This is a genomic window from Flavobacterium sp. (genome assembly GCF_029242675.1).
Taxonomy (GTDB): Bacteria; Bacteroidota; Bacteroidia; order Flavobacteriales; family Flavobacteriaceae; genus Flavobacterium.
The window spans coordinates 1-56,378 of sequence record NZ_JAQWTM010000131.1 but is presented as its reverse complement, the minus strand read 5'-3'; the positions used below and the strand labels follow the sequence as shown (position 1 = coordinate 56,378).

The 56,378-nt window shown below is 35.6% G+C and carries 39 protein-coding genes and 1 pseudogene; 13 read left to right on the top strand and 27 right to left on the bottom strand.

Annotation, left to right across the window (positions count from 1 at the left end; genetic code table 11):
• Positions 1 to 22: 22 nt before the first annotated feature.
• From P8M54_RS16330 to P8M54_RS05300, 7 genes and pseudogenes are all read left to right on the top strand, one after another.
• Positions 23 to 130 (top strand): annotated as a pseudogene (locus P8M54_RS16330) (hypothetical protein); the annotation flags it as partial.
• A 69-nt stretch (positions 131 to 199) separates the two neighbouring features.
• Positions 200 to 13,090 (top strand): T9SS type B sorting domain-containing protein, encoded by a 12,891-nt coding sequence (locus P8M54_RS05325; RefSeq protein WP_300285965.1) that lies wholly within the window; start codon positions 200 to 202, stop codon positions 13,088 to 13,090.
• Positions 13,091 to 13,130: 40 nt separating this feature from the next.
• Positions 13,131 to 14,105, top strand: coding sequence for a type IX secretion system membrane protein PorP/SprF (locus tag P8M54_RS05320; protein WP_300285963.1), 975 nt, complete (start codon positions 13,131 to 13,133; stop codon positions 14,103 to 14,105).
• A 207-nt stretch (positions 14,106 to 14,312) separates the two neighbouring features.
• Positions 14,313 to 15,500 (top strand): phosphoglycerate kinase, encoded by a 1,188-nt coding sequence (locus P8M54_RS05315; protein ID WP_300285961.1) that lies wholly within the window; start codon positions 14,313 to 14,315, stop codon positions 15,498 to 15,500.
• Positions 15,501 to 15,605: 105 nt separating this feature from the next.
• Positions 15,606 to 17,627, top strand: coding sequence for a LysM peptidoglycan-binding domain-containing protein (locus tag P8M54_RS05310; RefSeq protein WP_300285959.1), 2,022 nt, complete (start codon positions 15,606 to 15,608; stop codon positions 17,625 to 17,627).
• A 200-nt stretch (positions 17,628 to 17,827) separates the two neighbouring features.
• On the top strand, positions 17,828 to 18,808 hold the full coding sequence (locus P8M54_RS05305; protein ID WP_300285957.1) for a DUF4837 family protein: 981 nt from the start codon (positions 17,828 to 17,830) through the stop codon (positions 18,806 to 18,808).
• 42 nt (positions 18,809 to 18,850) lie between these two features.
• Positions 18,851 to 19,297, top strand: a complete 447-nt coding sequence (locus tag P8M54_RS05300; RefSeq protein WP_300285955.1) for a GNAT family N-acetyltransferase — start codon at positions 18,851 to 18,853, stop codon at positions 19,295 to 19,297.
• A gap of 1 nt (position 19,298) precedes the next feature.
• Here P8M54_RS05300 and P8M54_RS05295 read toward each other — a convergent pair whose 3' ends face one another.
• Genes P8M54_RS05295 through rnpA form a run of 4 tightly spaced genes read right to left on the bottom strand, consistent with a single transcriptional unit; the run spans position 19,299 to position 22,974 of the window.
• The gene (locus tag P8M54_RS05295) at positions 19,299 to 20,105 is read right to left on the bottom strand and encodes an OmpA family protein (protein ID WP_300285951.1); all 807 of its coding nucleotides are present in this window, start codon (positions 20,103 to 20,105) and stop codon (positions 19,299 to 19,301) included.
• A complete protein-coding gene (locus P8M54_RS05290) occupies positions 20,105 to 21,742 on the bottom strand; it encodes a S41 family peptidase (RefSeq protein ID WP_300285949.1) in 1,638 nt (545 codons plus the stop codon). The genes P8M54_RS05295 and P8M54_RS05290 overlap by 1 nt, the downstream gene beginning before the upstream one ends.
• A complete protein-coding gene (locus tag P8M54_RS05285; RefSeq protein WP_300285947.1) occupies positions 21,742 to 22,548 on the bottom strand; it encodes a DUF4349 domain-containing protein in 807 nt (268 codons plus the stop codon). The genes P8M54_RS05290 and P8M54_RS05285 overlap by 1 nt, the downstream gene beginning before the upstream one ends.
• A 42-nt stretch (positions 22,549 to 22,590) precedes the next feature.
• The gene (gene rnpA / locus P8M54_RS05280) at positions 22,591 to 22,974 is read right to left on the bottom strand and encodes a ribonuclease P protein component (protein ID WP_300285945.1); all 384 of its coding nucleotides are present in this window, start codon (positions 22,972 to 22,974) and stop codon (positions 22,591 to 22,593) included.
• A gap of 125 nt (positions 22,975 to 23,099) precedes the next feature.
• Here rnpA and P8M54_RS05275 point away from each other — a divergent pair, with 125 nt between their 5' ends.
• The 3 genes from P8M54_RS05275 (at position 23,100) to P8M54_RS05265 (ending at position 25,568) form a co-directional block, all read left to right on the top strand.
• Positions 23,100 to 23,834 (top strand): lysophospholipid acyltransferase family protein, encoded by a 735-nt coding sequence (locus P8M54_RS05275; protein ID WP_300285943.1) that lies wholly within the window; start codon positions 23,100 to 23,102, stop codon positions 23,832 to 23,834.
• Between the two features lie 10 nt (positions 23,835 to 23,844).
• Positions 23,845 to 24,831 carry an acyl-ACP desaturase gene (locus P8M54_RS05270; protein ID WP_300285941.1) on the top strand — a complete coding sequence of 329 codons (987 nt, stop codon included), beginning with the start codon at positions 23,845 to 23,847 and terminating at the stop codon, positions 24,829 to 24,831.
• An 83-nt stretch (positions 24,832 to 24,914) separates the two neighbouring features.
• On the top strand, positions 24,915 to 25,568 hold the full coding sequence (locus P8M54_RS05265) for an HD domain-containing protein (RefSeq protein ID WP_300285939.1): 654 nt from the start codon (positions 24,915 to 24,917) through the stop codon (positions 25,566 to 25,568).
• Between the two features lie 124 nt (positions 25,569 to 25,692).
• On the opposite strand, the gene P8M54_RS05260 is transcribed toward P8M54_RS05265, so the two are convergent.
• From P8M54_RS05260 to P8M54_RS05150, 23 genes are all read right to left on the bottom strand, one after another.
• Positions 25,693 to 27,684 (bottom strand): LruC domain-containing protein, encoded by a 1,992-nt coding sequence (locus P8M54_RS05260; RefSeq protein WP_300285936.1) that lies wholly within the window; start codon positions 27,682 to 27,684, stop codon positions 25,693 to 25,695.
• 181 nt (positions 27,685 to 27,865) lie between these two features.
• The gene (locus P8M54_RS05255) at positions 27,866 to 28,915 is read right to left on the bottom strand and encodes a YncE family protein (RefSeq protein WP_300285934.1); all 1,050 of its coding nucleotides are present in this window, start codon (positions 28,913 to 28,915) and stop codon (positions 27,866 to 27,868) included.
• A 78-nt stretch (positions 28,916 to 28,993) separates the two neighbouring features.
• Complete coding sequence (locus P8M54_RS05250) at positions 28,994 to 30,184, bottom strand: glycosyltransferase family 2 protein (RefSeq protein ID WP_300285932.1); 1,191 nt, start codon at positions 30,182 to 30,184, stop codon at positions 28,994 to 28,996.
• A 5-nt stretch (positions 30,185 to 30,189) separates the two neighbouring features.
• Entirely contained in the window at positions 30,190 to 31,401 is a 1,212-nt protein-coding gene (locus P8M54_RS05245) for a glycosyltransferase (RefSeq protein WP_300285930.1), read from the bottom strand.
• 3 nt (positions 31,402 to 31,404) lie between these two features.
• Complete coding sequence (locus P8M54_RS05240) at positions 31,405 to 32,568, bottom strand: glycosyltransferase family 1 protein (RefSeq protein ID WP_300285928.1); 1,164 nt, start codon at positions 32,566 to 32,568, stop codon at positions 31,405 to 31,407.
• The gene (locus P8M54_RS05235) at positions 32,565 to 33,656 is read right to left on the bottom strand and encodes an acyltransferase (protein ID WP_300285927.1); all 1,092 of its coding nucleotides are present in this window, start codon (positions 33,654 to 33,656) and stop codon (positions 32,565 to 32,567) included. The genes P8M54_RS05240 and P8M54_RS05235 overlap by 4 nt, the downstream gene beginning before the upstream one ends.
• A 4-nt stretch (positions 33,657 to 33,660) precedes the next feature.
• Entirely contained in the window at positions 33,661 to 34,863 is a 1,203-nt protein-coding gene (locus P8M54_RS05230) for a glycosyltransferase (protein WP_300285924.1), read from the bottom strand.
• Positions 34,864 to 34,912: 49 nt separating this feature from the next.
• The gene (locus tag P8M54_RS05225) at positions 34,913 to 35,851 is read right to left on the bottom strand and encodes a phosphoribosyltransferase family protein (protein ID WP_300285922.1); all 939 of its coding nucleotides are present in this window, start codon (positions 35,849 to 35,851) and stop codon (positions 34,913 to 34,915) included.
• Positions 35,852 to 35,891: 40 nt separating this feature from the next.
• Positions 35,892 to 37,379, bottom strand: coding sequence for an O-antigen ligase family protein (locus P8M54_RS05220; protein ID WP_300285920.1), 1,488 nt, complete (start codon positions 37,377 to 37,379; stop codon positions 35,892 to 35,894).
• The gene (locus P8M54_RS05215) at positions 37,379 to 38,767 is read right to left on the bottom strand and encodes a hypothetical protein (protein ID WP_300285918.1); all 1,389 of its coding nucleotides are present in this window, start codon (positions 38,765 to 38,767) and stop codon (positions 37,379 to 37,381) included. Before P8M54_RS05215 ends, P8M54_RS05220 begins: the two co-directional genes overlap by 1 nt.
• A 10-nt stretch (positions 38,768 to 38,777) precedes the next feature.
• Positions 38,778 to 41,156, bottom strand: coding sequence for a hypothetical protein (locus P8M54_RS05210; RefSeq protein WP_300285916.1), 2,379 nt, complete (start codon positions 41,154 to 41,156; stop codon positions 38,778 to 38,780).
• A 15-nt stretch (positions 41,157 to 41,171) separates the two neighbouring features.
• On the bottom strand, positions 41,172 to 41,900 hold the full coding sequence (locus P8M54_RS05205; protein ID WP_300285914.1) for a TolC family protein: 729 nt from the start codon (positions 41,898 to 41,900) through the stop codon (positions 41,172 to 41,174).
• Between the two features lie 25 nt (positions 41,901 to 41,925).
• Entirely contained in the window at positions 41,926 to 43,125 is a 1,200-nt protein-coding gene (locus tag P8M54_RS05200; protein WP_300285912.1) for a sugar transferase, read from the bottom strand.
• A gap of 48 nt (positions 43,126 to 43,173) precedes the next feature.
• Positions 43,174 to 43,560 carry a response regulator gene (locus tag P8M54_RS05195; RefSeq protein WP_300285910.1) on the bottom strand — a complete coding sequence of 129 codons (387 nt, stop codon included), beginning with the start codon at positions 43,558 to 43,560 and terminating at the stop codon, positions 43,174 to 43,176.
• Between the two features lie 167 nt (positions 43,561 to 43,727).
• Positions 43,728 to 45,068 carry a UDP-glucose/GDP-mannose dehydrogenase family protein gene (locus tag P8M54_RS05190; protein WP_300285908.1) on the bottom strand — a complete coding sequence of 447 codons (1,341 nt, stop codon included), beginning with the start codon at positions 45,066 to 45,068 and terminating at the stop codon, positions 43,728 to 43,730.
• Between the two features lie 859 nt (positions 45,069 to 45,927).
• Positions 45,928 to 46,251 carry an Hpt domain-containing protein gene (locus tag P8M54_RS05185; RefSeq protein WP_300285906.1) on the bottom strand — a complete coding sequence of 108 codons (324 nt, stop codon included), beginning with the start codon at positions 46,249 to 46,251 and terminating at the stop codon, positions 45,928 to 45,930.
• An 83-nt stretch (positions 46,252 to 46,334) separates the two neighbouring features.
• The gene (locus P8M54_RS05180) at positions 46,335 to 46,733 is read right to left on the bottom strand and encodes a hypothetical protein (RefSeq protein ID WP_300285904.1); all 399 of its coding nucleotides are present in this window, start codon (positions 46,731 to 46,733) and stop codon (positions 46,335 to 46,337) included.
• A 160-nt stretch (positions 46,734 to 46,893) separates the two neighbouring features.
• Entirely contained in the window at positions 46,894 to 47,676 is a 783-nt protein-coding gene (locus tag P8M54_RS05175; RefSeq protein WP_300285902.1) for an enoyl-CoA hydratase-related protein, read from the bottom strand.
• A 9-nt stretch (positions 47,677 to 47,685) separates the two neighbouring features.
• Positions 47,686 to 49,101 (bottom strand): ATP-binding protein, encoded by a 1,416-nt coding sequence (locus tag P8M54_RS05170; protein WP_300285967.1) that lies wholly within the window; start codon positions 49,099 to 49,101, stop codon positions 47,686 to 47,688.
• A gap of 60 nt (positions 49,102 to 49,161) precedes the next feature.
• Positions 49,162 to 49,716 carry a CopD family protein gene (locus P8M54_RS05165; protein WP_300285900.1) on the bottom strand — a complete coding sequence of 185 codons (555 nt, stop codon included), beginning with the start codon at positions 49,714 to 49,716 and terminating at the stop codon, positions 49,162 to 49,164.
• On the bottom strand, positions 49,703 to 51,058 hold the full coding sequence (locus P8M54_RS05160) for an MATE family efflux transporter (protein ID WP_300285899.1): 1,356 nt from the start codon (positions 51,056 to 51,058) through the stop codon (positions 49,703 to 49,705). The genes P8M54_RS05165 and P8M54_RS05160 overlap by 14 nt, the downstream gene beginning before the upstream one ends.
• Positions 51,059 to 52,090 (bottom strand): ferrochelatase, encoded by a 1,032-nt coding sequence (gene hemH / locus P8M54_RS05155; protein WP_300285897.1) that lies wholly within the window; start codon positions 52,088 to 52,090, stop codon positions 51,059 to 51,061. It abuts the gene before it with no gap.
• A 100-nt stretch (positions 52,091 to 52,190) separates the two neighbouring features.
• A complete protein-coding gene (locus tag P8M54_RS05150) occupies positions 52,191 to 53,063 on the bottom strand; it encodes an AraC family transcriptional regulator (protein WP_300285895.1) in 873 nt (290 codons plus the stop codon).
• A gap of 228 nt (positions 53,064 to 53,291) precedes the next feature.
• Between P8M54_RS05150 and hemA the strand changes: the two genes are divergently transcribed.
• The 3 genes from hemA (at position 53,292) to P8M54_RS05135 (ending at position 56,275) form a co-directional block, all read left to right on the top strand.
• Positions 53,292 to 54,548: a glutamyl-tRNA reductase gene (gene hemA / locus P8M54_RS05145; RefSeq protein WP_300285892.1), complete on the top strand. Its 1,257-nt coding sequence runs from the start codon at positions 53,292 to 53,294 to the stop codon at positions 54,546 to 54,548.
• A 108-nt stretch (positions 54,549 to 54,656) separates the two neighbouring features.
• Positions 54,657 to 55,583: a hydroxymethylbilane synthase gene (gene hemC, locus P8M54_RS05140; protein WP_300285890.1), complete on the top strand. Its 927-nt coding sequence runs from the start codon at positions 54,657 to 54,659 to the stop codon at positions 55,581 to 55,583.
• Positions 55,583 to 56,275, top strand: a complete 693-nt coding sequence (locus P8M54_RS05135; RefSeq protein ID WP_300285888.1) for a uroporphyrinogen-III synthase — start codon at positions 55,583 to 55,585, stop codon at positions 56,273 to 56,275. Before hemC ends, P8M54_RS05135 begins: the two co-directional genes overlap by 1 nt.
• The last annotated feature ends 103 nt before the right edge of the window (positions 56,276 to 56,378 follow it).

Sequence of the window (56,378 nt, the reverse complement as noted above, 5' to 3'; positions counted from 1 at the left end):
GGGTTGTCCTGCAAGTGCATCTATTACAATTGCGCAACCTTCAGCTTTAGCGCTAACAGCGGTTGCTACTAACGTTAATTGTAACAATTTCAACTCTCAAATTACTGCTACTGCTACTGGCGGAACAGCTAATTATACGTATGCTGCTGTTAAAACAACTGCAACAGCACCTACTACATTTGGAGTTAATCCAGTAGTAGTGAATACTAACTCAGGAACTGATCTAGTTTGGGATGTGTATGCAAAAGATGCTAACGGATGTATCACATTTACAACCATAAACGTAGTAAGGGATCCTTTGCCAGGTGTCTCGGTTGTAGTAGACAATCAATGTACTGGATCAGGAAGTTCATTTACAATAACTGCTACACCAACGGCTGCTAGTTTAACACCAGTAAGCTACGGCATAGGTGGTCCAACAGGAGCTTTTCAAACAAATCCAACCTTCACCGTACCAGCAGGAACATATACTGTGTACATTAAAGATAAAAACGGATGTACAGCAGCGGCAACGCCAATCACTGTTTATCCAAAATTGAGTCTTATAGGGGCAGGTACCAAAACATTAGATTGTAATACCGCTGGCCCAAATGCAACAATAACAACAACAATAACTGGTGGAAAAGCCAATTATAATTATACCATTGCTAACGGAGTTGGTACAACAGTAGCAACAGGTAGTGGCATTACAGGACCAACAATTACCTATACTGGAGCAGCTGCTGATACCTATACTGTATCAGTTACTGACGCCAATAGTTGTTCAGCAACAACAACTATTACTGTAGCACCAATAACACTTCCTACGGTAACAGCAGTACAAATTAATGTAAGTTGTAACGCAGGATCAGACGGATCAGTTACGCTAACAGGCGCAGGAGGTTCAGGCGGATATACGTACAGCAGTGACAATAGTACTTATGTATCAACGGCTACTTTTTCAGGACTAGCAGCTGGAACTTACACTTTTTATGTAAAAGACAGCAAAAGCTGTACAGGAGCGGTAAGTGTTACTATTACACAACCAGCCAATGCTTTAGCTGCCACTGTAGTTGAAGTTCCTTTTAGTTGTAGCACAACTAATGCTAAAGTAGCAGGAACGATAACTATAAATGCCACAGCAGGAACAGCACCTTACACTTATAGTTTAAACGGTGGAGCATTTACAGGTAGTAATGTTTTGACTTTAAATGACAATGGTTCAGATCAAGATTATACCTATACCGTAAAAGATGCGAAAGGTTGTTTAATAAGTGGATTAGGGAAATTATTGCGTCTAAACCCACCAACTGATTTAGACTTTGTACCATCAGGACCAATAACATGTTCCACTACAAGTATTTCGGTACAATTAACCGCTACGGCTGGAGTAGCTCCTTTAGCATACAGCATAGTATCAGGTCCCGTAGTGAATGCTACAGGAGCTTCAACGGGTAATTTTACAGGACTTACTCCAGGTACTTATGTCTTTAGAGTAATCGATGCGAATGGATGTTATTATTCTGAATCATACACTATTGCTCCAGTAACACCAATTGTGGCAACTGCTACTAAATTAACGGATGTTGATTGTTTTGGAAATAGTACAGGTTCTATTCGTTATAATGTGAGTGGCTTTGGGTCGGGAACATACAGCTACACTGTAAATGGTGGTGCTCCAGTAACAGGTCAAACAGCTAGCAATTTTAATTTAACAGGCTTAGCAGCGGGAACATATGCTGTAGTATTTACAGATAATACTACAACTTGTACTTCCTCAACTTCTATTACGATTAATCAGCCAGCGGCAGCATTATCAGCAACCTATACTACGGTGAATGCTAATTGTAATATCCCTACAGCTAGAGTAACAGTTACGGTAGCAGGAGGAACAGCAAGTTACCGCTATTCATTTGTTACTTCTAGCACTACTCCTGGAACGTATGGAGCTAGTAATGTGGCTAATTTAAATCCAACGACAAGTACAAGTTGGTATGCTCATATTATTGATGCCAACAATTGTACTTTTAGATTGCCAATTACAATTGCAAGTGACCCAACGCCAACAGTTACTGCCTCAGCTGCTGGACAGTGTTTAGGAGCGGGAACATACACGATAACTGCCAACAATACAACTACGCCAGTCTCAGGAATAGTTACTCCTATAACGTACAGTATTAACAACGGCGCTTCATACCAAGCAGTAAACACATTTACAGTTACAACGGCAGGTACTTATATAATCTTAATGAAAGATGGAAACGGTTGTATTGCTACAAGTAATACCGTAACGGTAAATCCTAGATTAACGTTAAGTGCGGTTTTAGACAAAGATATTACGTGTAGCTTGCCTGCTGCTGCTCAAATTACATTGAATGCAGTTGGAGGAAACGGAAGCTATACTTATACAAGTAGTCCTGCAACAGGAACATTTGCTGGGAATGTATTTACTACAAGTACCCCAGATAGTTATACCTTTACGGTAACAGATACTAGCGGTAATTCATGCACCGCAAGTACAACTACGGCTATTGTTATCACAACGCCGGTAAAGCCAGATATTACTGGCATAGCACAAACCCAAACTATTAAATGTAATGGGGATGCAACTGGTGCTTTTAAAGTTACAATTGATGCTACTCAAGGTGTGGCACCATTTCAATACAGTATTGATGGAACTACTTTTCAAACTTCAGATACCTTTACAGGATTAGTGGCAGGAACCTATACCGTTACACTTAGAGATGCTAAAGGATGTATAGACACAGATAGTATTATCATTGCACAACCAACGCCGATTTTTATTGACCTTACTGTAATTCCAATTCAATGTGGTGCTGCTGGTCTTTCAAAAGGCTCTATTATTATTAATAAAATTACAGATGGTGTAAGTACCGTTGGTGGCTCAGGTGGAACTCCAGGGTATACCTACTATGTGACCGGTATTAATGGCTATAACATGATGGAAGCTAATCCTACTGGAGATTTTTCAACCACCTTTGATGTTGTAGATTTTGGTTTCTATCAAATAAGAGTTGTGGATGCCAATGGGTGTCAACAAATTATAAATGACGTACTTGTTGCATCAGATCCAAAAGATTTAGACATTGTAATTAATAGCACTGTTGATTGTACAACCGGCGGTACAGCAACAGTTAAAGTTGCTGGGCCTTTAGCGAGCTCTGGACCTTTTCATTTCAATATCTACAACGGTCCAGGCCAAGTTTGGACAGCTGATGGAACTGCTGGATGGCAAGGAGAAAGTCCTGCGGGTTCTAAAGGAACAACTTTTACTGGCCTACTGCCAGGAGTGACCTATACTTTTATCGTTTATGACGAAGCGACCAATTGTTATTATTATGAAACTGCGGCTACTCCAGTTCCTTCAAATTCATCTCTTACAGTCGCTAACGTAGTTCCCAAAAACATCACGTGTACAGGAAGTGCTGATGGAAATGTATCGTTTGATGTAGCGAATTCAAGTGCGGCATCTGTTGACTACACTTATGAAATATTTGAAGCGTTTACCAATATATCTCAATATCTTTCTGGAACATTTACAGTAGCTGCTTCAAGCACGGTTACTGTTCCAAATATACCTATTACACTAGGGGTGGGCAGTTATTACGTTTATGTTAGAGAAACTTCAGGACCTAATGCAGGCTGTGGTAATACTTCTATAAATTTCAGTATCAAAGAATCGCCCGTATTATTATCGGTAACAGCAACATTAATTAAAAACTCAAACTGTACAGATCAGGGTATCATTTCGGCAGAAGCCAAAGATGGAACAGGACCGTATATGTATCAAGTTACCACTTCGGCTACACCGCCACTAGCTTCAGATACAAATTGGGTTTCTGGAAATACCTTTACAAGGCCAGGCTCAATTGCTGGAATACTTTATTATGTGTACGCTAAGGATGCTTACGGTTGTATAAAGTTTGATACCGTAACGGTATTTGCAGATGCAGAGCCAACGATTAACACTCCAGCACCAATATGCTATGACGGTACAGACTTTACTATAACTATATCAGGAACGGTAGATCCAGCAGTAGTAGGCGCAGCTACTTATAGTATCAACGGAAGTGCTTTCCAGACAAGTACTGATTTTACATTCAACGCTGCGGCTACGTACAATTTAGTGATCAAAGACGGCAATGGCTGTACTGCAAATATAGATTACATTGTGTATCCACAATTAGCAGCAACGGCTACATTGACCAAGCCATTAGATTGTACTGCAACTCCAGATGCAGAAATCAGAATAACAACCACGGGAGGAAATACAAATCCAACTGCTAGTTATACCTATGAAGTTTCGTTTAATGGCGCAGCCAATGTAGCAGCACTTAATCCATATACTGCGACAGCAGCAGGAACGTATGTCTTTACGGTAACAGATGCCAATAATGCTACCTCGTGTACAACAACAGCCAGCATCACACTAGACGCAATTCCTGTACCAACACTTACCCCTACACTTACAGATGTAAGTTGTAATGGTGACAGCGATGGAACGATAACTGTGGACGTTACAGGAGGCGTAGGTCCATTTACCTATACTTTAGCCAGTACACCTGCAAATACTACTGGAGATGCAAGTGGTATTTACACAGGGTTGTCATATGGTACCACTTATGAAGTAACAGTAACTGATTCTAATGGTTGTACCTATTTAAGCGGTCCATTGACAGTTGATGAGCCTGCTATTTTAACAGCTACGGATACTTTTACACCCAATACAAGCTGTAGTACTACTACTGTAATTACAGTTTCCGCTAATGGAGGAACACCATCGGGAGTATTAACCGGTTACACTTATAATTTTGAGGGCTTAGGTTACACTACGGATAATACATACACAGTAAATAATACAAATACGGCTACTACCGTAAATTATACTGTAAAGGACGCTAATGGTTGTGAGACAGCCTCAAAGGCTGTAATTACTCCAGCACTAACACCACCGACCGATTTAGATTTTGTAGTAACCACAGCACCAACATGTCCAGCCAATACAGCTACGGTTGAAGTTACGGCTACTGGAGGATTGGGTGCATTGGATTTTGATATTCTATCTTTTAATGGAACGGCAACTACGCTATATCCTACAGTAACTACTGCAGGAAGTGGGACAGCAGCAAGTTTTGCAGGCTTGCCTCCAGGAGATTACGTATTCCAAGTAACAGACGAGAACGGTTGTACATACCAAGAGTTATTTACAGTAGTGGCAGTAACGCCTATAGCTATTGTAAGTGCACTTGTAAATGACATTACGTGTAATCCAGCTAATGCAGGTACAGCTAATGGTTCGGCTACTTTTACGGTAACCGGATTTAGTAGCACAGGAAATTATTCTATTGCTGTAACTAGTGTTCCAGCAGGCTTACCATTTGCACAAACAGCTTCTGGTGATGTGATAACCCTAACAGGTTTATCAGTAGGAACTTATACGGTTACGGTTACCGATAATACAACTTTGTGTGAAGCAGATGCATCAATTACGATAACAGAGCCAGATCCAATTGATTTCACATTGACAGCTACTAAAGTATATTGTTCACAATATATTTCACAAATTACTGTAAGCGGTGTGACAGGTGGCACAGGAATATACAGCTACGCAGTGGTTGCTGGCGGAGCAGTAGCACCAACAGCGTACAGTAACAGTTCAATACGCGCGGTAGATACCAGCAACGGTACTATTTTAACTTGGGATGTATATGTAAAAGATGCAAATGGTTGTATCGCGATACGAAGCGTAACGATTGATAACAATGTACCACCAACTATTACAGCCCCAGTAGCACAATGTTTTGTTGGATCTGCTTTAACAGTTGATCTAGACACAGTAACTAGCGTATATGGTGGAACTAAGTTCTACACTGTAGATGGTGTGGCATTAGCAACTTCAACGGCAACATTTACAGCCGCAGGAACGTATGTTTTAGGAATTAAAGATGACAATGGTTGCGAAGCTTTTGTTAATTATACCATCCAACCGCAATTGTTAGCCAATGCAGTATTAACCAAAGATTTGTATTGCGCAGCTCCGATTAATGCTACGATTGATGTAACAATTTCGGGCGGAGTTGGACCATATACTGTTCAAACGATATTAAATGGAGTGCCAACAGGAGCGCCAGTTTCGGCAGTTGCTGGACCAGTATACTCAGCTTCCGTAGGAACAGTAGGCACATACTCTTTCACAATTTCAGACAGTGCTTCACCAGCATGTTCTGTAACCACAAATACGGTTGAAGTAACTACACCAGCAACACCAACATTTACATCAACAAAAATTGATGTAACTTGTAATGGTGGTGCGGATGGAACCATCACCTTTACCGCTGCAAATGGAGTAGCACCGTATAGCTATGTTTTGAGTGGAACAGGAACAAATAATTCTGGTGACTCTAGCGGAGTTTATAGTGGTCTACCAGCAGGTTCTTACACGGTAGTTGTCACAGATGCAAAAGGATGTACCTCTGCAGCAGCGACAGCAATTACTATTAGTGAGCCAGCAGTGGTCTCTGCAAGCATTAGCGTAACAACTGGACTATCATGCGGTGCAGGAAATGCAACGCAAGCAGCAACGGTGACAGCTTTAGGTGCTGGTGGTACAGGTCCTTACCAATTTAATTTTAACGGTCAAGGATTTACCTCAAGTAATACATTTGTCACTAATAGCTCTGGAACGGTTAGTGTTATAGCTAAAGATGCTAACGGCTGCACATTTGCGACAGCAGTGACAACAATTGTCGATGCTCTTGATCCTCCAGTTATAACAGGAATCACAGGAACACCTATTTATTGTTTACCAATTTCTAGTCAAACTAGTACGGTTACGGTTGCTACCTCTAACGGAGTAGGAACGCTTAGTTATGCTATTCTTGAACCGGCTTCGGCTACTACAAATACTTCGGGAGCTAGTTCAGGTGTATTTGATTCATTAGCAGCAGGAACTTATTTATTCCAAGTTACGGATGCTAACGGATGTACCGATGAGCAATACTACACGGTTGATGATGTAGTTAATATCACAGTTACAGGACAAGTAGAAAGTGATGTAGCCTGTAAAGGAGACAGTACAGGTGCTGTATCGTTTACGGTAGATAATTTTGTAAGTACTTACAGTTACACTATAAATGGCGGAAGTGCCATATCAGGGCAATCAGCCGCGGTAATTAGCTTGACAGGATTAGCTGTGGGGTCGCAGCAAATTGTTGTAACTGATGAAACCTCATTATGTACAGCAACTTTTACTGTGACAGTATCAGAGCCAGCTATTGCATTAAGTGTTGTAGCCACTTTAGATAAAAATGCCAATTGTAATACAGGTGCAGTAGTTAGCGCTGTTGCTTCAAATGGAACAGCGGGTTATACTTATGCTTTTGCTTTGGCTTCAGCCGGGGCGCCAGCAGCTGGAGATTATACCGCTGCAAGTACTGTAGTATTAGATCCTCTTTTAGGAATTAATTGGATAGCTTACACCAAAGATGCTAACGGATGTATCGCTCAGGATGCTATTACATTACTAATTGATCCGTTGCCTACCATTACAAGTTTGCCAAATGTTTGTTTCCAAGGAGCACCAATAACCATAACTATTAATGGCTCAGGCGTAGGACCGTTGCAGTATAGTATAGGTAATGGTTACCAACCATCAGCTGATTTTGTACTAAATGCAGCAGGAACTTATCAATTGTATGTGCAAGACGCTAATGGCTGTATTGTACAAGAAACGTATACACTTTTACCACAATTGTTATTAGATGCTACACTTACACAAGATTTGACATGTGATGTAGATGCATCGATAACTCTAACAGCAAGTCAAGGTAGCGCTCCTTACACTTTGTATGAGGTTACAACAGATGGAACTACTTTTACCGCTATAACGGCACCAGTGTCACCATATGTAGTTACCGTTGATGGTACCTATCAATTTAGAGTAACGGATTCGCAGGGCTGTCAAGCTTTATCGCAAGCAGTGATTGTGACGGCAAAAACGAGTCCTACATTTAGCACAACCAAGACTGATGTTACTTGCATAGGCGGTAATAACGGTGTAATAACAGTTACAGCAGCTAACGGAATTGCGCCTTACAGTTATGCCATAAATGGAGGTACGCCACAGTCATCAAATGTATTCCCTAATTTAGTAGCGGGTACGTATACAATTGAAGTAAAAGATGCAAAAGGATGCTTCCCAGCAACCCAAGATGTAATTATAGCTGAGCCTACTGCAATCGCGGCAAATATTGCTGTAACAACTGCATTATCATGTGGTGCAGGGAATGCAACACAAGCAGCGGTAGTAACAGTTACGGTTACTACTGGGACAGGAACAGCGCCTTATCAATATAGTTTTGATGGTGGTGCAAATTACCAAGATGACAACACCTTTACCACCTCTACAGCAGGCACAGTCACTGCTTACGTAAGAGATGCTAATGGTTGTAATATTGCTGCGCCAGTTTCAGTGGATGTCGATGCTCTTGATCCCCCAGTTATAACAGGAATCACAGGAACACCTATTTATTGTTTACCAATTGCTAGTCAAACTAGTACGGTTACGGTTGCTACCTCTAACGGAGTAGGAACGCTTAGTTTTGCCATTTTAGAGCCAGCATCGGCTACTACAAATACTTCGGGAGCTAGTTCAGGAGTATTTAATATGCTAGCAGCAGGAACTTATTTATTCCAGGTTACGGATGCTAACGGATGTACAGATGAGCAATACTACACGGTGGATGATGTAGTTAATATCACAGTTACAGGTCAAGTTATTAAAAACGTTGCTTGTGTGGGTGATGCTAATGGTGAGATTGAATTTAAAGTAGCTAATTATAGCGGTACGTATTCAGTAGCATTATCACCAAGTTCAGGAACACTAAGTCAAAGTGGAGATACCGTAACAGTCACAGGATTATTAGCAGGAACTTATACGTTAAGAGTAACAGATAATGTGACTAATTGTTTCTCAGAGGCTACTGTAATTGTCAATGAGCCTACCGCATTAAACCTGACCGAAGTATTAAATGTTAATGCAACATGTACTACTGATGCGAGGGTAACGGTTGCAGCAAATGGTGGTACACCGCCTTATTTATATGCATTTGTACCAAGTACTGTAACGCCAGTAAGTACAGATTACACAGATGCTACAACTGCAAGTTTAGATAAAACAATAGCAAACTGGAACGTCTATGTAAAAGACAATAACAACTGTGTAACGATATTGCCAGTAGTTATTGCTACGGATCCACTTCCGTCAGGAATTACAATTTCTGGCTTAAGCCAATGTCCGTCTGCGACGAACGATTACACTTTTACTGTTAACGTAGCATCAGGAGTAGGGCCATACCAATACAGTATTGGAGCAGGTTTCCAAACTAGTCCTAGTTTCACAGTAACTAATACGGGTGTCTATAATGTTACTGTTAAAGATGCTAACGAATGCGAGGTTATCATACCAGCATTAGTAAGTATTCTTGCACCACTCGATTTAAGCGCTATAGTTACCACGTTACCAAGTTGTAATGTTAATGATGGTGTTGTTGATGCTACTGTTAGTGGCGGATCGGGATCAGGTAACTATCAGTTTTCAATAGATGGTGGAACGCAATTTACGGCAGATAGTTACTCCTTTACAGGATTAGCGCCAGGGCTTCACACTGTTCTTGTTCGTGATGTTGTAACAGGTTGTACAGATCAACTTACAGTAAATCTAGAATCAGCTACTATAGTAACAGGCTTATCACTTGCTACTACTCCAGTAAGTTGTTTTGGCGGTAACAATGGTTCTATCACTGCTACTATTGCAACTCCTTCTGCAGGTATCAACGATAATCCGGTATACACTTACGCTCTGAACGGAACTACCGTAGGAGGAGCGACCGTTACTGTTGTTGCGTCGCCAAGTAACGTATTCGATGATCTTCAAGCAGGTACGTATACTGTAACAGTTACTTCAGCTAGAGGATGTACTGCTACTGCAACAATCGATGTTGTAGAGCCTGTAATCATAACAGTACCTGCACCAGTTGTCACACAATTTGCTTGCGTGGCAGGAACGAATGCTTCCAACTATGCTTCAATTTCGGTTTCGAATGTAGCAGGTGGTTCAGGAACTTATGTTATTTATGAATTTATTAAAGGGTCAACAGTAGTTCAAAGAGGTCCTGAAACCGTTTATATCGAGTCAAATTATGCAGGAGGTTTGTATACCGTAAATGTCTACGATACTAACAATTGTGTGGGTTCAACTACGAATTCGATTTCAATAGCGGCATATACTGCCTTGGATAAAATTTCTGTAATCGTAGATAGACCGATTACTTGTAATAATTTAGAAGATATTACTGCTACTGCTGTTGACGCAGCAGGAAATCCAATTACAGGTATTCAGTATACATTAGTTGATGATTTAGGGACGATATCAGTAGTCAATTCTACTGGTGTGTTTACTAATTTGAATATTGGTAATTACATTATCACAGCCCTTACTACGGCAACTAATTGTAGTGTACAAACAGTTCATTATATCAACGAGCCAAATACCTTTATTCTTCAAGCAGTTAAAACAGCAGATGTTGTTTGCTTTGGTTCAAATGAAGGTGCGGCCACGATTACACTTATTGATACACAAACTAACCCTATGAACGATGCTGGTGCATTTACATATACTGTATCAGGTCCAACACCTAGTTCAGGAACTTCTGCCGTTGCAGGGCCTTTAAATCTTACAGGTTTGACAGCTGGTGAGTATACAATAACGGCTCGTTTAGATAATACTCCGTTCTGTACTGTATCAACTATATTTTCTATAAATCAGCCAGTTCAAGCGCTTGAAATTACGGAGACCCATACCGCTATTACTTGTATTGCAGGTAATAATGATGGATCAATAGTAGTTACAGCAACGGGTGGATGGCCTGGAGAGTATCAATACGAGGTACTAAAAGATGGGTTCTTGTTTAGCCCATACAGTGATAAAACAGATTACAATGATTTAGTGGCAGGAAGCTATACGATTAACGTTAAAGACAGTAAAGGCTGCGTTGATTCAGTTATTGTTGACTTAGTAGTACCAACTCCAATTTCACTTACTGTTACCCCAGCTACGCAATTATTGTTGTGTTTAGGAGATGAAACCGGAACAGTGGAAGCGACAATGGTAAATGGTGGACAAGGAAGTAACTATACTTATACTTTAAATTATTTGTCACTGAACCCTGTAGTTTCTTCAGGACCGCAACAATCTCCACTATTTGCTAATTTGGGTGCAGGAAGCTACTCTATAACGGTTACTGATGGTTACAATTGTAGTACAGAGTCTGCTTCTGTAGTTATTAACGAGCCTACAGAAGTAAAGGCCGATTTAGTGCTTTCAAGAACTCCAACATGTTTAAGTTCTGCGCAAATCACTCTTACTGCTTCAGGAGGAACTGCTCCTTACCGATATAGCGCTGATAATATTAATTTTATCCCGTTCACTTCTGGTGGCTCGACAACACTAAATGTTGGACCAGGCACCTACAGTTACTATGTTAAGGATTCTAACGACTGTGTCGCTTTCCTTTCAAATGATATTGAAGTTGAAGCCGTACCTGTTTTAACAGTAGCTCTTGACCTAAGTAATGCTAAAGTAAACTGTTTTAATGATGATAAAGGTGTCATAGTAGCAAAAGCGACAGGAGGTTTAGGGAATTATGTTTATACTTTATACAATGGTTCAGGTCTTGCAATTATTCCAGCACCTACGCAAAGTGTTCCAGGACGTTTTGATGGTTTACGCGCTGGTTTCTATCAAGTTCGTGTTCAAAGTGGTTCAGACTGTTCAGTTAGTTCAGCTGTTGAGGAAGTGAAACAACCTGTAGCCCCAATTTCTTTTACTCCCACAATAACGAATGTGTCTTGTTTTGGAGGAAACGATGGAAGGATTGAGATAGTAGCGACTGGAGGTACAGGCCAAATAATTTATTCTATTTCTCCTGATTCAAATCAATTCTTTACTACTGGAGTTTTTGATAAATTAGCGGCAGGTAATTACCAAATTGTAATTCAAGATGAAGCCGGATGCTATGAAACGTATAACTTTAGGATAAATGAGCCACCTATATTACGTGCTAACCTAGTTGCAAATTCTATAATTCCAGAAATTTGTAGCGGAGACAAAGATGGTTCGTTTAGTATTGAAATTCAAGGTGGTACCGCTCCTTACAAAGTAAGTTTAGACAATAGAACAGGAACATATACGCAAGGGACAATAGGCCAATCGGAATTTGATTTTATTGATATCTCAGGAGGTAAGCATACTGTTTATTTTGTAGATGCTGCAGGATGTAATTCGGAAATTGAGGTTATACTACCTGATGCAGTACTAATTACTCCTGTTGCTGATTTGATCTATGATTGTGTTGATAATAAGCAGGCGAATAGAGTAATAGTTACCTATGATAACAGTAATGATCCAGTTGATCTAGATTTTGATTTAGATGGATCAGGAAATTATCAAGCAAGTAATGTTTTCAATGACTTAGCTCCTGGATCACATTTTATAAATGTGAGACATACAAATGGCTGTACTCAATCGACAATTCCTTTTACTGTAGATGCAGTCGCACCGTTATCTTTGGTTATTGCAGATGGTGATTTGAATCAAATTAAAGCAAGTGCGGCGGGAGGCGCAGGTGGATACGAATATAGTTTTGATGGAGAAAGTTTTTCAAATCAAGATACATTTGTGTTTTATAAGTCAGGTAATTATACCGTAATTGTAAGAGATAAAAATGGTTGTACAGCAACCGTAAACCGTGATTTCACATATATAGACATTTGCATACCTAATTATTTTACTCCTAACGATGATACTGTTATGGATACATGGGCTCCAGGTTGTACTATTAACTATCCTAATTTGACTTTTGCTATTTTCGATCGATATGGTCGAGAGATTGCAAGATTAAGGTTAGGCGATAAGTGGGATGGAAAATACAAAGGAGCAGAGCTTCCATCAGGAGATTACTGGTATGTATTAAAATTAAATAACAATAAAGATGATCGGGAATTTGTTGGTCACTTTACATTGTATAGGTAACAAAATTTATAAAATAACGTTGTCTATAAAATAGCTAATTATGAAAAAAATAGTAATATCATTTTTTCTTCTGACTGTAACTATTTCAAGCTACAGTCAGGAGTTAAATTTACCTGTATTTACGCAGTATCTTGCAGATAATCCTTTTGTCTTATCTCCTGCTTATGCGGGTATTGGGGATAACCTTCGAATTAGAGCAAATGGTTTAACACAGTGGGTGGGTATCAAAGATGCTCCTGATAATCAATCTATATATGCTGATTTTCGATTAATGGATCGCTCGGGAGTTGGGATATCTTTTTACAATGATAAAAATGGATATACTAGCCAAACTGGAGCTAAGGTGTCTTTTGCGCATCATTTAATTTTAGATTATTATTCAAAACAATATTTGTCATTTGGTATTTCATACAACTACAATAATTTTAAAATTGATATTAACGAATTTAGGCCAGATGTTCAAAATCCAGTTATCGATCCTTCAATAACAAACAATAGATTTGTAGCCAACAACAATTTTGATGTGAGCGCATTATACAGAAACAAAGGTTTTTACGCTGCCTTTAATGCAAGTAATATCTTAGATAAAAACACCGATAAATTTACAGGCATAGAACCTATTTTACTCCGAAACTATCAGGTATATACCGGAATGGTGTTTAATGGAGGATCAAATCGAGAGGAGTTCGAACCCTCTGTTTATTATCAATATTTCGTGAGTGATAAAAGATCTAGTACGGATATTAATTTTAAGTATCGTAAATACAATCGTTATGAAGATTATTTTTGGATTGGAGCATCGTATCGTTTTTTAAATGATCAACCCTTAAAGCCTCTTAATTTAGGTCCTATGTTAGGATTTCAAAAGTCTGGTTTTTATTTGGGGTATTCTTATCAAATAACCATGAATCAACTTTCTTCTTTCAATTCTGGCACACACATGATTACAATTGGTTTCGATTTCTTGCAAGGAATTAGCGATTGCCCTTGTACACAGAGTCCTGTTCATGATTAAATTTTAATTTTTAAAATAAGTTAGTCATTACAGTCAATTTTATTCTAATTGTTTTTTAAAATAATTAGCATTTTAATATCACAATCTTATTTACATCGATTTCGCTGTGTTTTCCGTTTTTTTAATGCTTTTTGCAAATTTAATACTAGTCTAAAAGTTCTATATTTGTTGTTCTTTTACAACAAACTAACTTAAAATAAGGATTAGATGAAGACTTTAAACGACTTTGATTTTAAAAATAAAAAAGCAATCATACGTGTTGATTTTAATGTACCGCTTGACGAAAACTTAAAGGTAACTGATGCGACGCGTATCGAGGCTGCCAAACCTACTATTGATGCCATTCTTGCTCAAGGTGGTAGCGTAATTTTAATGTCACATTTAGGGAGACCTAAAGGAGTAGAGGAGAAGTATTCCCTTAAACCAATTGTAGCAACAACATCGCAAATTTTAGGAGTACCAGTTCAGTTTGCTTCTGATTGTATTGGAGAAGAAGCGAAAACAGCGGCAGCCAATTTAAAGGCAGGAGAGGTTTTACTACTTGAAAATTTACGTTTTTATCCTGAAGAAGAAGCGGGCGATGTTGCTTTCGCAAAAAAACTTTCGGAATTAGGAGATATTTATGTGAATGATGCTTTTGGTACAGCTCACAGAGCGCATGCCTCAACAACAATTATTGCGCAATTTTTCCCAACTGAAAAGTGTTTTGGAACCTTATTGGCTAAAGAAATTGAAAGTTTAAATAAAGTACTAAAAAATAGCGAAAAACCAGTAACAGCAGTTCTTGGAGGTTCTAAAGTCTCATCTAAAATTACGGTTATTGAGAACATTCTTGATAAAGTAGACCACATGATTATTGGTGGCGGAATGACTTTTACTTTTGTGAAAGCGTTAGGTGGAAAAATTGGAGATTCTATTTGTGAAGATGATAAAATGGAGTTGGCTTTAGAGATTTTAAAATTAGCGAAAGAAAAAGGGGTTCAAATTCATATACCTGTGGATGTTATTGCAGCAGATGCTTTTTCGAACACGGCTAATACTAAAATCGTAGATGTAAATGAAATTCCTGATGGATGGCAAGGTCTTGATGCTGGTCCTAAGTCATTAGAAAATTTTGAAAAGGTAATTATGGAGTCTAAAACCATTTTATGGAACGGTCCACTTGGTGTTTTCGAAATGGAATCTTTCGCTAAGGGTACTATTGCTTTAGGGAACTTTATAGCGGCATCTACTGAGCAAGGGGCTTTTTCTCTTGTAGGCGGAGGTGATTCAGTTGCTGCCGTAAAACAATTTAATCTTGAAGATAAAATGAGTTATGTTTCTACTGGAGGTGGCGCGATGTTAGAAATGTTAGAAGGTAAAACTTTACCCGGTATTGCTGCAATTTTAGATTAAATATTGCGTTTTTAACAATATTTATTGATTTTTTCAGTTGTAACCTATTAAGTTTGTAAAAAATGATGTTTTAATCATTTATAATTAAGTAAGTTGACTGTGAAAATGAGCGTAAAAAATACCATCGTAACTGCACTATTATTTATAACAATTCCTTTGTTTTCGCAACAGAATAGCGAGAGCAAAGGAATTTTTATTAAAGAAAAAAGCCAATCCTATCTTGATTCTATCAAAAAAAGTTTTGTTAAAGACGCCATGGCTTCCTGCGTTGATAGCCTCTGGATGAAGGAATTGACTGATTTAGACTTGTATAATGACATCACTAATGATATAACAAATATCAATACTGATGTAAAAGTAGATTATGAATTGTCTACAGATTTATTAAAAGCAAGACTCGAGGCAATGAACGCGAAATCTCCTTTTAGGATTGAGTACAATCAGAGCTTAGAAAACGTTATTAAGTCTTTTTTAAAAAACAGAAAAAAAGCATTTGGCCGATTAATGGCTATTTCAGAATATTATTTTCCACTTTTCGAAGAAGAGTTCGCTAAGCAGAATGTTCCTCTAGAAATAAAATATTTGGCGGTTGTGGAATCGGCTTTAAACCCGAAAGCAGTTTCTAGAATGGGCGCTACCGGACTTTGGCAATTTATGTATCAAACCGGAAAGCAATACAATCTAAAAATCGATTCATACATAGACGAACGTAGTGATCCGCTTAAAGCTACTGCTGCTGCTGCAAAATACATGTCGAATATGTATGGTATTTTTGGTGATTGGGAGCTCGTTTTGGCTTCATACAATTCAGGACCAGGTAACGTATCTAAAGCGATAAGACGCTCTGGTGGAAAGCAAGATTATTGGAGTATTAGGAACAATCTACCCAAAGAAACGCAGGGTTATGTTCCCGCTTTTTTAGCTACAATGTATTTGTATGAGTATCGTAAAGAACACGGAATAATTCCTGATCGTGCTGTTGTGCAACATTTTGCTACTGATACAGTAATGATCAAAAAAGAAATGTCGTTTAAACAAATCTCTGATTTGCTAGATGTTCCGGTTGCACAATTACAATTACTTAATCCATCGTATAAGCTTAACATCGTTCCTGCCTACAGTGATGAGAAACATTTTTTGCGTTTGCCAAATGATAAAATAGCACTATTCACATCCAATGAGGATAAATTGTATGCCTACGTTCAATATCAATTAGACGAAAAAGAAGCTCCTTTTAGAAACAACACCGCTATTGCAACGACTACAAATAGCAATACCATTGAGCGTGAAAGCCGAGTAAAAACCAAATATTATAAGGTAAAAAAGGGAGACAATCTAGGTAGTATTGCCACTGAAAATGAAGTTTCTGTAGCAGACTTGAAAAAATGGAACGGTCTTCGAAGCAATACCATAGCCTACGGTCAAAACCTAAAAATTGTTAATACTGAGACGGTTGTTCAAAAGACTAGTGCTCAAACGGCAACCGCTGTAGCTGCAAATAATAGAGCACCAAAAGAAGAAAAGAATAAAAAAGAAAACCTAAAGGATAGTTTGGTCGGCAATCAAGCGGGAGTTTATGTAGTGCAAAATGGAGATACGTTTAACACCATAGCCGAAAAATACCAAGTTACAGTAGCTCAAATAAAAGAGTGGAATAACCTAACTGATTCTAACCTTCGCCAAGGTCTGGCTTTACAAATCACAAACGGAGGAAAAGAAGCCATCAAGATGGAAGTAGCACAATCACCAGAACTTAAAGAGATTTTTTATACCGTTCAAAAAGGAGATAATCTTTCTAATATTGCGAAAAAATTTGGTGCGTCAGTTGAAAGTTTGAAGGAGTGGAACGATTTACCAACAGCCGCTATTAATTTAGGGAGCCAATTGATAGTTGCCAAAGATGAGATTGCCATAACCACCAATGCGGTAGCAGTAAGTGCTTTTAAGGTCAAAAACACATCTAAAACAACGGTTAAAGAAGCAGCTGATTATTACGTTAAAAAAGGAGATTCCCTTTTTAGCATAGCCAAGAAATATCCAGGAATTACGGTATCTGATATTAAAAAATGGAATGATATTAAAGGAGAAAGCATTAAACCAGGTATGAAGCTTAAAATCAACGGATAACATTGCTAATCATAGGTACTTAAATAGGGTTTGTTCCAAAAGGGGCAAACCCTATTTTTTTTACAATCAGAACAGTTTTTTATCAATTTATAAAAAGTGGAACGATATTCGTGGTTAATTGCCCAAGCAACACTATCTTGATAAATGAACGATTTTAGTCATTATTTCTTTAAATTTAGTGCTTATTTAACTGTACCAAAATGAATAAAAAGATTTTTATAACACTTATAGCTAGCTTTTTTTTACTTTTTTCCTGTAAAAAAGAGGAGCATACTCTACCTAGAATTGCAAACGGAAAAATTAACAATATTGCTATCATAGTCGATGATGCACTATGGAATGGAGAGGTTGGAGACAGTGTCAGAAATAAGTTTGCTGCCCCAGTATTAGGATTGCCACAAGAGGAACCGCTTTTTAATATCAATCAATATCCAATCAAATTAATGGAAGGCTTTATGACTGATAGTCGTAATGTAATAGTTATAAAAAGAGGGGATATCGATCAATTTAGCATTAAAAAGGATGAATATGCTTCACCACAAAATGTATTTCACATCACAGGAAAATCAGTACATTCTATCTTGGATTTAATAGAGAAAAAAGCCCCCCAGATCATTAAAACAATTCATCAAAATGAGATCGATGAAAGCCAAAGATTGGCAAAGAAATCACTTTTAAAGAAAGATTTTTTTGAGAATAAATTCAAAATTTCGCTTCAAATACCTTCTAGCTATGAGTTAATGGTTCAGGATGCTAATTTTGTTTGGCTTAAAAAAGAAATTATTAGTGGCAACACCAGCGTTTTAATATACCAAGTTCCACTTTCAGTCATAAACAACGAAAATAGTATTGTTGCCAATATCATTACCATGCGAGATTCCATAGGGAGCTTGTATATTCATGGAAAAGAACCCAATACTGATATGATTACTGAGGAGGCGTATGCGCCCTATTTTTTTGTAGTTAATTTGGATGGTAAATTGACCTATGAGACCAAAGGAACATGGGAACTGCGCGATGATTTTATGTCGGGACCTTTTATAAATTATGCCATAATTGATAAAGCAAACGATCGGGTGTTGGTATTGGAAGGTTTTTGCTATTCGCCCTCCAAGGAAAAGCGTGATTTGATGCTAGAGTTAGAAGCAATTATCAGGTCAGTAGCGGTAATTAGGGGATAATTAGCTAAATTCGCTCTCGATAATCAAACAATATATTTTGAGATGGGTTTACAATGGAAAATAAAGGCTTTTGAGGCACTATCTGTTCATGAGTTATATGATTTGTTGCGTTTGCGAAGCGAGATCTTTGTAGTCGAACAAAACTGCGTTTATCTTGATTTAGACGGTAAGGATAAAGTAGCCTTACACCTAATAGGAGAGTTCGAGGGTAAAACAGTGGCACATGCACGCCTTTTTAAACCCGGAATTAGTTTTGATAATGCATCCATAGGCCGGGTAGTGGTTGACGCAAATTACCGTTCTAAAAAATGGGGACACGATTTAATGCGTGAGGCGATTGCCGCAGTAGCGGCACATTACAACGAAACTGCTATCACTATTGGAGCTCAATTGTACTTGAAAAAATTTTATGAAAGTCATGGTTTTGTGCAAACGAGTGAAATGTACCTTGAAGATGATATTCCGCACATTGAGATGACTAAGGAGTAAGTTATTTTTTAGTTATTAAAAACTCTACTCTGCGGTCAAAATCTTCTCCTTTGCCAAGTGGGAATCGATTACCTACACCTTTATAAGACATTCGTAAACTATTAATTTGCTTATTAATCAAGTATCTAAACACGGTTTTAGCTCTGTTGACAGACAGTTTCCGTTCATTAGTTGCACGATCAATAGCATCTCGATAATAAGTGGGGGTACAGCAAACATGACCAATAATTTCGAATTCAATGGTTTTGTTTTTTTCTAACAATTTAACAATCTTGTCTAGCTCTTGTTGGGAGGCTGGAGTTAGTTGACTGCTTCCTAAATTAAAAAGAATGTTTTCAAGAAAGATGCGATCTCCCACTTCATGTTTGTCTTGAAAGGAGGTGTAAATTCCTTTTCCAAAACTGTTTTTTCGGACAATTAAAATATCTACACGCCTGTTTTTTGAGCGAATCTCGGTTAGATTTTCAAATGGATTATTTGTTAAAAGCACCCTTCCTTTACCTTCAATAATCACTATTTTGTTTTTATTAAAACCATTTGCCGTCAGTATCTGTTTGACGGTATTAACTCTGTTTTCAGATAATTTGTAGTTGTAATCATTGTCTCCACGATCATCGCAATAGCCATAAATTTGTAGGGATTCGATACGAGTAGTGTCTGATTGTATCACAAAATCCCATATTAATTTTTCTTGATCAGCATCTAATGAATATTTGTCAAATTCAAAATAGACCGTCTTTATTTTTTTGTCCTGAGCGTTTAAGCCCAAAAAGAAGAGGAGAAATAATATGTAGCAGTGCTTGCACATTAATTTTTTAGAATCGTTTTATATTCTGTAGGGTTGTTTAAAATGCTAACTGATTTTTTAATCTCTGAATTGGTTTTCAGATAATATTGATAAAAACCTTCCTCGTATTGGAACCGTTTTATAATCGCATCTACAATGATGTTTTTAATTTCTTGCTGGTTTTTATCGAGTTGAGTAGCTTCACTTTTTTGCAAAGCAGTAAGCAACTGCTGATATTCTGCAGTAATGCTTTCGTCTAATTTTTCTTTTTTGGCAACAGCCAAAGTGTTTTTTAAGGCTAGTTCTGTTTCGGTTTCAAAGGCGTATTTAGGAGCTTTAATGAATTGCTTGAAGTCTTGATAGTCAGCTGCCGAAAAATTGGGTATTTGATTGCCTAAGTTTGCGTTTTTGTAGTAGTAATTAGTAACATAGTCAAAAATCGCATCATTTTTTTCTAACGCATTGGCAATAACACTTAATTTAGTTTCATCTAGCTGCACATCAGGTAAAATTCCACCACCGTCATAAACGATTCTTCCTTTTCGGGTTTTATAGGCATTATAATTTTTTTCTTGCGTACGTGTGGCTACTCCATTTTTATCTTTTTTAGCATAATCTAATGCTTGTATACAACGTCCCGAAGGAGTATAGTAACGAGAAATCGTGACTTTTAATTGGGTGCTGTACGTTAAGTCTATTGGTTTTTGAACCAAACCTTTACCAAAACTGCGACTTCCTACAATCACCGCTCTATCCAAATCCTGCAATGCGCCCGATACAATTTCCGAAGCCGATGCGCTTCTATCATTTACAATAATAACTAACGGAATTTGAGTGTCAACAGGTTCGTTTTGAGTTTTATAAGTGTTATTGTATTTTTCGTGTTGGGACTTGGTCGTTACTATAATTTCGTTTTTTGGAACAAATAAATTACAAATATTCACCGCTTCGTTTAATAAACCACCTGGATTGCCACGTAAATCTAACACAATACGCTCCGCTCCTTGGTTTTTTAAGTCCTCCAATGCTTGCTTCATTTCATTAGATGCTTTTTGATTGAATCGAGCAAGGACGATATAGCCTGTTTTATCATCGATTTTAGCGTAAAAAGGAACCGATTTAATGCCTACTTCATCAAGGATAATCTCGGCTGTTTTTTGCTTGCCTTGGCGAAGAAATTGTAGTGCAATTTTAGTGTTCTTAACTCCTTTAAGTAATTGAGAGGCATCTTCTTTTAAATCAGTGATAGGAACATCCCCAATTTGCGTAATTAAATCACCCGGTTTTAATCCCGCTTTATCAGCAGGGAAGTTCTTATAAACTTCACGAATGAGTAGTTGTCCGTCTTTTTGTGAAATCAATGCTCCTACTCCTGTATATTCTCCTGTATTATTAATTTTAAAACGCAGCACATCCTGCTCATTAAAGTATACAGTGTAAGGATCAAGGCTAGCAAGCATGCCTTTGATGGCTTTGTCCATTAATTCTCCGGGGTTGGATTCATCGACATAGTTGTTGTTTACTTCTTTGAATAAGGTCGTGAAAATCTCTATTTGCTTGGCTATTTCAAAAAAGTCATTTTTAAAACTAGCACCTACAAATAGGAATGCAGAGGCAGCAACGGGGATGAGGTATTTTTTTTTGATGAAGGAACGCATTAGTTTTTATTTTTTTGTTTTATTTTTTTTCTGATGAAATAAATAATAGTAGTTAAAATGATTAAGAATGGCCAAATTGATAATAAAGCGATTAAAAAGCTAGATAAGGAATTGAAACCTGATGTTATGGCATTCCATATTTTAGAGCCATAAGAATTTGTTACACCGCCATCAGCAGCCACATTTTTATAAAAATAGATGGTTATTGTACTTTCTGATATTCTGCTTTGTAAGTAGTTCAATTCTCCTTGCTTCGCCTCAATCTCTTCTCTAATTGTAGCCAGTTCTTTTTCGATTTCTAGCATTTCTGATACTTTGTTTGCTTTATTTAAGAGCTCAATGTATCTATTTTCAAGTGATTTTTTAGCTTTAATTCGAGCATCAATATCAATGTATTCTGCTGTTACGTCTTGAGCCGTTATCTCTTTGTTTTCGAAGTATGCGACTCCTTTAGAGATGTTTTTTATAAAGACATCAAAGTTTTGGTTGGGAACGCGAATTATTAATTTTTTGTAGATGGAACCGTAGTCTTTTCCTTCTGAATCATTTTGAATTGTGCCGCCTGCTTCTTTGGTATTAGTTACAATTTGGTTGTAAGTGCTTTCTAGTTCTGATGTTTCAAAACGCAAGTTGGCCTCTTTGATTATCTTTTGTTCAATGGATTGGCTCCCGTCGGTTTTAGACGGATCCACTTTTATTTTTGCAGGTAGTACAATGGATTGAGTTTTAGAATCTAGACTTTCATCAGCTTTTTTACAGCTAATGCAGCAAGATAGAAAAATTATTAAAAGGACTTTTAGCTTCATCGAACCGTTTTTTACCTGCTAAAAATACAAAAAATTGGTTTGCTACTCTTCTTTTTTTGTGGTTTGAGCAATAAACTTCTCAAAGAGTTGGATTGTTTTTGTATTGATTTCCTCGTACGATAAACGGTCTTTGGTTTGATAGAACAACATGAAGCAATGCGGTTTGTCAATTGCATCAAGTAGTAGGTGTTTGTTGAGTCGGTACGTTTCGCGCAATACGCGTTTGAAATAGTTGCGATCGACTGCTTTTTTGAAGTTTTTTTTAGAAACAGAAACGCCCATTTTTATTTTCTCGCCCTCATTATCGGAACTGCAATGGTAAACGAGTCGCAAGGGGTATTTAGAAACTGACTTACCCTCGGTGAATAATAATCCAATGCTGATTTTACTTTTGAGTTTTTCGTTTTTTGGATAAGTGAAATTCATTTGATGAGGTAGTGAACAATGATTAAGGGGGACAAAGGTACAATTAAACGATAAATCTATTATTATTTGCCAATTAATTAGCACTAAAAAATTATTTGTTACTTTTGGGGCTAATTTTTTAAAGAATGCAAAAACTAATTTCGTATCCTATTTCCATTATCTACTATTTGTGTTTTGGACTTACGCTAGTGATTTTTCACCCAATTCAGTGGGTGTGTTTTAGATTTTTTGGATATCAAGCACATAAAAAAAGTGTTGATTATTTGAATTTTTTCTTAGTGCGATGTACTAATATTGTGGGAACTACTTATAAATTTAGTAACGTAGAGGCTATTCCTAAAGGGGTCCCAATTATTTTTGTAAGTAATCATCAAAGTATGTATGATATCATCGCCATGATTTGGTTTTTACGCCGTTTTCATTGTAAATTTGTTAGTAAGAAGGAGTTAGGTAAAGGAATACCAAGTGTTTCTTACAACCTACGTCATGGAGGTTCCGCATTAATTGATAGAAAAGACCCTAAACAAGCCATTCCTGAGATTAAAAAGTTGGGTGATTATATTGAGGCTAACAACCGTTCGGCTGTAATTTTCCCGGAAGGAACGAGAAGTAAAACGGGTCAACCAAAGGCATTTTCTCAAACTGGATTAAAGATTTTATGCAAGGCAGCACCCTCGGCTTATGTCGTTCCTGTAAGCATAAACAATAGTTGGAAAATGGTTAAATTTGGTTTTTTTCCACTTGGTTTAGGAAATCGGCTTACTTTTGTAATGCATAAGCCTTTAAAGGTGAGTGAATATGATTTTGAGGATTTAATTGAAAAGGCTGAAAAGGCCGTTGTAGAAGGAATAAAATTTTAATAAATATAAAATGTCAATAAAAAACATTCGTTTAGAAGTAATGCAGTTTTTGGAAAAAAACGTATCAAGCTATGTGGATCAGTATTTAATACCTGTTGAAGAAATATGGCAGCCATCTGATTTTTTACCTAATTCTGAAAGTGATAACTTTTTAGAAGAAGTTAAAGAATTACGTGAAATATCTAAAGACTTACCTTATGATTTTTGGGTAGCGATGGTAGGTGATATGATTACTGAGGAAGCGTTGCCAACCTATGAGAACTGGTTGATGGAGGTTGAAGGTGTCGATAATTTGGAACGTAACGGTTGGGCACAATGGGTGCGCCAATGGACAGGGGAAGAAAATCGTCATGGTGATCTTTTAAATAAGTACTTGTATTTGTCAGGTCGTGTGAATATGCGTGAAGTCGAAATGACGACACAACACTTAATCAATGATGGTTTCGATATTGGTACCGGTAGAGATCCTTACAAGAACTTTATATACACTAGTTTTCAAGAATTAGCTACTTATGTCTCTCATAACAGAGTTTCGCAATTAGCTAAAAGTTATGGCGATAAAAAATTAGCTAAAATGTGTAAAATGATTGCTGGTGACGAGATGCGTCATCATCATGCTTACAGTGAATTTGTTAACCAAATTTTCAAAATTGATCCAAGCGAAATGATGCTAGCTTTCCAGTACATGATGAAAGCTAAAATTGTGATGCCAGCACACTTCTTGAGAGAGTCAGGAGCTAAAATTAGTTCGGCTTTTGAGTTGTTTTCTGATTCTGCACAACGTATTGGGGTGTATACTGCCAATGATTATGTGGAGATTATGCAAAAGCTAATCAGCAAATGGGAAATTGATAAGATTGGCGGATTAACAGATGAAGCTGAGAAAGCGCGTGATTACTTGATGAAGTTACCAGCAAGAATGGCTAGAATCTCTGAAAGAATCGTTATACCGCAAGAAACTCATATTTTCAAATGGGTAGAGCCAGCAAGATTGTAAGTTTCTACCAATTCAAATAATATAGATGTTGATTTTTAAAGTGAAAGCTTTGAGAATCAACATTTTTTTTAAAGTCTTTAAAAATGCAACAGACAGATAGTATCGTAAAAACAATTGCTTTTGTAAAAGAACAATTGGCAGGAGCCGAAGGAGGCCATGATTGGTTCCATATAGAACGGGTATATAAAAACGCCTTACTAATTGGTGCTGAAGAGCAATGTGACACAACAATAGTACAATTAGCGGCATTACTACATGATATCGCTGATAGTAAATTTCATAACGGAGATGAAACCATTGGCCCTAAAACCGCTAGAACCTTTTTAGAGTCGATTGCTATCGATAATGAAGTTATTGATCACGTGATTAAAATTATTGAAAATATCTCTTTTAAGGGTGGGAAAGTAGCACGTGACTTTAGTTCGATAGAATTAGATATCGTGCAAGATGCGGATCGTTTAGATGCGATAGGAGCCATTGGTATTGCTCGAGCGTTTAATTATGGCGGTTTTAAAAATAGAGCGCTGTACGACCCTAATATCGCGCCCAACACGTCAATGACTAAGGAGGAATATAAAACTAACAATGCACCAACAATTAATCACTTTTACGAAAAACTATTGTTGTTAAAAGAGAAAATGAATACGGTTACGGGAAAAAAAATCGGACAGGAGCGACACCGCTATATGGAGGGCTTTCTCTCGCAATTTTATGCCGAATGGGAGGGTGAGAAGTAAGCACTTTTTTAAACTACAAAGACAAAAGACCTAATTTTATCTGTAAGCGCGGTATGCCTTACAAATAAAATTAGGTCTTTGTAATTATAAACTATATAGCTTTAAATTAATTTTTTATAAAACATTAATCTTGAATTTTATCATTGTTTCGGTTGCCTGGATTGTCTTTGTACCAATCGTTATATACAGTTCCACCTGAATTAGCCCATTGTATAAAGAAGTTGTAAGCATCTGATATTTTAATTTTTTCCTTAGGAACTTTAAAATCATGGATAAAACTAATAGCCCATGGCATGCCTTTATCTGAAACATAATTGCCACTCTTATCGCGGTTCGCACCACTTACTTGCGCTATTCTTTCTCCCAGAGAAGTTGGCTTTGCATAAGGTAAATGAATTTCTTTTTTTCGCTCTTTGTTAGCGATTATAAATGGATTAAAAGGCGCTATACCAAGATCAGATGTACTAATAGGAAGTGTAAATGTAATAGATATAGTTCGTTCAGTAAGTAAATTACGCGCTGAGTCTGTTAAGATAAAAACAGCATTTTGTTGGTTTGCTTCTGTACCATTTGCATTGACCGTAATATAATTTTCAGTTAAAACTGTTCCAGTAACACTTTTTATTTTTGAAGGTGACAAGTTGGGTATTTCGATTCCAATACCATTTGTGAATCCAGCTCCATTAGCTTTTACGCGACAAATTATATCCATTTGTACAGCTAAATTTTGGGAGTTTAGTTTTACAATTACTTGATAATTTAAAGCAACATCATTAAAATCGTAATCGCCATAGGAAGGCCATAAATCCTCAAAAGCAATAGTACCCGTACCATATTTACTTGGTGTAAACAACTCAAAAGCTACTGCAGGATCTAAAGGGAAAGCATCATCTTGATCTTGTATTCCATCTCCATCGGTATCAACTGCGGTATCAACTGTTGTGTATACTCTAAAAGTTGCCAAATCATTAATTGTACGTTTATAATCAGAATTATTATTGGCGCTAATTCCAAAAACATACTTCCAACCACCAGTTTGGGTATCCATAATTATTAAGTCGGAGCTGGAGGCATTGTTAGCAAGCCAAAGCTCTTCTTTTGAATCAAACGTCATTGATGTAGGTTGAAAAGGTAGGTTATCAGCACTTATTCGTGTGCTTTGATATACGTTGGCTTGATCTAATTGCAATCTATATAATCCTGAAAATGTACATAAAAATAACGTTCCATCTTTGGCGAAAGCTAGATCACCTCCATTGGCGTTGTGCAGTCCTACAATAGTTCTAGCGGCACTTAGAGCGCCCGTGGTAGGGTTGATAGTATAAATTTTGTCTTGATTAGAAAAATACAACAACCCATCGCTTGTATTAAAATCAAGTCTTGGGCCGCTTATTCCTAAATTTTTTACCGTTGTCCATGTATTAGTAGGAATAGAATATTTCATTAGAGGATACGGACTCTTGTTTCCAATAGAATATACACATTTATTAGCTTGATCAACGGCGCAAGTTACGCTTCCCATTGGCATATCTGACAAATAGGTTAATTGGCCGTTTAATGGATTTACCTGAAATAACTCGGCTGAGCTATTCACACAAAATAGATAATCATTAACTAGTGTTGTAGCGGTTGACTTTCTTGTTGAAGGAGTTTTGGCATAAGTATAATTAACAGCACCATTATTTATTGAGACTACAGAAGAGGAGAAGTTGAGATTATTGTTTCTTCTAATATACAATTGGGTGCAGTATTTAGGGACATTGATGATTTGGGTTAAGACCCCATTCACGGGAACCCCAGTAAATATTAATTTATTTAGAATATCATTGCGATAAACAGGTTCAGTTACAATTTCATCAGACTGGTTTAAGAAGGTTTGATTTCCTGCAAAATAGGGGTCGGCAGTGTAGGCATATACATCATACTTAGTGAATTTTTCGCTGTCATTGATCGTGATTTTCACTTGACGGTAGGTGCTGAAGTCAAAAGATTTATTAGTAATAATAATATCTGAATCGCTACTTACTGGATCGTTTTGCACTTCGGGTGCGCTACAAGCGTTTAAAAGCAGTAAAAAACATAAATTTTTTGCGTAGTTAATGATTTGGGATTTCATCTTGATATTTTTTTAAGGTTTCTAAGTTTTTTTACTATTGTCAAATTTAATAGTTTATCGTTTTTATTAGGGGATTATTAGTTAAATGCTAATTTACCGTCGTTATTTGGTGATTTTCTATAGTTGGATGGTTTATTTTCTATTGTTAAATTTTGATAGATCAACACTCACATGATATTTTTTACGGTACAAATACCATGGCATCAGGAACATTACCAGTTCCAATAGTACTAACGATTGTGAATGTTTTCATATCAATTATTTCAATTTTATTGGCATTTGAATTTGCAATGAAAGCATACAACCCGTTAGGATGCATTATAATGTTAACAGGTCTTGGAGTATGGTACAGTGTCCTCTCAAGGACTGTATTTTTACCATGAATAGGAATTCTTTTTATTTCTTTTTTAGATAGTCGGTTAAAAACAGAGATCGATCCATCTTTTAAATTAGTAACTAGGCAATAGCGTCCATCGACAGAAAATTTTAAGCCCATAGGTTCCTTGCCAGTTCGTAATTTCTTGACTAGTTTATTTTTTCTAGCATTGATAATACTAACCGTATTTTCATTAGTGTTCGTAACCCAAATTTCGGATCCATCAGCTGTTATGTCAATACTCTGCGTGCCTTTGCCACAGTAAATAGTTTCGATAATTTGACTAGTGGCATAATCGATAACGCTAATAGTGCCTGATTCAATGTTGGTAATATAGGCTATAGGCTGACCAGAATGTAGCGCGATGTGATGACTCTTTTTTTGTAGTGTAGGTATTTTGTTCTCTATTGTGTTAGACTTCATATCTACGCTTAAAAAAGTATTACTTACGCTGCTCATTATAGCAATTTGGTTTGGTTGCGGTAATGCGATGACTCCATCTAAACCAAGAGCGTCTGCTGTAAGAGCAATCGTTTTGTCAACTGTATTGGTTTTTGTGTTGAGAATGCAAATGCTAATGTCTCTGTCCTTAGTTGTATTGTAATTAGCAATTGCAATTTTATCTTGTCCCATTACTTTTGCTGCTCCGTGCGATTCTATATTAATAGCAACAGTTGCTAGCTCTTTACCGCTATATAAATCAAAAACGGTTACGTCTTCACTTTTTTTATTGATAATATATAATTTACCGGTAGTTTGAATAGTATACGACGGATATCTTACAATAAATCCGATAAGGATAATTGTCAGGGCAATCATAATCAGTCCGTACAGTATGTATTTTATTTTCTTCATTGTGTCTTAAACAAACAAATGTTTTTTAATGAAATTACAGCTTTGTTGTTTCTAATAATTCATTGATTTTTTTACCAATTATGCCGCTCTTTTTGAACGTTCCCAGTTCACAGATTGTGAATTTTTCATATATCTAAAAAACCCCAATACAACGGATAAATTCATGATAAAGAAATAATACGGCACAAATAAAATTTTAACTCGGGTTTTTCTGTTTTCTAAAAACCAACCTAGTAGCGCAGCGGCATAAAAAAGGAACTGCAACCAAAATAGAGTAGAATATAAACCTAATGACATGATGCCTTCGCTTAATGCAATGACAGTCAAAACAGGGATTAATAGTAGCAAACAGACTGGTGTCAAGCTCCAACGCAATACACGATGTGAAATGTATTGAAAAGAGAGCGTTCCATATTTAAAAATGTTTAAAAGAGAACGTAATCTCACAATAGATTGAATTCCTCCTGCCGATATTCTAATTTTGCGTTTCAGTTCTTCCTTTACGTTTGCTGACGCAGTTTCGATGGCGTAGGCTTGAGGGTCATATTGTATGATGTAACCCTCTTGAGCAACGCGTAATGAAATGATAAAGTCATCTAAAAGGGTGTCTTTCTCTACGTGGCGATATAAAGCAGTTCTAATTGCAAACAATTCTCCTGCAGCACCAACAACTGAATACAATTCAGCATCCCATTTTTTCAAGGCCGATTCATATTTCCAGTAAATACCCTCACCAGCACCTGAAGCCACATCACTTTCTCGATCTACAATTCGCTTTTCCCCAGAAACGCAACCTACTTTTGGACTACTAAATAAATTGACAATTCGTCTTACAGATTCTTTTCCTAAGTTAGTATTAGCGTCACTAAAAATTACAATAGGAGTAGTTACAAATGCAATTCCTCTATTCATTGCACCAATTTTACCGTTTCGTTCATTCAAGTGATGAACGGTTGTATTTGGGTAATTTTGTAATAAATCAGGTGTTCCATCATCAGATCCGTCAGTCACCCAAATGATATTTAATTTCTCTTTTGGATATTCTAGTTCTAATGAGTTTTTCATTTTTGCAGCCACATAATCTTTTTCATTATAAGCGGCAATAAACAAAGTTACTTCAGGTTCATAGGAATAATCTATTTTAATCTCCCCACCAATATTAAAAAACCTCCTTACTTTGATGATTGCAAATAATAAAATTCCATATCCAACATATGTATACACTATGATAAATAAGAAAATCCAAAATATAATTTTTAGTGTAGTCATGGTTTTTATTTTAAAGTTTTAGAAGGATATTTTGCTTCTATAGATTTTTCAATTATATCGCTAAATGCTGAGGCTCTATTTTCCCATGAATTACGTTTAGCAAATTCGATTCGCTCTTGAATTAAATGTTTGCTATCATTTTTTAATTCTTCTTCGATATAGATTTTGAAAAGTTCTTTATTTACAGCAGCTTTAACTATGGCTTTAAAATCAGTCAAATCAGCAAAAGCAGTCATTACTACAGGCACCCCAACGGCTAAATATTCATTAATTTTTAAAGGATAAATATTGCGATTTACTTCGTTCATTTTATAGGGAATAATACCTAAATCATATTTTGAAAGTAGTTTAGGTACTTCATGTGCTTTAACTGAGGTAAAGAATGTTACATTTTTATAGGGTGATAAACGCTCCTGAATTTCATTGTTTAGTAAATAACCTGTAAATTCAAATAGGACTTCAGGCAATTCCTTAATGGCATATTCCATAGTATCAATATCAAAACGAAAATCTAAGGTCCCAATGTAGCCCACTTTTTTGACTACATCTACAGCTGTTATCATGGTTTTTGCGAAAGGAACAAACAACTTAAAATCGACACCATTTTTAACCACATAGCTTTGTGGATTTAATTTTTTCTTTTCAGCATTCAAATAATCAGATGTGGTTATAATTGTGTCTACTTTTTTACAAAATTGTTTTTCAATATTGTAAATTCTCGATTTGTGTCTTTGTGTATCCATTCCATCATAACAATAGTAAATATTTAAATACTCGTGTAATTTATTGATCATGGGTAGACCATACATGGGGTTGTAAGCCGTTAGTATTATGGGGTCAACTAATTTTAAGTCTTTAATAGTTTTACGGAGTTGGCTGCGATAGATAAAGGTGTTAATAGAAAATATTTTTTTAAATAATGATTCACTAGAAATGAAGTCTACGGGTAAAACAGGAGGCATGACCAAATGTTTTACAACTGCACCAGTGTCTGTTATTTCATTTTTGATTCTGTTTTTTAAGCCTAACATTCGTGCTACTTGTGCTTTTTGTTTTCCAAGTAAAGACATGACAACATCTTTAATTGTGAAAGGGTATTCGACAAAAACAATTGTGTTTTTTTCTGCTAAGAGTGATAACAATTGTACCGTTGACTTAGTGAATTCACCATGCCACGTTGTTTGCGATATACAAATGATGTTTTTCCCTTCGATCATGATTTAGTGTTTTATAGAATGTTCAGCATGAATTTGCTCGTACAGTTTTAAATAGTCTTTTGCCATATTTCTCCAAGAAAACTGTTTACTTCTTTCTAATCCTTTTTCACAAAGTGATTTTTTATAGGCATCATTATTTAAAATCTCCATAAGTCCAGTAGTTATCTCTTCTGGATTTAATGGGTTTATGATATGAGCCGCATCAGCTGCAATTTCTGGCATAGATGAGGTATTTGATGTGATAACAGGTACATTACAAGACATAGCTTCGAGCATGGGAATACCAAAACTTTCGCGTAGTGACGGATATAAAAAGATATCGCATTGAGAATAAATAGCAGGCAAATCAGTATTAACTACGTAACCAGTTAATACAATATGATTAATTAGTTCGGGATCCTTTATGTCAACTAAAATCTTACTTAGCTCTGTCTTGTCATAATCAAGCATGACTAATTTATGGTTTGATTTTGTCTGCTTTAAAAAGTCAGAAAAGGCCTTTAATGTTCCTTTAGTGTTTTTTTTTGGGTCAGTATTTCCTAGGAAGAAAAAGTAGTTTTCAGGTAAATTATACTTGTTTTTGACTCTTAATAATTCGTCTCTATCAGTTATGGGCATAAAATGTTCGCTCACGCCGTTATAAATGGCGTCAAGTTTAGAACTACCCTTTATTTTAAAAAATTCTCCAATTCGGTTTTTTTCAAAGTGTGATACGGTAATAACCTTTTTACTTTTTTTCACAACCAGTGGCACGAGAAGTTTCCTGTATATATTTCCAAATTTTTGATAGGTACTCGCACTGCTCGTTACGATTTTCAAGAAGCTACTTTCCATGTATATAATATCATGAAGTATGGTAATTAAAGGAACACTGGAGAAAAATGGAGCAGTATTACTAGTACAATGCAACACGTCACAGCCATATTTTTTGGCTGCGTTAGGAAGTGCTATTTGCTCCCAAGTAGGGTAGGGACCACCATTTAATTCTATAATTTTAAAATTTGCTGTCTCTTTAAGCACAGATCGATCTTCATCTGGTTTTACAAAAATGAAGTATTGGTTTTCATGATCAAGATCCTGAAGGTTCTTTATAAGCTCTAAAGCAACCATGTCCATTCCGTGTTTCTTTTTTCGAAAAAGTCTTTGTCCTTCAATTCCTATTTTCATGATGCTATTTTTTTTATTGGTTGATTAAAAAAACGAATTGTAAGGCTGTTTTTTATTTTAGTATACACCACGATTTCTAACAAGTAAGAAAACACAAACATCAAAATAATGTAAAGGGTGTATTCGATAATCTTATTATTTAAAAAACGAAGGTAACTTGCTTCAATAACTAAGTAGTGGTGCGAAATGTACATAACATAAGATAATGGGGCAAAATATTTGAAAACTCCAAATAGGCGTGTAAATAAAAACCAATTAAAGTGGTTCCATATCAAAGCTGCAAACAAGGCTATAAATGCAAAAATAAAATTGCGTAATTCTATAAATGGGTATGCTACTAGTGGATAATCATAAATTTTGGTGTATTCAAAATTCAAATAGAGATTAAGCCCTAATAGCCCAATTATAACAGCTAGCACATAACTATGCGTTTGGATTGATTTAAAGCTATAGGCGGCTCCGTTGAGGTAAATAGAGGCTAATCGCACACCGGTCCACCAAATAGCAAAATACATTACAATTCTATTTAAAAAGAAAGGATATGTCAGGTAAGATACCGTTGCAGTAATCGTTAAGATAGTGACCCAAAGATTGATTTTAGATTCAGATACCTTTTTAGATAAAAGGATAAAAAGCATATAAAACCACCACTCATAAGATAGTGACCAAAGCACACCATTTCCCATATAGACTGCTGAAATTACATTTGGTTTTAGTGAAATGACATCTTGAAGCATAAAAATATTACCTAAAAGAGTGTTCCAATCTGGATTTGCCCATCCACCTTCAGAGTAACTTTTTATACCATAGGCCAATAAAAAAATGAAGAATAATGGAATGTATATTCGAGTAAAACGTCGAAAAAAATAGTTCTTAAATGACTTGTCTGCCGCTTTCTCCCATGAATATTTGACTACAAAACCACTCAATATGAAAAACATAATCACAGCTTCAGAGCCAAAACGAAATAGAAACCCCACATTGATACCCAAAACAATAATTTTTTGAGGTAACAAGTGAAAAAACACCACATAGAGTGCACAAAAACCACGAATGGCCTCTAGTTTTTCTATTTCTTTGTTTTTCATTTAGTTATTTAGAATTTATTTCTTTTGATGTAGAAGTGTGCTGTGTGTGAATAAATGTTTTGTTAGCTCCTTTTATTTTTAGTAGCGAAAGTAACATCATGAACATTCCTTTTGGCAAACGAGCCAAAGCATTTACAGTTTTTAAATTGTAAAATGATCTTGGAACTGAAAAAACAAATGACATAACGCATGCCACGACCAATAGTATCCAATATGAAGTTAAAGAGCTTTGATTGCCTACAAAGTAATTAATCAAGATAAAAGCACCACTACAAAGGATTACTGCACCTAAAAGTAAGATTCGGGGTGGTTGAATAAATTGAATTGCTTTATCAAAATAATCGACATTGCCTTTAAGTACTAAATGTTTAGTGGCAGTTAGAATGTCTTTTTTGAAATAGTGTATTTGTGCTGACAACCATCTGCGGCGTTGGTTTCCAAAAACTTCCGATTTTTGTATTTTTTCATCATAAACCACTGCGTCATCTAGATAAACTATTTTACGGCCTTCTTTTAGCATTTTTAGCTCTATTTCTTTATCAAAACCGCCTACCGCAGTCACAGTTGACATCAGTGTCTTGAAATAATTATATCTAAAGGCCATGCCTGACCCTATTATCGCAGATGACAAACCTAAAACACGATGTCCTTTTCTAAAAATATTATTGTTTATCTCTTCACTGATTGCGTCAAGTATTGCCCAAGAATTATTGGTGTTTTTTGCAGTTCGATGCCCTTGTACCGCAATAAAATCATATTCAAAAGCAGCATTTATTTTTTTCAAAAAATCTTTAGCCATCACATTATCGGCATCAAGTACTACGGCTATATCATAGTCTCTATCTAACGCTGCCATGGCTTTGTTTAAAGCTTTTGATTTTGTGCTTTTTTCAAAACTAACCTCAATTACTTTTATAGGCAAGGATTTTAAAGCTGCAATTGTTTCTTCTTGAAACGAGTCGGCTATGATTACTACATCGTATAAATTAGCAGGATATTCTTGCTGTAGCGCTAACGTGGCGACTTCTATAATCACTCCGTCCTCCTTATACCCTGGGACAAGTACTGCAATTTTTTTAAGGTTGCCATTGTCAGCATATATTTTTTGTTTGTAAAATAAGCTTGCAATCGAAAACACTAAAATATATAAAGTCGCCAAACCAAGCAGGCACAGTAAAACAGTTTGTATGATGGTATATAGTAGCATAATTGAGGTTTGGGGTTAAGTTGATTAATGGGAAGGTTTAGCATAAATGCTATTTCAGTTTTCTAATTTTATCTCTCACCTTTAAAGCATATTTTCTAAGGAATGGCAAGTGTTTTCCGCTCTTTAGATTGTACATGAAAGATTCAGATTCAAATATCATCTCAAAATTAGCTGTACATAACACAGGTTTTTTAGATATTCTATTAATTTCAATTGCTTGATTTAATTCACTTTCGATAAATAAAACATAAGGTTTAGCCATATATGCTTTTGCCTTATGGTCCCCATGATTGTTAGCACGTTGCCTAGCTTCCATAGTAGGTAAATCGAGCATGACTAAATCATTATATTTGATATTATTAGCTTCCAACCACGTTTCGGTTTGTTTGCGATATTTTTCTAATCTAGAGGTTACTATGGTTCCTATTTTACTTCCAGGAATAAATAAGGGTGGCGCATTCAAAATAAAATCGATGTATTTTTCTCCATCATCATTTTGTTCTGGCAAAGGGTCTGCACAAAGTACTCCATCAATATCAAAGCAAGCTTTTTCCAGAGTAGTATGATTTAAAATATTCCATTGAAAATACCTAGGTAAAGTAACTATCTCAAAAAAGTAGTCAACCATTTTTTCTTTTCCAGGAATTACATAAATAGCACAATACTTTAAATCAAATTTATCTTCAAGATGCTTTAAACTTTCTTTTACCTCAATCATTGCGGATCCAGATGCGATACTATCATCGACAATTAAAACTTTTTTATGTTCGCCGGAATCGAAAAACTGGGAGCGAGCTCCGGCTTTATAGATATGTCCATTTAAAAAAGAATCAATATCGGTATAAGGCCTGTTGAGGTACAAGGACAGTAAATTTGCAGGTAACATACCGCTTCTTGGCACACCAACAATTAGATCGAAGTCGCGAGGAATAATACTTAATTTTTGAAGTATAATATCATTTAAATTTTTAATGTTTCTATAATTCATAGTATTTAGTTTAAGAGTTTAGGATCAGTTTTGAAAGCTTTTAATGTTTTGAATGGTTTAGTAGGTTTGCTGATTGTTCATTTTCTTTTTCAAATACATCTGTATTTAAGATGATCGCCATTGTTGCATAAATTAATAGTGCTGTGGGCATTTGTCCTAATACAGCATTACCATAGGAGGCTACCATGATTCCGGCCATTCCGGCTATTAGAGCGGACATTTTATATTTTAAAACAGGATCCTTGATTTTAAACATGACAATGAGACTCGCTTTTATCATTACATAAAATAAAATTCCTAAATGAAGCAGTAAGCCCACAATTCCTTCCTCGACCCAAATCAATACATACCAGCTATCGGTAGCTACATTCGATAAGAAGGCATTAGGCAAATATTTTTGTGCTTTTGTACCTCCATGTCCAATTCCTCCTCCAAAGGGCCTTGATGATAAATAGTTTTTCAGTATTTTTTGGTTATCAAGTCTAACTTGTAATGAGGCGTCGTTAGGGTCAAAGGCCGTTCGCATCCTTCGTACTTGTGCATTACCTTGAGCGATAGTTGTGTATTTGAAGAAAATAAAAACAATTGCTAAAAAAGCGACACCTGTTATAATTACTTTTACGTTTTTACTTAAAATAAAATAGGTCATAAAACCAACTATAGGGACAGCTAATGCACCTCTTGTGCCTGAGATAACCATTCCATAGATTCCCAAAAGACCAACAAAGATGAAAAATAACTTAGATAAAATTTTACTTTGTGACATGGCATATATCAAAAACACAACGCCGGTATAACCTTGATTAGCTCCAAATTGTCCTGCGTCGCTATAGAAAGAAAAAACCCTTAATTTACCAAAGAGAATATGTGTTTTATAACTTCCCTCATTTAGCCATTCTTGCTCTGCAAAGTCAACGCCCATAGTCATTTGCATTATCCCTTTTAACGTTCCCAATAGTGAGAATATACCCCAGATGTAGAAAAACATTTGTAATTTTTTGCTACTATCAATAAACATAAGAGTCAATGGCACAAAAAGCAGTGGGTAAAAAGCAATACCACGTCCTGAAATCCAAGCTTGTATGCTTCTGGCTTCGGGATTAATGATTTCAAATAGGGAATAGGCAAACCATATAATGCATAAGAACGTAATGTCCTTTTTTGCAGGAGTCCAATCTATTTTTTTCTTAAACTTATTCATGAACAAAGCAATGTAAGTCAAAACAAGTATGCCATCTATACCAAAACCTAAAGGCAACCCTTTAATATATCTTCCTATGCCTAGGAGCATGAAATTTAAAGCGATGGCGGTGTAAAAACCAATTATTGGATAACAGAATAAATAATATAAAAAAACAGAACCAAATAGTAGCGCGAACACTAATATAATTCCAATAATCCCGAGTTTAACAACCAGTAAACCAATAACAGAAAGGAAACCAAAAAGCAATAATAAATACCCAGGTCTGGATAAGTTCATTGATCCTGAATAGTTTTCAAAAGGATTTATGTTATTGTTTGTACTCATTATTTAGAACTGTTTTGTATTTTGACTAATCGTTTGTATCGATTATTCGTTAGTTTATTTAAAAGTGAGATATAAAATAAGACGCCTTTTGTAAATATTGATTTGTATGATAACGAAAGTTCTTTATCTAGAAAATACATTCCCATCCATATACCAACAATAGTAAAAAGGATAGAGGCAATGGCGACCATAATTAATGATTTGAAGACGAAAATGGCGACTAAATCTCCAATAACGTTTGCTAGCAGCATAACAAAAACTTTGATAGCATTAATTTTAGGTCGGTTTATGCTATCTAAGCCTACGCCCGTCATTCTATCAATTGGTAATAACAATCCATAAATAGAAAACACTCTAACGATATCGACTACATTAAAACCTGTAACTGGATCAGTGACTAAGTATTTATGGCCGCTTATAACAATCACAAAAAACTCAGCAAATACAAATGTGACTATACTGATTCCCACAAAAAGGTAAGTTAAGGCACCTGAGTACACATAAAACAAACTTTTTACTTCGTCAATTTGATTTAGTAAGCTCGCTTTTGACATTTTAGGAAAGGCAGTTGCTACAAAACTCCTAAGAGGTATTTGTTGCAGTTCGGTTAGCTTCAAAGGAATGCTGTACAAGGCCACTGCAGCGCTTCCTAAGGGACTTAAACTAATAATTAAAGTATCAACACTTCGCAATAAATTTGTCCCTATTAATGTAAAGGTGGTGTATTTACCAAAATGCAGTAGCTCTTTATTTGTCTCGGCACTTGCTTTCTTGATTAAGAGTATACCGTCCCATCCTAGAATCATACTAATAATTGAAGTTGCCGCATTAACAATTATCAATGCAATAACTAATTTACTCAAGCTCAGTGTTACGGCTATAAAGTGAAAAAGTATAACTAAAAAAAAAGCGCCACTATTAATTGCTTTTAAGACTAGAATTTGCATATACTTTCTATCAGCCTGCAATACTACTAGAGCGATGTTCCAAGGTAGGTTTAGGAAAGCGAGCAAGGGATACCAAGTAAAAAACATATTGTAACCGGAGTTTGTAATCGCCTCAGGGAATAGTATTTTACAAGCGATCAGTATAAGAGCTACAAGCACCGTTGCACCTAAACTTATTAGTGCATTCGAACCAATTAGTTTTATTCTATAGGAACCGTCAGCTCCCGACAAGTATCGTATTAAACCGGTATTCGTAATACCAAAACGGAACATTTCAACAAATGAACCTGCCGCAATAAATAGTACCCATTCACCAAATACGTCTAATGATAGGCTTCTAGCAAGTAGGGCAAATCCCCCAATTCCCAAAATGGCGATCACCACGTTTCCAGTTAAGGAGAGGAAGTTGTCCTCACGCACTATTTTTTTTAGTATTTTCATTTACAAATTTTTAAATCTGATTTTTAGAGAAAAATTGAAATTTAAACATGGCTTTTATTTTTTTTCTTAGGATGCTTCTCTTTTTAGGTAAATCACCCAGTACAGATTCGATTTCATTTATGCTTACACCATTAACAATAATCTTAATTTTGGATGTAGCCTTAACCAATAGGTTATTTATTGCAGCCTGATCTGCTTCTGTCCAAATTCTATTTGAGCGACATACTAAAATACCTAAGTCCGCGTGGGTCATTAAATCAGCTGGGTAATTGTTAAAAATCAAAGAAGGTAACTCGATAATTACAAAATCAGGATCATATGTAAGGTTTATGTTGTTCTGCTCAAGTAGATCTATATAGTTTTTAGCCTCATAAAATTGATGATCCATTTTATACGAATAGTATTCGGACTTATTTAAATAGCTGCCTACATCTGCAAGAAAAGGGTTGGCAAGATCTATTCTAGGATCAGGATAGCCAAGAAGTTTATTGATGATTGAAAATTTTCTTTGCTGAACAATGGGTTTTTGTCTATTGTCATAAGTTAACATTAGTACTTTTTTTCCTTCTTGTTTTAATGTTTTAGCGATATTTCCTGCCACAACTGTTTTACCCTCCATGCTTTGTGTACTGAATACTACAATGGTCTTTGGCGATTTTATTGTAGGTTGAGAACCAAAATACTGTAAAATATTTTGCGTAACAATTGCTAGAAGTCTTTTTTGAATAAACGCCAAATTAATATTTCCTGGATCTAAGATCATTTTAGGAATCATGCCTAAAGCGGGTAAGCCTAATTTTTTGCTCGCTTTTTTTGCGTTTTTAAGAGTGTCATCAAAATATTCCATGATTAAAATTATGGCTAGCGTTATGATACCACCAATAAAAGCAGCAGCAATAATTAAAATGGCTCTTTTGGTTGGGTTTGGGGATAAAGGATAAAATGGCGGATCAATAGCTTTTAGATTTGAAGACATTTCATTGTCTTGCAGTTTTAGTTTTGCTAAGTTTAACCCATGCAGTAACTCTAAATATCCCTGTTCTGAAACCGATATTTCGCGCTCTAATCGTTTTATAGTTGCACCTGCTGGGGCGTAAGTAGCATATTGTTGTTGAAAATCTTTATTTTGCTTATCCATGACCTTTATCTTGGCCTTGAGGTTGTCAGACTCAACAACACTGTTCATCCAGTCAGGTAGTATTTTAGTTAATGGAACGCCATCTATTGAATTTTGATAACTATAAATATCATCTACGCTTTTTTTAATATCGGCTGTCAAGGCTTCTCTTTGTTTTTTTAGAGCAGTAAGCTTTGATTCTAGTTTGTCATTAGTATTGGATTCTATACTTGCTTCGTTGAACGCAATTTGATAATTAATTTCGCCCAATGACTTCTTTTTTTCAAGTACTTTATAGGTTTCATTTTGAATATATTCCTGTACGTTAAGTTTTTCTTCTAGTCTTTTAGTCGATGCCTCTGTTCCAGCTAACTGTGCTTTTTTATTATTGTAGTCAACTTCCATATCTTCTTTTACAACTGCAACAGCTTTACTTTGTTCGTAGTAATTGATAATGTTGTATGACTTATTGAACTCTAGTAACTTGTCCTCGGCTAATTTTAAGGTGTTGTTAGCCTGCCCTAATTGCTCTTGAAAATATTTTACGACCGCATCCGATCTGTTTTCTTTTATATTTTTATAGTTTTTAATGCAAATGGCGTTATAAATCTCTAGTGTTTGCTGACAAATACCAGGATCATCTACCGTATAACTCATTTTTATCAAGTCACTACTGTTTATTCTAGTGGCTTGAATACTGGATAAAGCTTTGATAGAATAATGCTTGTCATCTTCATAATTTAGTAACTCATAGATGTAATTATCACTACTGCTTTTCATTAATTGCAATAATTGCTTCACTGTTTTTTCATAATTGTATCTATCAATTTCTGGAGGTAGCGAATTGTAAATAGCTAGAGTGTCACTTGCTAACATTCCACTACTGTTTCCTTTAGCGATGTATTTGTAAATATTTTTTGGAACCTTTAATTTAAGTTCGTCAAACAGCTTTTTGGATATATATTTAGGGTTGGCCTTTGGTAACATGATGTGTGTGGCAAACAAGCGTACTGCCACTTCCTCTTGGGTTTCTCTGGAGTTAATAATATTGATGAGGTTATCAAAAGAAGTATTGGTAGCAAAATAATTAAATGTTTTATCCATCTCAATCGAGGACCCTGTGGCAAGTCCAGTATATAAAATCGTTTGAGACGTATATTCAAAATTGGGTTTGCTAGTAAGCACTAATACTAATACCGCTAGGAAAAGCGGCACTAGTATTAATAATGCTAAGTGTTTTAGTATTAATCTAATAAATTCAATTATTTTCATAGTTTTATTTTCAACTTATTGGTAAAAGGTAAATCCAGCCATGTCTTCTAAAAGTTTTTTTGCTGTTATAAATTCAGACTTAGCGAACTCATAATCTACTTCTACATTCGATGTAATACTTGTTATCCTTACATATTCAGCAACGGGAACTACTCCGTTTCTAAATTCTTTTTCTACCATTTGCATATTTACTTTGCCGTCGCTTAGTACTTTTGATTTTATTTTGAGAACTCTTTGTTTCAAAATCAAGTCTTGATACATCTTTATCACAGTTTGTCTAATCTCATCTTCTTGAAACTTAGCCATACTTTTCGCCTCGTCGAGCTCTAGTTTTGCTAAACCTACTTGATGCTTTCTATTTATAAAATCAAAAACAGGAATTTTAAGATAAACGCCTACACTATAATTGAATTGTGATGAAGTTGTTAAGACAGAAGTGTTGCCTTGCGCATCAGCATTGGTAGAGAAATTATTTAAATTACCATATTTTGTATCAGCTTGAACTCCAAAATTTCGTGTCCAGTAAATTCGCTCTGATGCCAAAGTCGATTCTTTGACACCAATGTGTTGGTTTCTAAATTTAAGCATAGAGTTCCTGCTCAAAACAGAATCTATGATTACTTGAAGAGAGGGTAGTTGTATTTCCTCCCGATTATTGTCAATATCAGTTGATTGTGCAGTCGTTACGTTGATCGAAAACACCGATAAGGTTAGGATAAAGAGTAGTGGTACTAATTGTTTCATGTTGTTGTAAAAGTAAACCTTATTTTTAGACAGATCCTTTTTGAAGTAATGCAGGAATTGTTCTTAGGATGAGCTTAATGTCATACCAAAATGAATAATTATCTCCTTCAAATTGATCAGCATATTCATTATCTAGTCGCATTCTTTCTTCTTCAGACATTTTTCCGCCTTTTCCTCTGAGTTCTACCTGCCATAATCCCGTTATTCCCGGAGGTGCTAAAAAGCGTTTAGAGATTTCATCACCAGTAATTAGTTCGGCTTCGTAAACGGGTAAAGGTCTGTTGCCTACAATAGACATGTCACCCTTTAAAACATTAATTAACTGTGGTAATTCATCAATACTAGTGTTTCTAATAAATTTTCCAACCTTGGTAACACGAGGGTCATCAACAATTTTAACAAAAGTTGAATTGCTTTTTGCAGCTTCTTGTTTTTGAATATTGTACCAATAATCGCAAATAGCGTGAGTATCAATGTACATTAGAGGAGAGCAAGAGTTGCCGACTGCTAAATTGCTGCATCGAGGGCAAGGTGTTTCAAGGGGATTATTTGCTGAAACTGTTTCTTCTTTTTTGTATTGATTTTTTTCAAGTGCTAGTTTCTTTAATAATTCGTCGGATCCTGTACGCATTGATCTCAATTTGTAAAAATCAAATGTTTTGCGACCGACTCTTTTTGATACATAATACACTTTTCCTTTTGACTCTAGTCGAATAGCTAGTATGATAAGCAGCAAAAACGGGGAGGCAACTAATAAGACAGATGAGGCAACAAAAATATCAAAAATACGTTTTGAAAGTGGCATTTTATAAGCCTCTTTAATAGGTTTAAATTCTTGTTTTACCGCAACAGGTTTTCTATTATCGCAAAGAAATGAAGTGCGATTTAAAATATCCAATGGCTCCGTTACTGAGGTAACATAAAAATCGTCAATTTTTTTCTGGAAAGCTAACTTGTAGAGATCGATGTTGAACTCTTTTGATAACAGTATAAACGGAATTGTATCTAATGAACTATTGCTTCTGATCCAATCAAAAAGGTAAATTCCATTATTTCCTGGTAAGTTATAATCGCAAATTATAGCGTCGGGTTTTTTTTGATTTTCTAGATAGTTAGTGACTTTGGCACTATTATCTAATGTTATTATGGTCCATTTATTCTGTTCCACCACATCAAAATAGGCAGGATTGTTCCCAATGTATAAAATAGTAAGAATTGGATTCATAGTAATTAAGTCTTTAGATTCGGTTGTAATTGAAGTTGCTGTGTGTATTTACCACTCTATTGCATAATGAATAGGAAATAAGTTTTTCTTAACCAATTCATCTAATTCTTCAGGATTAAAAGGCTTGGTAAGGTAATCTTGTGCTCCAAGTTTATAACATTTTATACGTTCTTTACTTTCTGATTTTCCTGATAACATGATGCACGGTGTATGCTTTGTAAAGCCGCGTTGACGAAGCTGTGTCAGAAATTCATATCCATCCATTTTTTCCATCTGAATGTCACTAATAATTAAATCAGGGATATTGTCATCAAGCCATAGTAAAGCATCAAGTCCGTTATTCATTGATACAACTTCATGATTTTTTGACAGGAAGTTTTCTAAAAGGAGGCAAATGCTCATTTCATCATCTAAAATTAGTATTTTTTTCTTCATTATTTCTTCTTTTTGCTATTGAAAACCAATAAAAGCCAAGACTCTTATCAAGTTCGAAATTAAGTAAGCGTACGGTTTAGGATTATAATATACTTGACTTTAAATGTTACGTTTGTAGAGTTATTGTGTAATTAACTTTCATTGCTAGACATTATTTGATGTTTAGATTATAGTGTGACGCTATCCATTGAGGTGTTGATTCCGATACAGAAATAATCAAATCCACTGTCTTTCATTTCTTGTCTATCGTATATATTTCTACCGTCAAAAACAGCAGGTGTTTTAAGTAATTTTTGAACTATTTTTAGATTTGGGAATTTAAATTCGGGCCATTCTGTTAATATCGCGAGACAGTCGGCATCAATAAGTGTTTCGTATTGGTCTTCGCAGTAGGATATGGTGTCGCCAAAATGATGTTTAGCCTCGTTGATAGCAATTGGATCATACGCTTTAATAATAGCCCCTGCTTTTAATAAATGCTGGACAATGTAGAGTGAAGGAGCTTCGCGCATATCATCAGTTTGTGGTTTAAATGACAGTCCCCAAAGTGCGATTGTTTTACCATTTACATCTCCGTTAAAATATTTCATTATTTTATGAAAAAGCACAAGCTTTTGGTCATTATTTACTGCCTCTACTGCTTTTAGAACTCTTAATTCATAATTATGTTCACTTGCTGTTTGAATTAATGCTTGAACATCTTTTGGGAAACAAGAACCACCATATCCAATTCCGGGATATATAAATTTGTGACCAATGCGAGAGTCAGAGCCAATTCCTTTTCGAACTTTATTGATATCAGCGCCTACAATCTCACAAAGGTTTGCGATGTCATTTATAAAACTAATTTTAGCGGCAAGCATTGAATTTGCTGCATATTTTGTCATTTCTGCTGATATGATATCCATAAAAATAACAGGATGACCATTAAGGGTAAAAGGCTTGTACAAACTTTTCATTAAGTCTTCAGCTCGTTCGCTTTCTAATCCTACTACGATTCTATCTGGTTTTAAGAAATCGTCAATTGCGGCTCCTTCTTTAAGAAACTCAGGATTTGAAGCTACATCAAATTCTATTTGAACATTTCGTTTATCTAGTTCTTCTTGTAATGCTTTTTTAACTTTTTGCGAAGTACCTACAGGAACCGTACTTTTAGTAACAACAAGTAAGTAATCATTGATGTTTTTACCGCAGTCTCTAGCGACAGATAATACGTATTTGAGATCAGCACTACCGTCTTCATCTGGTGGAGTTCCAACAGAAATAAATAAAACTTCAGAATCTACTAAAGCCTCAGCGATGTTAGTTGTGAAACTTAATCGCCCTTTTTTCATGTTTCTGGTTATCATTTCTTCTAATCCAGGCTCGTAAATAGGGATAATTCCTTTATTAAGATTGTCTATTTTATTACGATCAATATCCACACACGTAACATCAATACCAACTTCGGAAAAACACGCACCTGTTACTAGTCCAACGTATCCGCTTCCAACAATTACAATTTTCATACTATAGAGATTTTTTTGGTTATCAAAAAACACTTGACTTTTTAAACTAAAACACAATCAAAAAATTAAATATGTTGTTCGTTAATTAACTGTCATTTAAATAACAGTTCGGTTAATTCTTACTCAAATATAATACAAAAAGAATAAAAACACCGATAAAAAGCAATAAATATCGATTAAATGTTATTTTTGGTATTTATTAGTACTAATTGTAAAAACACTTACAAATAAAACTGATTGTTTTCTGTAGTGACTTCTCCCTAGGGTTAGTTTTTTAGAAGTAGTAAAGGGATCTTGAGTCAGTATTTGGATGTTTTATATGAAAATCGTGGGTTTTAAGAAGTTCACTTTAAATAAAATTATATGCTAATTTATTATTTTTTTGGTTAATAAAAAATATTATAATAGGTATTTTAATAATGTCTTTAAAAGGAAATTATATTTTTTGACATTACTAATACTATTCTGCATTGTTAGATTGAATTAGTATCCCCATTTTTGGTATCGTAAAGCAACTTAATTTATAGGGTGTTTTCGCATTTGGAATAAAAGGAACAAAGACATATTATTCAATCATAGGGTCTTTTTGTACTAGTAGTTCACTGTTTAAGAGGTACAACTGAACTTGTAACATCAATTTTCACCTTATTTTAGGGTAAATTACTGGTTTTAGTTGATTGGTAGTAGCATTTACAATGTGGCTGGCAATAGGGAGTGTATAGTTTGCCGATGAAGTTTATTTAAAAAAAAATAATTACAAGTAAAGACCAGTTTAAGTGCTAAACTAATACTTTGTAAATTGTATTTAGCTGTATTAAAACTAATTACAAAAACTACTATAAACTATGTTGTACTACTATTATAATTGTAGATCAGTTAAAAACTGCTCCATTATGTCTAGGATGGCATTAAAGTTATCATGCAGAGAATTGTTGCCTTCTAATAAGTTTAATTCATGCTTATTCGCTAATGCGTAACTTTCCTCAAGTCCCAGTAAACTAATTTTGTGTTTTAGTTTATGCACATTTTTTGCCGCTATATCGAATATTTTAGAATCAATATTTCCGGCATAGGTGTTTCTTTCAGTAGGAAATTCACTTTTTATGACAGCAAGTATTTTTTTTTCAAATTCTTTATCTCCGCCGGTAAAGCTGTTTAAATAGGAATAATTAGGCTGTTCCATAATGATAAAGTTTAAGTGACAAATAAAGTATTTTTAATTGGTTTGGAATGTAAATCTGGTTTAATTCCTTAGTTGATGCGAAACTAAAGTCCTTTTTCTTGCATTTCAATAATCACATCAGATGCGCTTTTAAACGTTGGTGCTTGTTCGATAATGGTTCCTACTCTTTTTTTATTGAGTTTAAAAGTAATATCGTTTTCAGTAGTAAACAACAAGGCGGTTAAAAACGGATTATTCATGTACGAGGCCAAGATAGGGTAGGCATCGTCGATCGTATGAAAACTTTCTACTTCTTCCGTTTTGTATTTGGTGCTTAAAGAGAGCATAAATACATCATTTTCTATAAGAACGGGACGTACGTAGATATTTTTAATTTCGGTATCGCCTATGGTCTTCGCCAAAGTTAATTTAGAGTAGGTTTTATCGTTAATACTTTGTTTCACTCGTTCCCAAAAAAGGGCAAATATAGGTTCGTATGACATTGTGTTCGTTTTTTTGAAGATCTCTAACTGCAAAATTAGCTTTTGTTAATGGTATTTAGGGACTAATTAGATAAAATTTAGTGTAGAAAAACAAAAACCACAGTGCAATTAGTAAAGGTAATTAACACTGTGGTTGTAAATAATCCAAGCTATTGTTTCTTTATTTCCCTTGGAAAACGGCTTTTCTTTTCTCTAAAAATGCGGTTGTACCTTCTTTAAAATCTTCAGTACCAAAGCATTTTCCAAACGATTTTATTTCGGTTTCATAACCATTTTCACCATCTTTAAAATTGGCATTTACTGCTTTAATGGCTTTAGTTATTGCAACAGGTGAGTTTTTCATGATTTTAGATGCGATACCGTTGCAAAAATCTAAAAGTTCTGCCTGAGGTACCACATGATTCGCTAAACCGTTACGGTAAGCTTCGTCAGCTCCAATCATACCCGCAGTCATAATCATTTCCATGGCACGACCTTTACCAATTAATTGTGGTAAGCGTTGTGTTCCTCCGTAACCCGGAATCACACCTAATGAAACTTCTGGAAGTCCCATTTTGGCATTGTCCGAAGCTACTCTAATATGGCAAGACATTGCCAATTCTAATCCGCCTCCTAATGCAAATCCGTTAACGGCTGCAATTACAGGTATTTTTAAGTTCTCAACAAAGTTAAAAAGGATATCTTGTCCTTGTGCTGCTAATTGGGCACCTTCTTCAACTGAAAACTGTGCAAACTCTGCGATATCGGCTCCTGCTACAAATGCTTTTTCGCCGCTTCCCGTTAATATAATAACACGAGTATCGTAGTTTTTTTCTAAACTTTCAAAGGCATGATGTAGCTCTTTAATCGTCCTTGTGTTTAATGCGTTTAATTTTGTTGGGCGGTTTATGGTAATAGTTGCAATGCTGTTTTCTGAGGCAACTAGAATGTTTTCGTAAGTCATAATACTTGTTTAAGAGTTAATTATTGGAAGCGAAACGATAAAACGAGTTCCTTTTCCGTATTCTGTTTCAAAGGTAATTGTTCCTTTGTAATTTTCAATAATGTTTTTAATAATACCCAGTCCAAGGCCCATTCCACTGTTTTTAGTGGTAAATTTGGGTTGAAATATTCTATTGATATCAATTGGATTAATTCCAACGCCATTATCCTCTACAGTAATTAAAACGTTGTTCAAAACCTTTTTCACCACTACTTTTATTTGCTTGTGCTCTTGCAATTCTGGAATGGATTGAATAGCATTTTTAACTAAATTGGTGATGATGCGAACCAATTGCGTTCGGTCTATTTTAGAGATAATTTCAGGATATTCGGGTTCAAAGATGATATTATTTTCGTTGAAGATATCTAAAGCTAACTCAACTACTTCTACCACATTTAAAGTTTCGTTTTGTTGGGCTGGCATGGATGCAAAATTTGAAAATGCCGAGGCAACTGCGCTCATCGTATCTATTTGCTGAATCAAAGTTTCTGAGTAATCCTTCATTTTTTGATTAACGTTAGGATCATCAGGACTAAACCTTCTTTGAAAACTTTGAACCGTTAATCGCATAGGCGTCAACGGATTTTTAATTTCGTGAGCGACTTGCTTTGCCATTTCGCGCCAAGCTTCTTCTCGTTCGCTTTGAGCCAGTTTTAAGGCACTTTTCTCTAGTTCGTCAACCATTTGATTGTAGGCTTTTATCAGTAAATTAATTTCTTTACTGTTGGCCTCTAAATGTATTTTTTCGTTCTTCTGATTCAAACTCGTCTCATTCAGTTTGTCAGAGATCGTTTTTAGGGACTTAGTAATATAAGAGGATAGGAAATAAGCCAAGGCAAATGCCACCAAAAGCATAAACGAATATACTTGCCCTAGCCTGATCAGGAAACTACTCAATTCCTTCTGATAAAAGCCATCATCTTCTAAATAGGGTAAATTTAAAACACCTAATGGTTTGAAGCGATCATCTTTGATTTGGGTAAAGGAAGATCTATTTTTGACCCCATCTATTGTTTTGATGTCAACGTAGCGCTTTTCGATGGAGGAGCGTACGAGCTTCAATATATATTTTGGAATTGGAGGCGAAACTTTATCGACGGAAAAGGATTCCTTTGATGATTTTAAAAGTTTACCATCCAGATCGTATATGTTGATTTCGATGTTGTGAATTTGAGCCAATTCATGAATTTTATCCTTAAAAATCAGGTCTAAATTCTCGGTTGTCAAAGGGTAAGTTGTAGTCGAAAGGACATAGTTAATGTGTTCTTTAACCGCATTTTCTTTACGCTCTAAACGTTCTTGATGGTATTCTTTGGCTTCATTTTTAAATTGGATAATCGAAATGGAAGCTAATAATATGGATGCAACAATTATCAAAACGATCATCGAAAGGAAGATTCGAACTCGTAACGAAAGCATTGATAATTTGAAGTTTTTTAGCATATTTTAAGATTGATTTTTCTCTCTTATTCGTTTGTAAAATTTAAATCCTAACATAATTATTATGGAGAACATAAAAATCCCCACCACTCCATAAATCCAATTTACTGCATTTTTTAAAATAACTAAAAATACCACTGCAAAAAGAATCAATGTAGCACCTTCATTCCACAGCCTCATGTAGTTCGTGGTGTATTTTACTTCATCCCGTTGTAATTGATTAAAAATTTGTTGGCATTTAGCATGGTACAAGTACAGCACAAAAACAAAGCCAAGTTTTACATGCATCCACGGCATTTGTAGCCATGCTTGTCCCATTGGAGTAAAGAACAACATCCAAAAAGCAAAAAAGCTAGCTAAAACTGCTGATGGCCAAGTAATGATGTACCACAAGCGATAGGTCATTATTTTGTATTGCTTTTGCAAAATTTCTTTTTCTGGTGAAGGTTTGTCCGCTGCTTCAATTTGGTAAACAAAAAGGCGTACAATGTAAAATAAACCTGCAAACCAAGTGATTACGAAGATGAGGTGTAGTGACTTGAGGTAGTTATAATAGTCCATCAGTAGATTGAATTAGTGTTGTATTCATTTCCCTTTTCAGAAAAAAGGCAGTAAGTAAAGTTGATAGTACATCAGAAATTGGAAAAGCAACCCACACACCAAAAATACCAAAAAAATTAGGTAAAATAAGCACTAGCGGAATTAAGAAAAATCCTTGCTTGCTCAAAGTAAGCAAAAGTGCCTTTCTCGCCTTTCCTACCGCTTGAAAATAGGCTGACCCGATGAGTTGTACTGCAATAATAGGTGAGGCTGCAAAAACCCAACGCAGTGCATTAGGAGTTTCGTCTAAAACCGTTTGATCATCAGTGAAAATTGTCACTATCGGTGTAGCAAAAAGTAAAATGAGTATAAATATAATACTAGCTAACAGTGCTGCATATTTTATTGAGATGCCAATACTTTCTTTGACTCTGTCATAGTTACGGGCACCGTAATTATAACCCGCAATGGGCAAGAACCCTTGAGTGATGCCTAGAATTGGGAAGAGCGCAAACATTAACATTCTGCTAATGATTCCATAAACGGTTATAGAATGTTCACCGCCATAAGTGTACAGCGTGTGATTTAAAATAATAGATAGGATCGCGATGACGCCTTGTCTCGAGAAAGTAACAAAACTAAGTGTGCTAATTTCCTTTAAGATGTCATAGTTGAATTTAAAATGAACTGCTTTTAGTTTTATTTCGCTTTTAAAAAGAAAAAACCACAGTACAAATACAAAACACATGAAATAGGATATGGATGTTGCATAAGCCGCACCTGTCATACCCAAATTCATAACTTTAATAAACACAATATCTAAGGCAATGTTGAAGAAAGCAGGGACAATCATTGCAATCATCGCAAATTTAGGTTTGCCTTCGGCTCGGATAATATTGTTCCCCATCATGCAAAGAGCCAGAAAGGGAACGGATAATATAATTGGTTTAAAAAATTCGGTTGCGGGCTGAATTATAGCTCCTTTGGCTCCAAAAAGCAGAAGCATTTCTTCGCTAAAAAAAATTCCTAGAAGGCAAAAAACAGTTGACAAAGCAAAAGTCATCATGATTTGATTCGCAAAAGTGCTCTTTGCTTTGCCATGGTCTTTTGCTCCTAAAGCTCTGGATAAAACAGATCCTCCGCCTACGCCAATGGCCATACCCAACGATGAAATCAAGAAAGTTATAGGTAACACAACAGTGACAGCTGCAATGGCTAACGAACCAATCCATTGCCCCACAAAGATGGTGTCGATTAAGATGTTAACCGACAGAAATAAAATCCCAATCGATGCAGGTACCGCCTGCTTAACCAACAGCTTTTTAATGTCTTGTGTTCCTAATTCTTCCGAAGAAACCGCCATTTAAACTACTGGTTTTTCTACCGTTGCCCATTCGTTAACCCAATTACTTACTGTTTGACACCACTCGTCACCATCATTCAAGCAAGGGATAGCCATGAATTCTTCACCGCCATGCTCTTTGAATTCGTGATTGGCTTCCATTGCGATTTCTTCCAAGGTTTCTAAGCAGTCAGAAACGAAGGCCGGAGTTACAACGGCTAATTTTTTAATACCTTTTTCAGGCATATTATTAACTTCAACATCGGTGTAAGGAGTTAACCATTTATCACCCGCTAAACGCGATTGGAATGTTTGGCTGTATTTCCCTTCTGGAATACCCAATAATTTCACTACTTGTTTCGTGGTCTCGTAACATTGGTGACGATAGCAAAATTCATGTGCTGGTGAGGGTGTATTGCAACAAGATCCATCAATTTTACAATGTGATTTAGTAATATCTGTTTTACGAATGTGTCGCTCCGGAATTCCGTGGTACGAGAACAAAAGGTGGTCGTAATCAAAGCCTTCTAAATGACCTTTTATAGAGTCGGAAAGGTTTTTTAAATAATCAGGTTTGTTGTAAAAAGCAGGGACGATAGTAAATTTCATGTTAGGGAAATACTTTTGTCTGTGTTCCTCGGCCAATTCTAAAATTGTCGTGGTTGAAGCCATCGCGTGCTGCGGATACAAAGGGAATAGCATTACTTCGGTCACGCCTTTATCGTGTAGTTCTTGCAAACCAGAAAGTAAAGATGGATTCCCGTAACGCATCGCTAAAGAAACAGGTACATCCACTAGTTTTTGTACTTTCTCATGCATTCTTCTTGAAATAACAACAAGCGGTGAACCTTCGTCCCACCATATTTTTGCGTAAGCAGCAGCTGATTTTTTAGGTCTGGTTTGTAAAATGATTCCGCGTACAAGCAATGCTCGTAATAAAAACGGAACGTCAATTACATATTTATCCATCAAAAATTCGTCTAAATATGGTTTTACATCTTTGGGAGTAGGACTTTCAGGAGAACCTAAATTAACTAATAATACACCTTTCATCTTGCTTTTTTTTATTTTGTAAAAGTACTTAAAGATGGTTTTCTCTTAAGTACGATTAACTATTTTTTATTTATTGTTTAATATGTAAAATCAATTACTGTTATGCATTAGGATTGATTGACATCAAATATTTTTTAGGAGTGGTTGCAAATTTCTTTTTGAACGCAGCTATAAAATGACTTCCGGTGCTGTATCCTATTTTTAAACCTACTTCGTTTACATTATAAGAGCCGCTATCGAGTAGTTTTCGAGCAAAGTCCATTTTGTAATCAAACAAAAATCCGTAAACGGTATCTCCATAAATTTGTTTGAAACCCATTTTAAGTTTCTTTAAATTCAATCCTATTTCGTCTGCTAATTCTTGTAAACCGGGTGGTTCGGCCATGTTGGCAATGATAATTTCCTTTGCTTTTCTGATTTTCATGACGTTATCCTCATCAATTAAGAACGGACATTGCTCTGCATTGGGATCTTCGGTACGGTTAAAATACAAACTTAGTAATTCGTAACCTTTACCTTTATAATAGAGGTTTTTTATAGAAGGATGTAAGTTGTAATGAAACAATTGGCTCAAAACAATAGCCATCGATGGACTTATGTTTCCTTCGTTATAATATTTTTTATCCTTGTTTTCACCACTTAAAAAAGTAATATAATCAGCCTCGGTTGAAAATAAAGCGTGGAACTTTTTTATGGAGATGATAACAGAAATCACCCAGGAGTTTGGTGCAAGTTCTAGATTTAAGGGAAGTTCTTTTTGAGGATTGTACAATAATAATGATTTCTCCTCTTTAAGTTCTAAGGCATAATTCCCTTGATTGAAGATGAATTTAGCACTTCCTTTCAATCCAAAATGAAACTGAATCAGTCCACTGCTCACTTCTCGCTGCGCGTTGAAGCTTTCTGTGCTGTCATTTTGAAACCGAATTAAGGTAAAATCGTCTTCTATCTTTATAATTTCTTGTGAACTCATAGCGATATTTTTTTAATGGCAAAGGTTTAAAAAATATTCTCTTTAATTTAGAACGTTTCTAATTTAAGGAATACAAATCCCTCGCTTGCTCCACAAAAATAGCGTTTTTTAGCTATTTTTCATCTTTTAGAATCAAAAAAACATCCAGCGACACAAATAGTACTTCTAGCGTTACTTTTAAAGGTATGTTAGTAATAATTTTGTACCACTTTCTTGAAAAGTAATACTATGGAAAATAATACCCAGTCTAAACACCACTATTTTTATTCAGTAGGACTCAGCTATAAAAAAGCAGATGCCGAAATGAGAGGTAAGTTTAGCTTAGATACTTTAGCAAAAACACGTTTGCTGGAACAAGCAAAAACCGAGGGAATCGAGAGTTTAATCGTTACATCTACTTGTAATCGTACGGAGATTTATGGATTCGCTGAACATCCTTTTCAATTGATCAAATTGATTTGTGAGAACAGTAATGGTAGTGTTGAAGAATTTCAAAAAGTAGGTTTTGTTTACAAAAATCAAGAAGCAATCACACATATTTTTAGAGTAGGAACGGGTTTAGACAGTCAGATTTTGGGCGATTTTGAAATCATTTCTCAAATCCGTTCTAGTTTCACGCAGTCTAAAGCAATGGGATTAACTAATAATTTCATGGAGCGATTAGTAAATGCTGTTATCCAAGCTAGTAAAAAAATTAAGAACGATACGGAGATAAGCTCAGGCGCCACTTCAGTTTCTTTTGCAGCCGTACAATACATCATGAAAAACGTTGAGGATGTTGGTAATAAAAACATTCTTTTATTCGGTACTGGTAAAATAGGTCGTAATACTTGTGAGAATTTAGTAAAACACACTAAGAACGAGCATATTACGCTTATCAATAGAACTAAAGATAAGGCAGAGAAATTAGCTGGAAAACTGAATCTGATTGTAAAAGACTACTCTGAACTGCATTTAGAATTACAAAAAGCGGATGTGGTTGTGGTGGCTACAGGTGCTCAAAATCCTACTGTAGACAAAGCAATATTGAATCTTAAGAAACCCTTACTGATTTTAGATTTGTCAATTCCTAAAAATGTACACGCTGACGTTGAAGAGTTAGAAGGAGTAACTCTAATTCATATGGATTACTTGTCTCAATTAACCGATGAAACTTTAGAGAACCGAAAAAATCATATTCCAGCTGCCGAAGCGATCATCGAAGAAATCAAAGAAGAATTTAATGTTTGGACAAAAGGACGCAAATTTGCTCCTACCATCCACGCTTTAAAGGAAAAACTGAATGCAATGAAAGTATCAGAATTAAACTTTCAAAGCAAAAAAATAGCTGATTTCAACGAGGAACAAGCCGAAATTATCAGTGCTAGAATCATTCAAAAGATCACTACTCAATTTGCGAACCATTTAAAAGATGATGACACTATGGTAGATGAAAGCATTGAATGGATTGAGAAGGTTTTTAAAATAGGACTGGCGGCGAAGTAAGGTTGACACAATCTTTATTTTGATGTTATTTGAAGAGAATACAACTTAATGAATCTTAATTTCTTAATGGTTTTAATTCAAAACTTATTTTGAAATCAAAAAATAAAAATGGCTGAAAAAACAATACGAATTGGTACCAGAGACAGTGAATTAGCACTTTGGCAAGCGCATACCGTCGAAAAAAAGTTGAACGATTTGGGTTATAAAACCAAGATTGTTGCTGTAAAATCAACTGGTGATGTGATTTTAGACAAGCCACTTTACGAATTAGGCATCACAGGAATTTTTACTAAAACGCTAGATGTTGCCATGATAAACGGTGATGTGGATATCGCGGTGCATTCAATGAAAGATGTTCCAACAGCGTTACCAAAAGGAATTGTGCAAGCAGCCGTTCTTGAAAGAGCCAATACCGTAGATATTTTAGTACACAAAGGAAATCTGGATTTTCTAAATGCATCTGGAACTATTGCAACCGGAAGTTTGCGTCGTCAAGCACAATGGTTGAACAAATATCCTACTCACAATGTAGTTGATCTACGCGGAAATGTAAATTTGCGCATGAAAAAGCTCAATGAAGGTGACTGGAACGGAGCTGTATTTGCAGCAGCAGGACTGGAAAGAATCAATTTGAAACCCGAGAATTACATTAACTTAGATTGGATGATTCCTGCTCCAGCTCAAGGCGCTATGCTTGTGTTGGCAATGCAAGAGGATGCGTTTACACAAGATGCACTGTCGCATTTAAATGATATCGAAACAGAAATTTGTACCTATATCGAACGACAATTTCTAAAAACATTGGAAGGTGGTTGCACGGCGCCAATTGGTGCTTTGGCTAAATACGATGAACAAGAAGATACAATCCATTTTCAAGGGGTTTTATTTTCGCTTGACGGAAAAGAAAAAATTGAAGTCGACAAAATTGTTCCTATCGAAGAATGGAAGAAATTGGGGTTCTTTTCGGCTCAAGAAGTGTTGAATAATGAAGGAACAAAACTGATGGCAGAAATCAAAAACAAATTGAAAAAATAATGACTCAAATAAGTATTTTATCCACTAAGACACTTTCTGTAGAACAAAGACAAGTATTTATCGATGCCGACTTTGATTTGTTAGAACAAGACTTTATCGAGATTAAAAACAACCTTTTTGATTTAGATAAAATCAATAATAATCTTATTTTCAGTAGTCAGAATGCGGTTTTAAGCTTAATGGAACAAAACGGTTGGGAAGCTTTAAAAACCAAGCCTGTTTTTTGCGTTGGCATCAAAACCAAAGAATTACTAGAAGCAAATGGTTTTACTGTAGATGTTTACCTAGACTACGCATCCGAATTAGCGGAGATCATTACTCTTATTTATAACAAAGAAAGCTATACTTTTTTTAGCGGAAACCTGAGAAAAGAGACGTTGCCACAAGCTTTAAAAGAAGCGGGTATTACGTTTAACGAAATCGAGGTGTACCAAACAAAATTGGCTCCTTTTAAAATTTCAGATCAAGAGAATTTTGACGGAATTATGTTCTTCAGCCCTTCGGCGGTGGAGAGTTATTTATCGAATAACAAAATCAAAAAAGAGTTCTGCTTCTGTATCGGCAGCACAACCGCTGCGGCTTTAGAAGAAAAGAAAATTAAAAACATAGTAATTCCTGAAATACCTACTATCGAAGAAGTAATTATAGAGGTAATTCAGCATTACACGCCAATGCCTGAAGAAGGTAATTAGAACAAACAAAACAAGATAAACCATAAGCTAATAGCCAAAAGCGACTAGCCAATAGCAAGAAAATGATAAAAAACGACTTATTTTTAAGAGCATTAAAAGGAGA

What these genes read in the sequence shown, in the direction of transcription:
- P8M54_RS05320 (WP_300285963.1), top strand. Translation starts at nt 13,131, where the DNA reads ATGAAAAAAATAGTAATATCATTTTTTCTTCTGACTGTAACTATTTCA.
- P8M54_RS05315 (WP_300285961.1), top strand. Translation starts at nt 14,313, where the DNA reads ATGAAGACTTTAAACGACTTTGATTTTAAAAATAAAAAAGCAATCATA.
- P8M54_RS05310 (WP_300285959.1), top strand. Translation starts at nt 15,606, where the DNA reads ATGAGCGTAAAAAATACCATCGTAACTGCACTATTATTTATAACAATT.
- P8M54_RS05305 (WP_300285957.1), top strand. Translation starts at nt 17,828, where the DNA reads ATGAATAAAAAGATTTTTATAACACTTATAGCTAGCTTTTTTTTACTT.
- P8M54_RS05300 (WP_300285955.1), top strand. Translation starts at nt 18,851, where the DNA reads ATGGGTTTACAATGGAAAATAAAGGCTTTTGAGGCACTATCTGTTCAT.
- P8M54_RS05295 (WP_300285951.1), bottom strand. Translation starts at nt 20,105, where the DNA reads ATGTGCAAGCACTGCTACATATTATTTCTCCTCTTCTTTTTGGGCTTA.
- P8M54_RS05290 (WP_300285949.1), bottom strand. Translation starts at nt 21,742, where the DNA reads ATGCGTTCCTTCATCAAAAAAAAATACCTCATCCCCGTTGCTGCCTCT.
- P8M54_RS05285 (WP_300285947.1), bottom strand. Translation starts at nt 22,548, where the DNA reads ATGAAGCTAAAAGTCCTTTTAATAATTTTTCTATCTTGCTGCATTAGC.
- rnpA (WP_300285945.1), bottom strand. Translation starts at nt 22,974, where the DNA reads ATGAATTTCACTTATCCAAAAAACGAAAAACTCAAAAGTAAAATCAGC.
- P8M54_RS05275 (WP_300285943.1), top strand. Translation starts at nt 23,100, where the DNA reads ATGCAAAAACTAATTTCGTATCCTATTTCCATTATCTACTATTTGTGT.
- P8M54_RS05270 (WP_300285941.1), top strand. Translation starts at nt 23,845, where the DNA reads ATGTCAATAAAAAACATTCGTTTAGAAGTAATGCAGTTTTTGGAAAAA.
- P8M54_RS05265 (WP_300285939.1), top strand. Translation starts at nt 24,915, where the DNA reads ATGCAACAGACAGATAGTATCGTAAAAACAATTGCTTTTGTAAAAGAA.
- P8M54_RS05260 (WP_300285936.1), bottom strand. Translation starts at nt 27,684, where the DNA reads ATGAAATCCCAAATCATTAACTACGCAAAAAATTTATGTTTTTTACTG.
- P8M54_RS05255 (WP_300285934.1), bottom strand. Translation starts at nt 28,915, where the DNA reads ATGAAGAAAATAAAATACATACTGTACGGACTGATTATGATTGCCCTG.
- P8M54_RS05250 (WP_300285932.1), bottom strand. Translation starts at nt 30,184, where the DNA reads ATGACTACACTAAAAATTATATTTTGGATTTTCTTATTTATCATAGTG.
- P8M54_RS05245 (WP_300285930.1), bottom strand. Translation starts at nt 31,401, where the DNA reads ATGATCGAAGGGAAAAACATCATTTGTATATCGCAAACAACGTGGCAT.
- P8M54_RS05240 (WP_300285928.1), bottom strand. Translation starts at nt 32,568, where the DNA reads ATGAAAATAGGAATTGAAGGACAAAGACTTTTTCGAAAAAAGAAACAC.
- P8M54_RS05235 (WP_300285927.1), bottom strand. Translation starts at nt 33,656, where the DNA reads ATGAAAAACAAAGAAATAGAAAAACTAGAGGCCATTCGTGGTTTTTGT.
- P8M54_RS05230 (WP_300285924.1), bottom strand. Translation starts at nt 34,863, where the DNA reads ATGCTACTATATACCATCATACAAACTGTTTTACTGTGCCTGCTTGGT.
- P8M54_RS05225 (WP_300285922.1), bottom strand. Translation starts at nt 35,851, where the DNA reads ATGAATTATAGAAACATTAAAAATTTAAATGATATTATACTTCAAAAA.
- P8M54_RS05220 (WP_300285920.1), bottom strand. Translation starts at nt 37,379, where the DNA reads ATGAGTACAAACAATAACATAAATCCTTTTGAAAACTATTCAGGATCA.
- P8M54_RS05215 (WP_300285918.1), bottom strand. Translation starts at nt 38,767, where the DNA reads ATGAAAATACTAAAAAAAATAGTGCGTGAGGACAACTTCCTCTCCTTA.
- P8M54_RS05210 (WP_300285916.1), bottom strand. Translation starts at nt 41,156, where the DNA reads ATGAAAATAATTGAATTTATTAGATTAATACTAAAACACTTAGCATTA.
- P8M54_RS05205 (WP_300285914.1), bottom strand. Translation starts at nt 41,900, where the DNA reads ATGAAACAATTAGTACCACTACTCTTTATCCTAACCTTATCGGTGTTT.
- P8M54_RS05200 (WP_300285912.1), bottom strand. Translation starts at nt 43,125, where the DNA reads ATGAATCCAATTCTTACTATTTTATACATTGGGAACAATCCTGCCTAT.
- P8M54_RS05195 (WP_300285910.1), bottom strand. Translation starts at nt 43,560, where the DNA reads ATGAAGAAAAAAATACTAATTTTAGATGATGAAATGAGCATTTGCCTC.
- P8M54_RS05190 (WP_300285908.1), bottom strand. Translation starts at nt 45,068, where the DNA reads ATGAAAATTGTAATTGTTGGAAGCGGATACGTTGGACTAGTAACAGGT.
- P8M54_RS05185 (WP_300285906.1), bottom strand. Translation starts at nt 46,251, where the DNA reads ATGGAACAGCCTAATTATTCCTATTTAAACAGCTTTACCGGCGGAGAT.
- P8M54_RS05180 (WP_300285904.1), bottom strand. Translation starts at nt 46,733, where the DNA reads ATGTCATACGAACCTATATTTGCCCTTTTTTGGGAACGAGTGAAACAA.
- P8M54_RS05175 (WP_300285902.1), bottom strand. Translation starts at nt 47,676, where the DNA reads ATGACTTACGAAAACATTCTAGTTGCCTCAGAAAACAGCATTGCAACT.
- P8M54_RS05170 (WP_300285967.1), bottom strand. Translation starts at nt 49,101, where the DNA reads ATGATCGTTTTGATAATTGTTGCATCCATATTATTAGCTTCCATTTCG.
- P8M54_RS05165 (WP_300285900.1), bottom strand. Translation starts at nt 49,716, where the DNA reads ATGGACTATTATAACTACCTCAAGTCACTACACCTCATCTTCGTAATC.
- P8M54_RS05160 (WP_300285899.1), bottom strand. Translation starts at nt 51,058, where the DNA reads ATGGCGGTTTCTTCGGAAGAATTAGGAACACAAGACATTAAAAAGCTG.
- hemH (WP_300285897.1), bottom strand. Translation starts at nt 52,090, where the DNA reads ATGAAAGGTGTATTATTAGTTAATTTAGGTTCTCCTGAAAGTCCTACT.
- P8M54_RS05150 (WP_300285895.1), bottom strand. Translation starts at nt 53,063, where the DNA reads ATGAGTTCACAAGAAATTATAAAGATAGAAGACGATTTTACCTTAATT.
- hemA (WP_300285892.1), top strand. Translation starts at nt 53,292, where the DNA reads ATGGAAAATAATACCCAGTCTAAACACCACTATTTTTATTCAGTAGGA.
- hemC (WP_300285890.1), top strand. Translation starts at nt 54,657, where the DNA reads ATGGCTGAAAAAACAATACGAATTGGTACCAGAGACAGTGAATTAGCA.
- P8M54_RS05135 (WP_300285888.1), top strand. Translation starts at nt 55,583, where the DNA reads ATGACTCAAATAAGTATTTTATCCACTAAGACACTTTCTGTAGAACAA.